The organism is Ruegeria sp. CDSA141 (genome assembly GCF_059612005.1).
Genome location: NZ_JBXWPT010000010.1, coordinates 113,646 through 170,049 on the forward strand (window position 1 = coordinate 113,646; position 56,404 = coordinate 170,049).

Sequence of the window (56,404 nt, forward strand, 5' to 3'; positions counted from 1 at the left end):
CTGTTGTGATGATCACCCATTCCACCGAGCGTCAGGCCATTCCTGAAAACCCAATTAGACCATGATCCAAAGGAGCACAAAATGTCCAAGTTAAGCCAGGATCACGTTGATCGCTTCGAGAGAGCGGAACGTCGCGAAATCGAGAAGCTTCGTGCCGAGTTTGGCAGCGAGTCCATCTCCAAAATGGACAGCATTGTTCTGCGCGACCTCTTGGCCAACAGAAAGGAAGCGCACCTGAACGCTTTGCTTGGCCATACAGAAACGGCCCAGCTTCCCCGGCATCGTGTGCTGGTCTTGCTGCGCAGCGGCAGGACATCACCTGATCGCGCACCACGCGCGTTCGACAGGCGTCAGCGTCGTCGTTTGATCATGCAACACCGCCGCCATGGCGAAGACGTGGTGGGACAGATTGCCAAGAGCTTTGGCGAGCGTGAAATCGAGGTCGAGCAGACCTTTTGGCTGAACCACAGCCTGGTGGTCTGGGCCGATGACCAGCGCCTGACTGACATTGCCGGGCGCGCCGATGTTCTGAAGGTGGCTCATTGCAAGAATCAAATCCTGATTGATCTGGATAACAGCCATCCGCTTATCAATGCCGATGCCGTTGAAGCCAGCGGGATCACCGGTGCCGAAGTGGACGTCGCAGTTCTGGACACCGGCGTGGACCAGACACACCCTGAGCTTGCTGCGAACTTCGGCACACAACAGGATTTTACCGGCGAGGGGTTGGGCGACCTGAACGGGCACGGGACCCATTGCGCGGGCGTTGTTGCCAGCAATGGCGCGACCTTCCGGGGCGTCGCTACAGGGGCGGTCATTCACGATTACAAGCTTTTGAACCAATTCGGCAGTGGGAACGCCCCCAACTGCGTGTCGGCAATCCAGCAGGCCGTCGCGGACGGAATGGATGTACTTTCAAACTCCTGGGGCTTCACCCATAGAAACGGGAATTGGGTCGATCCAGACGGGACATGCGTTTTATGTGTCGCCGCGGACGCGGCTTCGACAGCCGGCGTGACCTTCGTGGTGGCCGCAGGCAACGAGGGCAATGACAGTTGCGGCACCTATGACACGCGCATTCGCTGTCCGGGTATTGCGCGGACCGTGATTACCGTCGGCGCAAGCGATGACAGTGACAACATGGCCGGCTTCTCCAGTCCCGGACCAACGCCGGATGGGCGCGACAAACCGGATGTCACCGCCCCTGGCGTGGATATCGTTGCGTCGCGATCGGCGACCGGCAATGACATGAATGGCGGCGCGACTGTAATCGATCCGCTTCATCTAGAAGCCAGCGGCACTTCCATGGCGTGTCCTCATGTCGCCGGGGTCGCGGCACTGATGCTGCAACAAAACCCGACACTGCTGCCAGCTGACATCAAGGCAGTACTCATGGCTACCGCCGTCGACATTGGCGCGCCGACCACGCAGCAAGGTGCCGGGCGTGTGGACGCTCGAGCAGCTGTCGGCTCGGTCTGATTTGGAAAATTTGGAACGGAGGATACGAACGTGGCAGACTATGAACAGCGGATGCAGCCGGAAGAGGGTGCAAAGGCAGTTGAAAAACTGGCCGAAGATGCTTTGGCGGGTTTCAAGGCGGACGCCAAGAAGGAATATGCTGAACTGGTCAAGCAGTACGAGGGGGCCAGTGCAACGGTCGGTGTTTTTGGTATGGGGTCGGTCGAGGTCTCGGTCATGAGCGGCGAAGTTCATATCAACCCGAACCAAAAGCGCAAAGGGAAGGGCCGGGGCGTCGGCGCGATCTCACCGGAAGCTCTTGTAGCTATTTCCGAAGGCCGGATGACCGTAATGGACGCCTTCCACCGTGGTGAGATTGTTGTTCGCGCCGAGTCCGCAGCATTGCACGAGGGCTACGACAGTTTCATCAGGAACTCCGAAGCGGCGCTCAGGTCGAAGCGTTTGCAGAAGACGCTGGCGCAGTTCCGCAAGATTGCGGATGTCTGACTGGTTGCAAGACGAACAGGTCCGGGCCACGATACCCCAAGTTGAAGCATCAATGTTGGATGCCGTCGCCTCGGACCAGCCTGGGTTCGAAGAGATTGCACACTGGCTTATCGGGGCCGGCGGAAAACGGTTGCGACCAATTCTTCTGCTGCTTACAGCGCGAAGCCTCACCGACAAAGAAGGACGCAAACGCGCAGTTCAGGCGGCGGCGGCCGTTGAAATGATCCATGTGGCGTCGCTCTATCATGACGACGTCATGGACCGGGCCGAACTTCGGCGTGGAGCGGAAAGCGTGAATCGTCGCTGGTCTTCGCCCATCGCCAGCTTCGCCGGAACGTTTATTCTGGCCCGTGCAATCACCTTGTTGGATTCCGTCAGCCCCAAAGCCTCTGAGCTGGCCGGTAAACACTGTGCCGCGCTGTGTCTTGGGCAGTTGCGCGAAGCAGAAAACGCCTACAACGCCGATTGGACCATTGAAGAGCATCTTGAAATGCTTGAGGGCAAGACGGCCGAACTGTTTGTCCTCGCAGCATCGCTGGGGGCGATGCTGGCTGACGTAAGTGAACAGGATCGAGATTCACTGATCACGTATTCAAAGTGCCTCGGCCTTGCGTTTCAGCTTCGTGACGATGTTCTGGACTACATTGCAAGCAGCGCGGAGCTTGGGAAAGGGTCCACCTCTGATCTGCGCGAAGGCGCCTATACGATGCCGGTGCTCCTGTGCCTGGGCCAGAACGGTCAGGCCTCCGATGAATTGCGGGCCAGGTTGAGGCTGGCCGACATGCAAGATGCGGACATTTCGCGTGCTGTCGAGATCATTCGCAATTCGGGCGCGGTCGAAGCTACCGAAAAGCTGGCGCGGGACAAATCCGAGGCAGCCGTACAGGTCATCTCGGGGCTTGAAGATCATGTGCTGCGCGATTCGCTGGTAAACCTCGCCTGGCTCTCTGTCGAAAGGAGGGCCTGACATGGACGGTTATGGCTCTCTTGCCGACGATCTGCCGCTTGCGACACCTGCGGAGGCCGCGGCCGAGACATGGGACGCCATCATTGTCGGTGCGGGGCCCGGCGGCAGCACCGCCGCCATCGAACTGGCGCGAAGAGGTCGAAAGGTCATTCTGATCGACCGTGAGGATTTCCCTCGGGACAAAAGCTGTGGAGACGGCATCACCCGGTCCGGCATCTCTCAGTTGAAACGCCTCGGCATTCTGTCCGCGCTTACCGATCAACAGGAGGTCGAAGGTGTGCGCGTCCATATGCGCAACAGAGGCCACCGGGATTTTCGATACGAGGGCGAAGACGACTACGGGCTGGTTGTGCCTCGTTTGATACTGGATGACTGTCTTTTGCGTCAGGCCCGTGCGGAAGGTGCGGCTTTCATGCCGAAATGCCGCGCCGACGATCTGGTGACGGATGAAAGCGGGACTGTCACAGGCGTCAGCGCGTACATGCAGGATGGTACGACAGTGGTTCTGACCGGGTACATGGTCATCGCCGCAGACGGGGCCGCGTCTCGATTGGCGAAAGCTGCGGGATTGCGGGAAACACCCGAACAGGGCTATGGCACGGCACTTCGCGGCTATGTCGACGGCTGCGGTGACACTCCGCCACTGCTCGAAATAGTGCTGCCGTTGACTGATGTTACGGACCGGTACCTGTTGCCGTCCTATGGCTGGGCGTTCCCAACGGGGAAGGGAACTGCAAATGTCGGTGTCGGACTGTTCTGTCGGGCGTTTGACACCAATGTCAGGACACTTTTCGATCAATTTCTGGACGTGCTTCGAAAGGATTATCCAGAGTACTCGGGCATTCAGTTGTCCGGCACGACCTTGGGGGCACCGCTGAGGTTCGATTTCGCACCAGAACGTGCCGCCAATTCGGGTCTGTTGCTGGTTGGTGACGCCGCAGGTCTTATCAGCCCGTTTACAGGCGAAGGAATCAGCTTTGCGCTGGAATCCGGTGCGCTTGCGGCTCAAACTACTGATCGGTGCCTCCGCACAGGGGCAGGCCCCTGGGTGGCGGCGGATGATTATGCGCTTCTGCTGGGTGATCGCTTTGCCGGGTACTTCACGCTCGGGAACCGCGCAAGCCGCCGATACGAATTCATTTGGCGCGTGCTGGACGATACGTTCGAAAGCGAAAAGCCGGTCCACAATATGCTGCGCCGTGCCGTTTTGGTACCTGAAGGCACAGGCAATGATGTGGAAAGCGCCATGTTGGACGATGTATCGCCACTTGTGCGTGTGCCTGATATGCCGCTGGGTGACGACCTGCGTGATGTCGGTGCGCGCCTCAATCGCATCGTGCGCACCGATTGGCCGTTTCTGACGCGCATGTCCTTCGCGGGCAAGCGGGCTGACATGGTTGCGTTCCGACCTTCGCTGTTGCTTTTGCTGACGTCCTATCTGGGTGATGTTGAGGCAAAAAGACGTCGGGCCGCGGCCACGGCACTGGAGCTTGCGTATCTTGGATTTCTTGCCCAAAGCGGCATACGAGGAATCGAGGCTGCCGCTGTAACAGCCGACGCCACAGCCAACTGGGGCGACAAGCTTGGGATACTCACAGGCGACTACTTGTTGGCGAAAGCGCACGAAGTCGGCGCACGGGACTGCCCGGATCTGTTTCCAGCAATTCTGAGTGCCATGGCCTCGGCGTGTGAAGGCCGAGTGTCCGAGCTTCGGACCGCATGGCAACCGGATCTGACGGTCGAAATGCGCATCGCGCAAATGCGGCAATGTATGGCTGCATTCTTCAGACTGCCCTGCGAACTCGGCGCGATGCTTGCAGAAAAAAACGATCTTTTGAACGCCCTCTGCGACTATGGCGAGAACCTTGGTCTGGCTTACCTGTTGACTGAGGATGAACTTGCCCTGGACCGCCCTTCGGGCAGCACACCATTTGCGTCAGACCTTTCCAGCGGCCTATTCAGCGTGCCCTTTCTCAAGGCGGCCCAGGGGCAAAAAGGGGGCGCGGCAGCCCGTGCTTTCATCAGTCACCGCGACCCCGCGCGGTTTTTGGCAGAGATTTCCCGGACCACGCGCCATATCAAAAGGCAGCAATTGCCTGAAAAATACCGCGATCAGGCAATAGCGGCACTAAGCTTCTTGCCACAGGGCGGCGTGGCAAAGTCGCTTTCGGCCCTCGCAGGTTATGCGGTAAGCCGACAGGTCCCAAAACGCCGCGTGCTGTAAAGGTGTGATGCAGGTTCCGAGGTGTCCCGCTGCCAGTCAAAAGCGCAGTGATCCACGTTTCCTTGACCCGTGCGCCGGGTGCTTCATTCGTGGGCAGGTGGTATTTGTGGACAGCCCATGCTTCGGAAGGACGGTTCAGGTTCCATTCTGCTGCCATGAGCATGCCGCCTAGGACGATATCGAGCCGTGGTTCAATTTGGTTCGATAATGTCGACACAGCGCTTCGTGGATAACCGCCTCTTCTGCGGCAGTTCCCCAGTGGAGGATCCGGTTGACGGACATATGAGCGAGGCTTCCCAGAATGTCGGCCAAACTGCTGCCCAGCCGGCCATCCTGTTCTTCTCGTTGGAGGCATCTGAGATCCGGATGAAACCTGGCTGCACGTGCATTCCAGCGAGATGGTCGCGAATGAATGCCCTTTCCCACACCCAGTTCATTCAGCACAACGCAGGCACTCTTCCATTCCTTACCCGTGGCCCGACGTGCCGTTCGGCACGACGCCGGGCCGCCGCCGTAGTTTTCCGAGCACCGCTCTGAGATCGCCAGCCGAACCCCTGTTGGGAGTTCGAGATCTTCAAACAGGGCATCAATACTAGCGACTGACGCCATCCATCGCCGGGATCGACTGATCTCTGGATCGTTGAGCACGTGAAGCGCAGCGATCGAGTCGGCGCCGAATATTCTCTCGCAGGCGCCGAGCCCCAGTTCTCCGCCGTATCGCGCCGTTTCAGGCAGGTACTCATCAACAAGAAACCTGTCTACCAATCCTCCGGCTGTTTTCTGCAAGTGAACAAGCACCCGGTTCCTCAGAACTCTGTCATGGTCGCTTAGGAACTTGAGGCGGAGGCGCAGTTCAAGCTCTGGGTCTGCGTATCTAACGAAGAACCAATTCTCGATAAGGTTGCGTTTCTGCCACAGCGCCAACCTGTTAGATTGCAGTTTCAGGAACTGTTCCAGCTTCATGGCATCCCCGAAAAGCCGCAGATACAACCATGTTCCGGCCTCGTCAGCGCCGTGTCCCCGCGGTTGCCATGCGGCCGGGTTGGCATCGTATTCGACATAAGGTGTATCAACTGGCTTTGCAGGGGCAAAAACCAGTTCAGAGGCCAATCGACCATGCGGTGAGTCGATCCACCAATCCTCTGGCGTTGGAAGGTACTCGCAGATCGAAAGCGGCCCTTTTTTCAACGTCTTGATCAGGTTCGCAGTGGAAAAGGGGTTGTCCAGATCCCATGGCGTGGCCATGTCACTGGCCTCATCTGTGGGGACTATGTATCGCGGCAGCTCCAGTTTTTGCCGCGTTGTTTCCAGCCAGCTTTCCTCTTTGCCCGATCTGATCACCTCTGTCGGAACACAAAGCCGCCACCGCTCCGGAGCAAGGATCACATTTCCAGCTGAGACCCTGGGCAAACGGTTTCGATTGCTTTGCGATTGCCATGACCAGATCACCGTCGGTTGCCTCATGTGCATCGCGATGTCGATGAGCAGAAGATAGACCGCCGGAGCCCCGGGAGGGCTTTGGTGGGCAGCATGCAGCTGTGGACTGACCTCGACGCTTTGGCGGCCCCAGAAAAGTCGGAACCGACTGCCATCGTGACGGATCCACAGATCGTGAAGCGGTATCCTCCTTTCCGGCGGCAAACCGCTGTCGCCCAGAATTTCGATTGCATACCGGGAAAGGCTGGCGCGTCGCAGGATGTTGGATGACCGGGGGTCGGTGGCACACAGGATGTCTGCTTCGACAATTGTCGAATCCTTTTCACGCGTGGGGCTGTGTTGCATCAACGCGTCTGCGATCAACTGATTTCGTCTTGAGAAACGGCCGAAAATCGCCTTTGGCCCGCCCGGAAAAATTCCCTCGGGATAAGCTGTCCAGACTGGCTTGTGCCCGGAACTGCGCCCTACCTTGCCCAAAAGAACGCCATCCTGGATGGCGAGAGGGGCCTGACCTGTGTTGTGGGCATGCAGGATCTCGATATCCTGCGCGGAAAGCCCCCATTCGCGCGCCTCCCAATCGGTTTCCAGCGGAAAATCCTGATGTTTGTGCCTGAGGGCATCACTTGACGATCCCGTACCTGTAACGAAATCCAATCGCAGCGGCATGCCGAGATATGCAAGCCCGCTATCGGCGTCCACGGCCTGGCCGAGCAATACAGCGCGGTCGCCGTACCGGTCGAGGAACCGCCGTTCAAATTCCAGAAAACGGTTCGGCTTCGGCACGCGAAAGCCAACCTTTTCCAATATGTTCCACGCGCTGGCCAGCGCTTGCTCCGCGCGCAGTGGTGTTTCCAACGTGTCGACGCAATGCGCATCGACATGAAGAAAATCACCCGTCCAACCCGGCGCAAGAGAGCCCGCTGTTCGCCCCAGTTGCTTTAACGCGATCATTGAAGTGTTTTCACGTGCGGTATCAAGAGCAGTCCCGATCTCCAACAAGCTTCTCTTTTGTGGGGCGGTCATATCTCTTTCCAGCCGCTTCAGCGTTCTGGCGGTTGCGTCATGTCCCAGAAGTATTGGATCTCTCTGTGGCATCAGAGCCTCGGACCGACAGAGATCCGAGATCGTCACAGCAGATTTGAAAGGGCGATCCTTGAGGGCCGTTTCCAGATCGGAAACCGTGACAGAATCGACGTCAAAGATGAACTCTGCCAGATCGGAATCCGCCGCTGCAATGATCTGTTCGTGGTTCCAGGGCCCGTCGAGATCACCGTTGGTTATCCAGTGCAGAACGTCTTGTTCCCACCAGGCCGATGGATTGCATCGCACCCTCGTGCTTTGCGTCTCGGCGGTTCCGGCGGCAATATGTGCCAAAAATCCACAGTCCAGATCTATGTCCAGATGGTGGTCTGCCACGGTGACGATGTCCTTGCCTGCAACAGGTATTGCCGCGCCCACTGCTGCGAATGCACCGAACGGCGTTGGGCGAAAACACATTCTGTAAATAAACCGAAACAAGGTGCCGAGAACTGCAGGTGAGAGGCGTTCGTCTTTTTCGAAATCGCGCATGACCATCGAGAAGAAACCGGGTCGCGCAATGAATAGCGACAAGGCAAAGGCCTGATCGTGAAGTAACTCTGAAGCACGCTTTTCCAGATCCTTTTTTCCCGTGCTTTTAGTTACTCCGCTAAGATCATGCTGCGGCGAACGCAAACAAACACGGATTCCGAGAAAGGGACGAGAGCTGGGCAGTTTCGGTTGAGAATGACAATGATTAGGCTCCTCGACATCCAGCCCCATGAACTTCAGGTAGCTGAGATAACCTGCGTCGCTTAAGGCAAGCAGTGCCAACAAAACGCCACTAGACCCGGTCAGAAGGTCCGTCGATTGAAACGTTTTCCAGCCTGCGCCGATCGCGGGAAGCCCGTCCGGGCTCAATTCGCGTTCCACGAGGTTCAGAAGCCGTTCGGCGTGCTTTTCGATCAGGGAATCGACGTCTGCTTCGGGATTGAGAGACCGAATAGCGAGGGCCATCACCACAATTCCGGCATCGCCATGACATAGCCCTCCGTCATTGATGCCCGTCTCGCTGAGAGGTCTGGCAACGCAAGATGTCAGAACCCGTGATGTGATGTCGTGTATTTCGTCTTCCATCCCAATCAGCGCGGCCGCCGCGAGTGCGGTATAGATGATCCCAAGATCGCCGTAACACCACGCAAAACGTGACGGTACTTCCCACGCGTGGCTGAGCGCAGACATGCAGGGGAAGCAGGATGACAGACCGCTGTCCGAAAACGCGCCCCGATGCGAAAGAAGGAACAGGACCGCGTCTTTGAGGTCTTCGATGTGTCGTGGCGTGAACGCGTGCCGCCGACCCAAACGGGCCAGAGCCAGAACGGCACCGGGTGAACCGTGGGCCAATCCCATATTGACGAGGTAACGCGTTGTCTTCTGGGAACCAGCCTCGTCTTCCGGAGAGGAAAAGGGTTCTGTCCACGCCAATCCCCGCTCTGTTCGGGCCGAGTGCCTCCAAAGCTCCTCTGCCAAACGCAAACACAGCGTCTTTCCCCCAAGACGGGCCGTTTGGGATTTCGGTTCGCAAAGAAATACGGATATGCCTGCAAGCCCGGAAACGTGATCGAAATGTCCCATCCACGGAGCTTCGAGAAGGCGTTGCGCAACCGAACGCAGGGCACGGTCGAGCGCCAGTTGCGCTTCAGGATCGTTCGGATTGGCGTCCAAGGTATGACAGGCGAGCAACCCAAGACCGGCTCGGCCATCGAACAGTGAAACAGGGGCTCCGCGCAGTTCTCGGTCGCGAGCCCAGATGGTCGAAAGGCGACGTGACGCAGCGGATCGCACCCGATCGTCATCCAGAAACCTGTCTGCCGCCAGCAACGCCAGCGCCTCTCCAGCGACAGCGCTTCCCAGCCCGATTGCATCAGTTCTGATCGGAGCCACAACGAGCGACCCTGCAATAGACCGTATGGCCGCATCAATCCTCGTTGATGAAATAGACATTGACTATGACAGTTTCCCCGCCAAACGGGATTCATCATTCAGCAGGCGTTCGGATGGCATCCTTTGCTGCTTGCACGGATACTGCACCAATTCGCGCAACAATTCTTCGCCCAACTGAACGTTCGGCGCGTCGGACCGCCAACGCTGCCGGCGTCGACGAAGCCGAAGGCAGGACCGGTGGAGGTAGGATTGAAGCCAGAATAATGATCCCCCAGTTGACCCAAGGATTCGATGGATGTCAAAAGCGCGTCTACGCGGTGTTCGACGGTTTCCAGCCTGTCTTCCGGGCCGGGTTCCATGACGCGCATCAACTGGTCGAGACGTTGCTCGATCGCGGTCAGCCTGTCATCGACAGACCGGCATTCCGGATCTGTCTTTTCGCTTTCGGTGTAATCGGGTTCTTTGCGATTGTCGTTTTCGTCAGCACTCATTTCTCTCTCCAGAATCTGAGGTGGTCGAATAGTCGACTTGGGACCGCCTGTGGAAAAACGTGTCGTTCAAATATCAACTCCGATGGAATCGGAGGGTCTTTGTGATGAGAGATTTCAATAATATACGAAAACGAGCATTTTGTCATGGAGCAAGCAGAGCAACGCACAGTTGTCCCAATGGTACTGTCAGCGACCATGAGCTGGTGTCAGGCAGGCGAACCGGCACGGTCAATCTTGCCAACGGTTTTGTGCATCACCCGTTGTCCGCTTCTTTCAGCCCCTCGATCTGCAAATCGAACCCGGCCTGAATATGGGCAGTGAAGGTTTCCAGTGCTTCTGTCACGTCTCCGGTTTCAATCGCGTCAACAAGCGCCTGATGATCACCGAGGGATTTTGAGATGTCGACATTTTCAATTGCGGAAAACAGGTGAAAGGCCATGGCCTTGCCCCAGATCATGTCGAACATGTCCAGCAGGAACTTGTTTCCCGCTTCGACCATAAAGGCGCGGTGAATGCGTCGGTTGGCAATGAAATAGTCGCGTGTCGTAGGGTTGGTCAGGTTTTCTTCGCGTCGAATCAATTCGCGCAGACCGTCCAGAACCGTGCGTTCCGCATGGGCCGCGAGAATCCGCGCAGCCTGACCTTCGATTGCAGCGCGGGCCTGATACAGTTGCCGGACTTCGGTTTGATCCATGCGTGCCAGCCGGAATCCACCGCTTGCGGCGACTTCCAGAACCCCTTCGGTTTCCAGCCGCATCAGAGCCTCGCGAACCGGGGTGCGGCTGATATTCAGCTCTGCTGCCAGTTTCTCCTGAACCAATCGATCTTCTGTAGATATTTCGCGGCTCATTATGGCTTCGACCAGTTGATCATAAACCTCGTCCGCTAGCCGTCTGCGCTGTGTCTTTATCTGTTTCAGAGCCACTCGGAGCCTCTCTTTCCGTGTTTTGTGAATTCTGTATTCAAAAAAGCATCTGGTGCCAAGGCGAATGGGCTTGCTATTGCTCGTGTACTGTATACAGTATACAGACGCAATTGAACAGGGAGCACTTCATGTGTGGTATCGCTGGAAGGATTCTAACCGCACCCGGGCAGGTCGGGGCGGATCTGGTGGACCTGATGGAAGCGCAGGAACACCGTGGCGCAGATAGCACCGGGTTTGCAGTTTATGGGCCACCACGAGACACCGGATACGTTTTGCGGGGGATGGGTTTTGATAAATCCCGGCAGGATGCTGACCTGGAAGCGTTTGAGGCGGTTTTGAAAGATCACGGCTCTGGCTTTCTGTCTGACCCGAAGATTGTAGCTGATGAGAACCGGCATTATTGCTTCCGGGCGGAAATCTCGGACCCGGCTGATCTGCAGGCCTGGGTGCGGGATGCAGATGAACTGACGGACCGGTTCGAAGTGCAGTCCTGTGGCCGTAGCCTTGAGATCATCAAGGATATCGGCGGGGCCGAAGCGGTTGCCGAAAAACATGGCGTGCGTGACATGATCGGAACTCACGGTCTGGGTCATGCGCGGCTTGCGACGGAAAGCTCGGTCCTGCCCAACGCTTCGCACCCGTTCTGGGCGCGGCCGTTTTCGGATGTGGCGATCGTGCATAACGGCCAGATCACCGACTATTTTACATGGCGCGATAAGCTGAGCCGGAAGGGCTATCGCTTTTTGACCGAGAATGACAGCGAGTTGATTGCGGTCTGGGTCAGCGACCAGATGAAAGCTGGCCTGACGATGGAGCAGGCGCTGAAGAAGTCGATTACCTCTATCGACGGGGTATTTACATACATGATCGCAACGCCGGACGGGATCGGCTTTGCCAAGGATCGGTTCGCGATGAAGCCGCTGGTTGTGGTCAATCGCAATGGGGATCTGGCCGCCGCGACCGAGGAACAGGCTGTTCGTCGCGTGATGACCGAGGAATGCGACGTGATCAACTATGATGGCCCTTCGCTGACCGGCATCTGGGGTGTCGGCAACCGGAGCCTGGCAGCATGAGCGAGGTAGCAAGACAGATGGATGAAATAGTCATCGAAGTCGGCAAGCGGCATATTCGTGAGGTGAACCGGGATATCATGGCCGCCTGCGCATCAGGACAGCCGATCCGGGTTGTCGATACGCTGTCGCGGCACAATCTGGGCGTGGGTCTACCGGACAATGTGGACATCACCTTCGAAGGCTCAGTGGGATATTATTGCGGCGGTTTGAACACTGGCGCCAACATCTCCATCGAACGCAATTGCGGGTGGGCCGTGGGCGAGGGGATGGCCAAGGGTCACATCACTGTCGGCGGCTATGCGGGCATGTCTTGCGGGGCGGCGATGATTGGCGGCACCATCCATGTCAAAGGTGATGCGGGGCCACGGGTGGGCGTCGCCATGAAGGGCGGCAACATCGTGGTCGAAGGCAGGATCGGCTATCAATCCGGTTTCATGGCGCACGCGGGACGGATCATTGCGCTGGGCGGTGCAGGTGAATCCTGTGCAGACGCGCTGTGGGAAGGCGAGGTTTGGGTCGCAGGCGAAGTTGACAGTCTGGGCGTGGACGTCGACGTGATCGAACCCACTGCTGAAGAGGTGGCCGAGGTCGATGCGATCCTTGATCCTCTGGGGCTGGTCGACAGCTCTCGTAACTGGCGCAAAATGGTCTCTGGCCAGCGTCTTTGGTATTTTGAAAGCAGGGACGCAAGCGCATGGCTCATGATCTGAGTAAACCCTATGAGTATCCGTTCGAAGTCGCGTCCGAGGAAGAAATAAGGTTCCGCGATGCGGGTGCGGTCGAAGGTCGGCCGGCCGGTGTGCCTTCGTCCTATGATGAGGGCGGATCGACCCGCTGGACACCCGAAGCGATATCGGAAGTTCACGCACTGGCGCAGCTTGGGCGGTATCAGGTGCGTGGCTACAATACGTTCAATAAGCAGTTGCCGACATTCGACGATTTGACATTTGTCCCGGCGACAATGACCCGCCTGCCGCTGGAAGGGTACCGCGAGAGCTGCGATACGACGACAGTTCTAGGTGGCGGGCGCGGATTGGTGGAACGGCCACTGGAACTGAAAATCCCGATCTATATCGCATCGATGTCTTTCGGCGCGCTCTCGGCCTCGGCCAAAGCGTCGCTTGGTTATGGGGCCTCGAAGGTGGGTACCATGACCTGCACCGGCGAAGGCGGCATGCTGGAAGAGGAGCGCGAAGCCTCCCAGCGCCTGCTCTACCAGATGTCGCCCGCCCGCTATGGAGTCGATCTGGATCACCTGCGCCGGGCCGATGCCTTGGAGATTGTTGTGGGGCAGGGGGCCAAACCGGGCACCGGCGGTTTGCTGCTGGGAATGAAAGTCAGCCCGCGCGTCAGCGAGATGCGCACTTTGCCGGAAGGGGTCGATCAGCGATCCACTATCCGGCATCCGGATTTTCTTGGGGCAGACGATCTGGCGGTCAAGATCGAGGAACTGCGGATCGCCACGAACTATCAGGTGCCGATCTTCATCAAGATGGGGGCGACACGGCCCCGGTTCGACGTGGCTGTGGCCGCAAAGGCCGGTGCCGATGTGGTTGTGGTTGACGGGGCCGAAGGCGGCACCGGTGCTTCGCCCGAGTTGCTGCTGAATCATACTGGCATTCCGACCATGAGTGCCATTCGCGCAGCACGCGAAGCGCTGGATGAGTGTGGGATGAGCGGCAAGGTCTCGCTTGTCGCCGCGGGGGGTATTCGATCAGGTGTGGACGCGGCCAAATGTCTGGCACTTGGGGCGGACGCGGTCATGATCGGGAACGCCGCGATGGTCGCGCTGGGGTGCAACACTCCGAGATATCTGGACGATTATAAGGCGTTGGGCACATCGCCGGGGGCGTGCCATCACTGCCATACGGGCCGCTGCCCGGTTGGGATCGCGACGCAGGACCCTGACCTTGAAGCGCGTATGAACCCGCATGCAGGTGCAGAGCGCGTGGCCCGGTATCTGACCGCGATGACAATGGAGATCACGGCGCTTGCCAAGGCCTGCGGCAAATCCTCGGTGCACAATCTGGAAACCGAAGATCTGCGCGCGCTCAGTTTTCAGGCCTCGGCCTTTACCGGCGTCAAGATGGCGGGCATCGACCGGGCCTTCGACTGGTGAGGATTGCGCTTCTTGAACTGACCCTCCACCCCTTGCCACTGCTTGAGGGTCTGCCGCGGACGGCTCAGCAGATCCGAGCATGGCTTGAACCGCATCTGCCTGAAGCCCGATTTTCCACGGTGGATGTGGTCGATGGCGTACCATTGCCACAGTTCAGGGATTTTGATGGGGTTGTTGTCGGAGGGTCCGAATTCGGCGTCTATGATGACAAGGAATGGATGCGGCCCCTTCGCGATTTCCTGGAAATGTGCCGGGACCATGCCAAGCCGGTTTTCGGCATCTGCTTTGGCCATCAGATCATGGCGGATGTCTATGGGGGCAAGGCCGAGAAGGCCAAGGTCGGCAATGTCGTTGGCGCACGAGGCTTTGACTATGGCGGAGCCAGCGTTGACGCCTTTGTCTGGCATCAGGATCAGGTCACGTGTGTTCCGCCTTCGGCGCAGGTGACGGGGTCGGCGGATCACTGCCCGGTAGGGGCCTTGGATTATGATTTCCCGGCCCGTTCCGTGCAATTCCATCCCGAATACCGGGCAAGCCATCTGCGTGAATTATTTGTGCGCGGGCGCGACGTGTTTCTTACCGCGCGCGAGGCGGACGAGGGGCTGGCCTCGCTTGAAACGGCGCATGTATCGAGGGATTTGGCCACCTTGCAGGCGGTTGAATTGTTTCGCAATGCCAGCGGTGGGCCGTGAGATCTAACAGCCCGCTTGATCCTGATCAATTCCGGCCTTGAAACACTGTGTATACTGTATCCATAACGTGGTGGAGGAGGCCGCGAGATGTCGGGATACACAGATTTTTTTCAGAAAATAGCGCGGATTGTCAGTACACCTCGGGATGAAAGCCTGAGTGACAGGGAGCTTTCAGACCTTGGGTTGTCCCGCGCGGATCTGGCTATGTTGCGATCGGGCGCGCCACAGGCACGAGAGCGTATACTTGCCATGGCCGGGCAATTCGGACTGACCGAGGAAGATCTGAACGCGCACTCGGAACTGGGGTTGGAGCTGGCGGAAAAATGCGGGCATTGCCTTCAGGCCGAAACCTGCCGTGACGCAATCCGGGCGGGCGCGCGTCTTCCCCAGGGCAAGTGCCCAAATGCTGGAGTTTATTGCGCCCTCTTGGATGGTTAGCGTCCGCTGGGGCTTTCCTTCGGGCTCAGTTTTCTTCGACCTGCGATCTTGAACCGATCCGCGGTCCCAAAATCCTTCAACCCGACACCCGCCGCAAATTCTGCAAACACAGGGGCGTGCTTGAACAAATGGCCAGAGCATCCGCCAGCGAACAGCACGTTTTCATGCTCGGGGTGCCAGTCGGCAATGAAATGTGTATCCGGGGTCAGAATGATCTGGTTGAACTTGGAATCCACAACCCGTTGCCCCTCCAGCCCCGGAAGCCGGTGACGGATATAGCTGCGTGTGCGGCCCAGCGTTTCCTGGCGGATCAGCCGTTCATCATTGTCCAGATCGATCTTGTCCGGGATGACAACCGCGGCCTTTACGCCGGATCCTTCGGACGACGGCAGGCCAAAGGACCCTTGCCCGTGATCGATCCAGCAGGGCATTCGGCTCATGTCGAAATCTTCCGACCCGTCGGGTGTCGAGGTGTAGAGGACATTGACGCCAACCACGGTCGAGATCGGCTTGATCGTTCTGGGAAACATGTCGGCCATCCATGGGCCGGTCGCCATGATGATCAGATCGGCTTCAAGCGGTTTGTCGTCAAGCATCGGACGTTCCGACCCATCCGTGGTGACGCGACCGCGCCGTACTTTGCCTCCTGCCTTTCGGAACAGATCCAAACCGGTCAGAACGCATCGATGGGCCATCAGCATTCCGGCTTCGGGTTCGAACAACGCATATTCGATGTCGGTGACCTTGAACTGAGGGAACCGCGATTCGATATCCTGCTGACCGAATTTGTAGTAGGGCACCCCGACCCGGTCGAAAGTCTGTGCGGTTGCGTCTTCCCAATCGCAATGTCCCGCAGTCGCCAGAATCAACGCGCCGCATTCGTACATCAGGTTCTGGCCGCTTTCGGCCTGCAGTTCCAGCCAGCGCAGGCGGCTTTCGCGCGCCCACCGCGTATAGAACTCGTCCCGCCCGGATATGGCACGGATCACTCTGTTGTAATCTGTTGAAGATGCACGGGAATGTCCCGGTTCCCACCTGTCGATCAGTGTCACGGTCTCGCCGCGCCGTTGCAGTGTAAGCGCCGTCATGACGCCAACTATGCCGCCTCCGACAACGATAACCGAGCTTTTGGACATGGCGCAGATTTTCCTTGTTTCCTGACTGGCTTTGTGAATACTGTATACAGAATACAGCAATTATAAAGCTAAAAACAGGGAGCACGCGCAAATGAGTTCGGGGTTTGATCTGCCCGAGGGCACGCATACCGTCATTCTTGGTGTCGGGGATCTCAACGGCATCATGCGTGGCAAGCGCATTCCGGCCAGCCATTGGGATCATGTCTGCAAAAGCGGCAATGCTCTGTCGATTGCGCTGCTGGCGATCGATATGACCTGCGACGTCTGGGATACGCCTTACGTCAATTTCGACAACGGTTATCCCGACATGCATGTCTTTCCGATGACAAAGCCTGTCGCCGTCCCGTGGGAGCCGGGCGTGGCCGTCTGTTTTGGCCGCGCTGAGGGCATGGATCACAAACCGGTGCCGATCGATCCGCGTCAGGCTTTGGTGCGGCAGGTGGACCGGGCCCGCGATATGGGGTTCGAGGTGAATGTCGGCACGGAACTGGAATTCTACCTTCTGGACCCGGAAACCGGCCAGCCGCGCGACACGGGCATCCAGGTCTACGGCCTGGGCCGCGCCGCCCGGATGGAACACATCGTTGGCCCGATCCGTCAGCAGATCAATGAATGTGGCATTCCCATCGAACAGTCCAACCCGGAATATGCAGCCGGCCAGATCGAGGTCAATATTCGTTATGGTGAAGCTCTGGCAGCTGCGGATCGTGTCGTTCTGTTCAAATCTCTGATCCGCCAGTTGGGCATCGCGCACGACTATCTGGCGACGTTCATGCCCAAGCCGTTTTTTGATCAATCGGGCAACGGGTTTCATACGCATTACTCGCTGTGGAAGGACGGCAAAAACGTCTTTGCCGACAATGGCAAGATCAATGACATCGGCAAATCCTTCATCGCAGGTCTGCAACAGCGCATGTGCGAGACGGCGATTTGCGGCAGCGGCACGGTCAACGGATATCGCCGTCGCCAGCCCTATACATTTTGCCCGATCAACACGAGCTGGGGCTATGACAACCGGACAGTTGGTATCCGGGTCATCGAAGGCTCGGACAGCGCCGTGCGGGTGGAAAAGCGCGACGCTGGTGCAGACGCCAACCCGTATCTGTTGCTTGCGGCCGAGATTGCCGCCGGGCTCGACGGGATCGAACAGGGGCTGTCCCCCTCTGAGCCGACGACAGGCAACGGGTATGAGGAAGGGATCGGAGATCCAATTCCCACCGATTTGCCAACCGCCATCAAACTGGCGCGCGGATCAGAATGGCTGCGGGATGTCATGGACGAAATGCTGTGGGATCTGGTGCTGCAACAGGCGGAGCGAGAGCTGGAATTCTTCAATCAACAGGTCACCCAGGTCGAACTGAACCGCTACCTGAGGGCGTTCTGATGCACTTGGGCAAGGTCGCTGGAACTGTCACGGCAACTGCCAAGGATGCCAGGCTTGTTGGAACAAAGCTGCTGGTGACGGATCTGGTCGACAGCAAGGGCAGCTTGATCGATCCCGCACGGGTTGCGGTCGATACCTGCGGCGCTGGGGTTGGGGACATGGTTCTGGTTGTCAGCGGGTCTGCGGCCCGTATGGCGACCGGGTTGTCCACGGCCCCCGTGGACATGGCCATCATCGCGGTGATCGACCGCGTCTCGACGACCTGAATCACGATACGCGAAACATCAATTTTGGGAGGAACAAAAAATGGCGAAACCAGTGGCAGGGCAGATGGCCCTGGGCATGATCGAAACACGTGGCCTGGTCGGCGCGATTGAAGCCGCGGATGCGATGGTCAAGGCAGCCAGTGTTGCCATCGTGGGTCAGACCAAGGCTGGCGGCGGGCTGGTGACGACCCTCGTGCGCGGAGAGGTCGGCGCGGTCAAGGCCGCCACCGATGCCGGCGCAACAGCGGCCAACAAGGTGGGCGAGGTCGTCTCGGTTCACGTGATCGCACGACCGCATGACGAGCTTGAGGCAATCATCGACGGGCTGGGTGCCGGGTCGTCGGCCTGATCAACCCCTTTGAGGAGGTACCATGTCAGCCGGTTTCGAGGATTTCACGCGCGCGGTGACACGTGGCGCGACACGGGATGCACCCGTTGCCCAAAGGTTTGAGCGCATTGCAGTATTGGGTGGCGGCCCGGATGCCCGTCTTCTGGCAGCGCTGTGTCTGGCGGAAGGGGCTGAGGTTACGCTGTTTTCGGCCTATGGGGCGGAACTGTCACTGCTTGCCCAATCCTCGGGCATTGGCATTAGCGGCGAAGGGCCTGTGGGCACGTATCAGGTGGATCGCGACGGGCCTTCAATCCGCACCACGGCAGAGTTGGATGCAGCAGTGCGGGGCGCACAGGCGATCTTTCTGACCGGACCGATCCATAAACAGCGCACCTATGCCATGGTGCTGGCCGATCATCTGCACGATGGTCAGGTGCTGGTTCTGGCGCCGGGTCGCTCTCTGGGCGCGGTCGAAGCGGTCTGGATGCTGCGAATAGGAGGCTGTACCGCAGACGTAACTCTTGTCGAGGTACAGGGCCTGCCGTACTGGTATCAGGCTGAAGGTGCAGGGCTGACCCTGACGCAGGCGGCGCCGATGGCTGCGGCAACACTGCCGCGTGGACGCACGGACGTTCTTGAGGCGCTGCGACCCTACCTTTCAAACATCCTGCCGCTGGATTCGGTTCTGGCGTCAGGCTTCGCCGATCTTTCCGCAGCGGTCGAGATACCGACATTGATCCTTGGTGGCGCAGGGCTGGGGTCTGGTGGACCGGATTTGCCGATGGGCGGGGTGCCGCTGGAAGGCAATCGGACATTTGCCGCACTCATAGGACTGGATCAGCGTGAGGTGATCCATGGTTTGGCTGACGAAAGGCGACAGGTCGCACAGGCCTTTGGCGTTCGAAACCTGCCCGAGACCGATGACTGGATCACGACCTTTGCCGGAGCCGAGCGTGGATCGGGTGCGCGTCCGGTCCCGGATTGGCAGGCCGCGCGCCAGTTGATGCGCGACGGCGTATTGGGGTCATTGGTGCCCCTCGTTTCAGCCGCAAAGCTCGCAGGTTTGACCGCACCTTTGACGGAAAGCCTGATCTGCGTGACAGACCGTCTTCTGGGTGCTGACGTGGCCGCGTCCGGGCGCAGGCTGGAGACCATCGGAATTTCCGCAGGCGATGTCGATCAGGCCCGCCGCATCTTTGACACCATTGCCACCGGAGCCTCGTGATGGACGCTGATCTGAAATCCATCGCCGCCGCACGGCGCGCTGCTGAAACGGCTTTCGGAGCCTATCGCGCCTTTCTCGGCACTGACCGTGCACAGGTGGATGCCATCGTCGATGCCATGGCTCGGGCGATCGAACCTGAAGCCGAACGGTTGGGGCAATTGGCGGTCGAGGAAACCGGGTACGGCAATGTACCAGACAAGCGGGTCAAGAATCTGTTCAACGCATTGTCGGTCGCCGATTACCTGCGGGATGTTACGACGCTGGGCCTGTTGTGGCGGGACGACGCGACAAAGATCGCAGCTTTCGGAGAGCCGATGGGTGTGGTCGCGGCGCTTATCCCGGTGACAAATCCAACATCCACGATCATCTACAAGGTTCTGTCTGCGGTGAAGGCGGGAAATGCAGTTGTTTGTGCCCCGCATCCGCGCGGCGTGGAATGCGGGAAGGAAACCGTCCGAATCATGGCACGCGTTGCCGAACAGATGGGCGCGCCCAAGGGGTTGATACAATGCCTGGACGCCGTGACCATTCAGGGCACCGCCGAGTTGATGAAGCATCGCCGCACTTCTGTCGTCATGGCGACAGGTGGCCCAGCTATGGTCAAGGCCGCCTATTCCAGCGGTAAGCCGACGCTCGCAGTAGGGGCGGGGAACGTGCCGTGTTACGTGCACAAATCCAAGGCCCGCGATCTGTCCGAAGTTGCCGAGATGATCGTGACGTCAAAAAGCTTCGACTACGGCACGGCCTGTGTCAGTGAACAGGCAGTGGTCGCCGATCCTGAAATTGCTCGCGATCTGCGCCACGAACTGAAACTCAAAGGCGCTTACTTCTGTACCCCGGCCGAGGCTGATCGGCTGGCACGGGTCATCTTCAAAGGAGTGCAGGCAATGGATCCCGAACGCGTCGGCCAAAGCCCTCAGGCGCTGGCCGATGCTGCGGGGTTCTCGATTCCGCCGCGCACGCGCTGTCTGGTGTCGGAAGAAACCGAAGTGGGGTGGCGACGCCCGCTTTCGGCCGAAAAGCTGAACCCGGTGCTGGCCTTTTACGAGGCGAAGTCCACCGATCACGGCATCGAACTGGCGCAATCCATTGCCAAATTCGAAGGTTGGGGGCATTCCTCGGTCATCCATTCCGACGATCCCGAGGTGGTCGCTCGTTTTTCCACCGTGCCCACGGGCCGGGTCCTGGTGAACACGCCGGGGATAATGGGCGGAATGGGGTATTCCACCGACCTTGAACCTTCCTTCATGCTGGGTACCGGCACGTGGTCGGGGTCGATCACCTCGGACAACGTCACCGCCCTGCATCTCATCAACATCAAGCGGGTCGCTTACGAAAGCAGACCCTGGCGCGACATTTACGAGGAGTATGGCGCATGAGCGAGATCACGATCCGGGCGCTGATGCAGATCGACAACCTGCAACCGAAATTCGCCGCCTATAACGGTGCGACGGTGCAAGGGTCAGTGCCTTTGTCCGGTGACACCGTGCTGATCGGAGAGTTCGCGCCGGGCAATGGCGTATTCTCGCTGATCGACAGGGCACTCAAGGCGTCCTCGGTCGAGGCGACGACGCAGATGGTAGAGCGCGAGTTCGGATTCTTTATCCTCCGCTCGCCTTCAAACGCCGAAGTGTCCGCTGCACGGGACGCGATGCTGGCCGAACTTGGGGCTTCCATGACAGACCGTTTGAAGCCTGCGATCAGTTCCACACAGATCATTACCAGTGTCGAACCCTATCAGGCGCAGCTTTTGAACAAATGGCGCAAGGGTGCGTTGATCGTGCCGGGGCAGACGTTGGGGATCGTGGAATGCGCGCCCGCCGCCTACATCTCGATTGCCGCGAATGAGGCCGAGAAAGCCGCCGAGATTGACATCGTCGAGGTGCGCGCGGTGGGGCGGTTTGGTCGCTTGTTCATTTCGGGGTCTGAAAACTCGGTCGAAACCGCCGTCGAGGCCGCGACGCGTGCAGTCGAGGCGGTGGACGGGCAGGGCGGCTGATGGCAACCCCACGCGTCATAGGCTCGGATGCGGTCGAAGATGCGCGCCGCCGGGGCAGGATCGTATTCGAGGTTTTGCCGGGTGACATCGTGACGGCCCTCGCGCGTGAAACCGCCGAGCGTGTTGGTATCTCATTGGTGGACGGCCCGCTGGAGCGACCGAAACCGCCGCGTACGGATGGTGCTGTTTCAATGCGCCGGGTGCTGTACCGTCGTTCACCCAAATGGGTTGCCCCTTCGCGTGCGCCGCGCAAAGCCCGCAGGCTGGGCAAGCTTGCCTTGATCGGGGCGGGGGGTGTTGGCGGCAATATCGCGCATCTGGCGGCGATGGCGGACATAGCCGATGAAGTCGCGCTGATCGACATTACTCCGGGATTGGCGGCTTCGACTGCGCTGGACCTCAATCATACGTCCGGGATCACCGGTGCGCGGGCCCGATGTGTCGGTGGCGAAGCGATGGATCTGGTGGCTGGGGCGGACGTGGTTGTCGTCACTGCCGGACGAGCCCGCCGTCCGGGCATGACACGTGCAGATCTGATCGATGTGAACGCCCGCGTGATCCGTCAGTCAGCCGAAGCGATCCGGTCAGCCGCGCCTGATGCAATCGTGATCGTGGTGACCAACCCGCTGGACGAAATGACGGTCGAGATGCTGCGCGCTTCAGGTTTTCCCCGCGAACGGGTTTTGGGTATGGCAGGAACGCTGGACAGCAGCCGGTTTCGCAACGCGCTGGCGATGGCCGCAGGTGTCACACCTGCGGACGTCGAAGCGTTCACACTTGGCAGCCATGGGGACGAAATGGCCCCGATCCCCAGCCGTGCCAAGATCAAGGGGCGTCCGCTGGATGTTTTTTTGTCCCGCGAACAGATCGAAGCCTGTGTTCAGGAGGCGATCACCGGGGGTGGTCAGGTGGTCGCGCTCCGGAAATCAGGTTCTGCAACGATAGCTCCGGCTCATGCTTCGATCGAATTGATTGATCACATTCGGGGTGCGCGGACAGGCCCGGTTCCGGTATCGGTCATGTTGCGGGGTGAATACGACATCGACGGTGTCGTGCTGGGAGTGCCAGCCCATCTTGGTGCAGGCGGATTGGTAGAGGTTGAGGAGCTGCGGCTAACCGCCGAAGAAAACGCGGCATTGAAAAACGCGGCCGAGGCGATCCGGGTGAGGCTGGTCCTGTGACCGTGCGCTTTTGGAAATCCGGCGGACGGTTTGAAGAAGTGGCCTCGTACTCTCGGGCCAAACGCATAGGCCCCTTTGTCTGGGTTGCCGGAACAACGGCCATCGAGCCGACGGGCCGCATCCACGCGCCGGGAAACGTTGGCGCACAGACCCTTTATATCCTGTCACGTATCGAGGACGCGCTGAAAGAGGTTGGCGCCGAACTGCGACATGTGGGGCGGGTGCGCGCCTACCTGACTGATCTGTCCCAAGCAGGCACGTTCGCGCAGGCGCACGGCGAAGTTTTCAAGGGGATCGATCCAGCTCTGACAGCCGTTCAGGCAGGGCTTACCCAGCCCGGACTGATGGTGGAAATTGACGTGGATGCTGTGATCCACGGTGAAAACGGCGAAATCAGCGGATTCTGAACATGAGTCTTCAAGAAAGGATTTGATCGAACCATCTTCTTGTGTACTGTATACAGAATACAAGAAAGGCATAATGAGACACAGGGAGCTAATGTGATGATCAAGACAGCGCTGCTCAGCGGAACATGCATCGCGCTCATGGCCTCGGCGGCCGGAGCGGAAATCAAGGTAGGATTCATTGGATCGCTTTCTTCGGACACAGGATTGTCGACCCTGCGCGGGGCCGAGATTGCGATTGAAGAGCTCAACGCAAATGGTGGCGTGATGGGCGAACAGATCACCCTGGTCTCGGCAGATACCGGACAGGATCCGACCGAAGGCATCCGGGCCTATGAATACCTTGCGGAAACGGAAGAGGTTGATTTCATCATCTCGGGTTCGATTGACGATGTGTCGCTGGGATGGCTGCCTCGAATGCAGGAGTACCGGATTCCAACGCTGGACACCTGGACATCCTATATCGGCATCATCGACATGGTTGTCGAAGACCCTGAGGGCATGGCGCCCTATTTCATGAACATCGCCTCGGATGAGGCGCTAGCCACGTTGTACATCAACTTTGGCGCGGATGTTCTGAAGGAAAAGATGGGGTGGGATTCCGTTGTCATTCTGGCGGAAGATACTGCCTTTGGCGAGGCAATCACAGGCCTTGTCACCGAAGCGCTTGCACCGGTTGCCGGCATCGAGGTCAAGGACATCATCACCTATGACGTTGCCACCGTCGATTTCGCTCCGATCTTCAGCCGCGCGCAAGATACCGGGGCGGACTTCATCTATCAGGTCTCGTCGGTGAATTCGCAGGTTGTGTCATCGCAATATGTGAAGCTTCAGGTGCCGATGGCGATGACGGGTGTGAACGTCGCTGCACTGGGGATGGAGTATTGGGAAGATACGGGCGGTGCCGGGGGCGGTATCTCGACCTTGTCGCCAATTCCTTCAGTTGGATTTCGGCTTGATCCGGCCAGCCAGGAATTTGTCGACACCTATCAGGCCAAGTATGACAGCCGTCCGCTGCTGCCGCATTTCAACGGGTTCAATGCCTATCATGGGCTGAAACAGGCCATGGCCGCAGCCGAGGAGGCCGGTGGTTTCGACAATGTCGAAGGCTGGGCCGATGCAATGAAGAAACAGGATCTGGTTCTTGAGTTGGATGGCCAGCTGTGGCTGCGCTACGCCTTCTGGGGTGATGACGAGATAGAGCCTGTGACCGGCCGGACGTACCCGCACAATATCCGTTTTGATCTGTCCGAGCCGTTTGATGATGCCGCACCGTCAATGGTTGTGGTCCAGTGGTACGAGGACGGCACCGCCGCCGTTGTCTACCCCGAGAAATATGCGACGGGTGAATTCACTTTGCCAAGCTGGGTCAAGCAGTAACCTGTCCGTTCGCTTAGCTTGAAACGGGTGCGCGAGGGCGCGCACCCGCAGCCAGGGATCCTTAAATGTTGCAAATACTGATCCAGGGGCTTTTGCTCAGCGGTCTCTATGCGCTTATCGCAATGGGTTTCACGCTGATCTTCAGCATCGGTCGAGTCCTGAACCTGGCCTACGGTGCCTATCTGATGGTCGGCGGATACATGTATTTCTGGGTGTCTCAGACCTTGGGAATGCCCAAGCTGATGGGCGTGGTGGTGGCCGTCCTACTGGGCGTTCTGATGGGGGTTCTGAAATATCGCCTTATCGTCAAGACCCTGAAAGGGGATCATGTAGCGGTCGAGATTTCGACGCTGATCCTTGCGGTCGTGATTCAGGCGGGGATCGTTCTTGTCTTTGGTGACAGCAGCAAGATCCTGCTACCAATCGTACCGGGTGTGATCAACGTGGCCGGGGCATCTGTCACCTATAACATCCTGATCGCAACGGTGATCAGTTGGGCCATTCTGTTAGGGCTTTATGCCTTTGTCCGCCTGACACATACAGGGCGGGCGATGCAGGCGGTTTCTATGGACGCCAAAGGGGCAGCAATTTCCGGGATCGACCCGGACCGGATCAACCTGATCACATGGGGTATCTCGGGTGCCCTGGGGGCCTTGGGCGGCGTGTTTTTTGCCAGCTATACGCAGCTCTCGCCATCAATGTGGGTCGCGCCTCTGATCATTTCGGTGGCCGTCGTCATTGTGGGTGGCATCGGATCGATTCTCGGCACGCTGGTCGTTGCTCATATAGTCGGCTTTCTCGAAGTCATAGTTGTCGCCACCCTGGCGCCGGAACTGCGCGGCGTCTTCACAATGCTGCTGATAATCGGCGTGCTGGTGACGCGACCGCAGGGCCTGTTTGGCCGCGAGGAGTTGTAACATGGGTCTGCGCTGGTTTCACTTTGTCCTCTGGGGCGGCCTGATTGCGGGGATGCTGCTGCTACCTCAAGTGGTCTCGAATGGCACACTGCGAACAATGATCTTTGCCAACTATCTTGCCATCTTCGCCATCAGCTGGGACGTGCTGTCGGGAAAGACGGGGTACGTGAGTTTCGGCCACCCTTTCCTGATCGGTATCGGAGCTTATACGACTGCCATCCTGACCAAACGATTTGACGTGCCGGTCGAAATCTCAATCCCTGTGGCCGTGTTGGTCACAATGATCGCGGGTCTTATTGTGTTGTTGCCCGCTCTACGCATTCGCGGCAGCTACTTCGCGCTGGTCACACTGGCCTTCATGGAACTGCTCTATCAGCTGGTTCAGGTGATCCGCCCGGATCTGACCGGCGGAACACGTGGTATGTCAGGGATACAAACTCTCACACGTGGCGCGGCCAACGGATACTATTTGTCCACGGCGCTAATGCTAAGTGTTGCAGTCAGCATGTGGCTGCTGATGAAAACCCGGGTAGGGACCGCTTTGGCTGCAATCGGAATGAATGAAGAAAGCGTTCGTGGTTCAGGTCTCAGCACTACGCGGCTTAAGGCGTTTGCGTTCCTGACCAGCGCTCTTGTCGCCGGGCTGGGAGGGGCTTTTTATGTCCACTACCTTGGCTCGCTTGCACCGCGGGCGCTGTTCGACATCAACTTTCTCTTCACCATCATAGTTGCGGCATTGCTGGGCGGAACATCGACCATTATCGGCCCCATGATCGGTGCGTTCTTCATGACGTTCCTTCTGGAGTACCTGCGTCCTGTGCTTCCCGGAGCAGAACGGTATTTCGTCTACGGTGCCATCGCACTGCTTCTCTACATGTATCAGCCAAAGGGATTGGTTGAACTTGCTCAACGCGGCTTTCAACGGCTGCGGAAAGGGGGGCTGACATGACCGTTGCATTGAAAGTGTCTGGTCTTGTCAAACGGTTTGGCGGGCTGGTAGCCACGAATGATCTGTCCTTTTCCCTGCAAGAAGGAGAATCGCTGGGCCTGATCGGACCGAATGGCGCGGGAAAGACAACGGTTTTCAGCCAGATCATGGGTGAGTTGCGGCAGAACAGCGGTACAATCGAGCTGTTCGGGCAAGAAATCTCGGTGCTGTCGACGCCGCAACGTATTCGGGCTGGGGTCAGCAGGACCTATCAGATTCCGCGTCCGTTTGGTGACATGAGTGTTGCCGAAAATATCAGGGTGGGCCTGATGCCGGACGACATCTGGCGTATGATCGTTTCGCGTCCGGATACGGAGCGGGAAAAGGAACTTGCGCTGAGTGTCGGATTCACGGAAACGGATCTGAACCGTTCACCGTCCGAATTGGCTATGGGTGATTTGCGCAAGCTCGAAATGGCCCGAACCATGGCCACGGCACCGCGTGTCATGTTGCTGGATGAGGTGTTTGCAGGTCTGACAGTCGGTGAAATCGCGCAGATTTCCGATCTCATACAATCCATGCGCAAGGACGGGATGACCTTTCTGATCGTCAGCCATGACTTGCCGGCGCTGGAACCGCTGATCGACCGCGCCATCGCCATCGAGCGGGGCACCATGATTGCCGAAGGCTCGTTCAGCGACGTGATGAACGACACGGCCGTTCAGGCCTCGTACTTGGGGAGCGTCTGATGTCCTATCTGGAAATCGAGAACCTGTCTGCGTTTTACGGCAAGGCCCAGGCGTTGACAGATATTTCGATCACGGTGCAGCCCGGTGAGATTGTCGCCGTGGTCGGCCCGAACGGTGCAGGTAAATCCACCCTGTTGGACAGCATCATGGGCCTCGTGAAAGTCGAAGGCGACATCCGCTTGCGAGGGCACAGCCTTGCCGGTCGAAGCCCTTCGGAAATCGTGCGCCATGGGGTTGGCTATGCGCCCGAGCGGTTCAACCTGTTTCCTTATATGTCTGTGCGCGACAATCTGATGGTGGGGGCCTTCACCGCACGAGACGACATCGAAAGCAATCTTGAAATGGTGCACAGTCTTTTCCCGCGCCTGCAAGAACGGGAAGGCCAGGAGACGTCGACCCAATCCGGCGGGGAAAGGCAGATGGTGTCCTTTGGCAGGGCCTTGATGACCAGCCCGGAACTGCTGCTTGTCGATGAGCCCACAATTGGCCTGGCCCCGAAAATCTGTCACGAGATTGCTGAAGTTGTCCGTCAGCTGAACAAGGACTACGGGCTGACCGTCGTCATCACGGAACAGAATGCCAATTTTGCCCTGTCGCTTGCCAGCCGCATCTATGTGCTGGAGTCCGGGCGGATGCAGACGTCGGGTACAGCTGACGAATTGAGAAATGACAAACGCTTGCTCGAGGCCTATTTCGGCGGCCATTGAGTGGCGCGGTTGGCAAGCTGGGCAGGTGCTGTCCGGCCATTCGATAGCCGGTGATTTCAGTTTCAGCCGAGTGCGTCCAGAACCTCGGTACTCACTTCGATGCCATGGGCGTCGGCGGCTGCCCGTTTTGCAAGGCGACCGTCGCCCGGAACCCGGGCGGAACCGTTGCCGGAAATCTCGGCGCAGATGCGGGCGACATATTCGTTGAAGGCCGCGTTGCCGAACCGGCTGGGATCAATTGCAATCAGGGTCGCACCACCTTTGATGTTCAGGGCATCAAAGGACTCGCGTTCTTCGTTGTCCACGGACAGGGTTCCACCGGCCAGTGCTGCGCCCAACACCTCAACCATGAAGGCGATCGCGGCCCCCTTATGCTCTCCGAATGGCAACAGGCTGCGGGTTTCAAGGATGGCATTCGGGTCGGTGGAGGGCTCGCCCCGGGGGTCAAGACCGGCAGGGCGGGGCAGGTCGTGCCCCTCGGCAGCGGCCATGCGGATATCCATGAGGGCCACCATGGACGAGGCCTGATCCCAGACCACCGGCGCGTCGCCTTCGCGTGGGCAGGCAAATGACATGGGATTGGTGCCAAATACCGGGCGAACCCCACCTTGCGGAACCACCATGGACAATGAGTTGATCACGGCAACAGCCACCAAACCTGCTTCGGCCAAGGGTTCGGTGTCAAACCGTAAGGCACCCAGATGGTGACAGTTTGTACAAGTGAACGCGGCAATGCCGTTTTCCCGTGTCATCGCGATCAGATCCTCGCGGGCTTCAGCCGCTGCAACCTGATAATACCCGTTGTCGGCGTCACAGCGCAAAACGCCCGGGGCAACCTTTTCGGTCTTGGGCGTCGCGTGCCCGTTGGCATAGCCGGACGTGAAGCTTTGGACATAGACTGGCAACATGCGCAACCCGTGGCTGCGCGGGCCGTCCCGTTCAGACCGGGTGACGATATCAGCAAGAATATCACTGCTGCGTGAATCCACTCCGGCAGAAACAAGAACTGATTTGGCCAAGTCCCGAACTTCAGCAAGAGAAAGCGTTTTTGTCGATTGTTCGGTCATCAGTTCGAGTCCAGTCTCTATGTTTTAGCACTCATGCGCGGGCGCGAGTGTTTGCGGGATCGACAGCACATGTGTCAATGACCACGGCGTCGCGCATTTCATTGTGGACCAGCACCTGCATTTTCGTACCGGGCGCCGTCATGTTCTGTGGCACTAGTGCCATCGCAATGTCGTGGTTGCAATAATAAGAGAACCCGCCCGAGGTGACTCGGCCGATGAGCTTGCCCTGAGCGTAGACACTCTCGTCAAACATCACCGACGTTTCGCCAAAGGGCAGTTTCAGCGTGACCAGCCGCCGGTATGTGCCTTCCTTTTTCTGTTTCAAAAGAGCGGCCTTGCCTATGAAGGCGCGACCTTCGGTTACCACGAACCGGTCGAGGCCGGCCTCGTATGGCGTCATGTCCTTGCAAATCTCGCGATTGATGGCGCGATAGGATTTTTCAAGGCGCATGGATTCCAGTGCCTCAAGCCCGAAAGGTTTCACACCGGCCTTCAACAGCAGGTCGACAAGATGGCGGTTGTAACCGACCGGGTGATGCAGTTCCCACCCCAGCTCGCCGGTATAGGACACGCGAAGCAGATGAACGCCCTTGGCGTAACCCACTTCACCCATTTGCGCAGAAAGCCAGGGGAAGGTTTCGTTCGACAGGTCATTGTCGGTCAACGGTTGCAGGATCTCTCGTGCCTTGGGGCCTGCCAGAGCAATCACGCCCAGTTGTTCTGAAACATCTTCAAGAAGGACAGAGCTGTCATTGGGCAGCAAACGTCGCAGTTGATCCCAGTTGTAGGCGCGCCAGTTCGGGGTGGAGACCAGGTAAAAATCATTCTCGGCATAGCGGACGACCGTGTATTCAGCATCCATGCCGGCCTTTTGGTTCAACAAAAGCGACAGGGTCATTCGCCCCACTTTGGGCAGCCTGTTCGCCATAAGGCCATCCAGCCATTTGGCGGCCCCCGGTCCGCGCACGGTGAACTTGGTCATCGGTGACATCTCGATGAACCCGGCCACGTCACGGGTGGTGCGCACTTCTTCCTGAACGCGTTCCATGTGGTTGGTGCGACGGAAGGAATGTTCCGGAACAGCTTCCTCGCGCGATTTGGCGAACCAGCGCGGAAACTCATATCCGTTGAAGCTGGTCCAGACGGCGCCATGCGCGCTCAACAGATCGTAGGACCCCATCGTTTTCATCGGGCGCGCGTTGGGAAAATCTTCTCCGGGAATGTGCGCGTTCATGTGGGTCCCCCACGTTTCGCGCACCTTGTCCATGGTCCACTGCTTGGACGCGTAATCCGAAAAACGGCGCGGGTCGAGTTCGGACATGTCCATGCCCGGATCCCCATCTACAATCCAGCGGGCCAGGCGTTCACCAACAGTGCCACCCCACAATATGCCGCCGGGCATGCCTTCGGCCAGCCACAGGTTTTCATGCCCCGGTGCGGGTCCCGCAAGCGGCAACTCGTCTGGTGTCATCTGGAACGGACCCCGAGTGTTGGCCTTGATACCCACCTCACCAAGTGTTGGAACCCGCTCGATGGCACGTTCCCACTGCGCTTCGACCGCGTCGAAATCTTCGGGCAGGAGGTCGGCACCAAAGTCAGGCGGCACACGATCTTCGGCGAATAGCTTGAGGTCTTTGGTGAACTCATAAGGGCCGAACTGAATGCCGCCCACGTCTTCGCGCAGATAGGCGCCGTAATCTTCATCCCGCAGGATCGGGAACTCGGGCAACCCTTGCGCGCGGCGTTCTTTGAGAAGGGGAACGGTTTCCGTTGTCCAGTATTGGTGAACGATTGGAATGCAAGGCAGATCCAGGCCAACACGGCGCGCGTTCTCGCGGGCATAGTTTCCAGTCGCGAAGACCAGATGTTCGCAAGTGATCTCACCCTGATTGGTTGTCACCTTCCAATGACCGTTTTCTAGTTTTCCATAGGCCAGCGCTTCGGTGTTCTGAAACACTTTGGCGCCCTTCTCGCGCGCCAACATGGCCATTGCCATGGTGATGTCGGCAGGGTTCACATAGCCGTCCTCGGTATGCAGGATGCCGCCGCGAATATTTTCCGATTGGTTGAGCAGAGGGTGCAGTTCGGTGATTTCCTCTGGCGTCAAAAGTTTGCAAGGCACACCGGCAGCTTTGGCAATCGAGGCATAGGACAGGAATTCGTCCCAGCGTTCCTGCGTATTGGCGACGCGCAGCTGGCCCACTTTGCGCAGCCCGACCGAAGCGCCGATTTTCTTTTCGACTTCGGAATAGATGCGGATGGTCTCCATCGTCATCTTCGAAACGTTGTGGGACCGCACAAAGGTGACCAGCAGACCTGCCGCGTGCCAGGTGGAGCCGGAGGTCAACGTGGTTCTCTCAAGCATGATCGCATCCGTGCACCCGTGCTGCGTCAATCCATAAAGAACCGAAGCCCCGACGCATCCGCCACCAACGACAACAACCTTGGCATGTGATTTCATTCGCTGAATTCCCTCTTGCGACTGATTTCGTTTTCAGACGGACCGTCAGCATGAAATCAGTAAACCCAGAACTGCTTGAACTGTTTACGTAAAGTCAGCGTCAGACAATTCGAAAAATTTTCGGGCCCAGCTTAGTTGAATTAAACCATGGTCGTGTGTGCCGATGACTCCACGCGTTCTGCGAGGGTCTTCATAAAATTAAGTGCCATCTCTTGCGTCGCCTTGATATGTTAGCGCAAACTGTGCTGATAAGATCTGACATAGGTTCCAAGTGCTTGATGGCACCATCAGCCTGTGCTGCATTAAGGGGGAAAACGCGTGTATCTCGGTCTGGATTTGGGGACGTCAGGTCTTCGAGGAATTGTGGTCAGCGAAGAGGGCAACGTCGTTGCCGAAGCCGAAGCAGGTGTTGTGACATCCACGCCGCACCCCGGTTGGTCAGAACAAGATCCGTCCGATTGGGTAGAAGCCTGTCAAAACGTCGTTGCCCAATTACGTGAGCTGAACGGTGCCGCATTTTCCGCGGTGCGCGGCGTCGGTCTGAGCGGCCATATGCACGGTGCCACGTTGCTGGATCGGGATGGCAATGTGCTGAGGCCCTGTATCCTTTGGAACGACACGAGATCAGCGCAGGAAGCTGCGGATTTGGATGGTCTGGCTTCTATGCGCTCGATCACTGGAAATATCGTTTTTCCGGGTTTCACGGCACCCAAGCTGGAATGGGTGCGCGGGCATGAGCCTGACGTGTTTGCGAAGACATCCAAGGTGTTGCTTCCGAAAGATTATCTGCGTTTCTGGCTCACCGGATCCTACGTCAGTGACATGTCCGACAGCGCCGGTACGGCATGGTTGGATGTTGGAGAACGTGAATGGTCAGACATTGCGCTGGATCTGAGCCATATGCGCCGGGATCAAATGCCAGAGCTGGTTGAAGGCAGTTCAGCAGGCGGAGAACTGCGATCAGAGATCCTTCAGCAATGGGGCCTGACCGGGCCGGTCGTGGTTGCTGGCGGGGCAGGTGACAACGCGGCAGCGGCTTGCGGCATCGGAAGCATCGGCGAGGGCAGCGGATTTCTGTCATTGGGCACGTCGGGTGTGTTGCTGGTCGCGAAGGAAAGCTATGCGCCTGCGCCGGAAACAGCCGTTCATTGTTTTTGTCATGCAGTCCCGGATCGCTGGATTCAAATGGGTGTGATCCTGTCGGCCACCAACAGTCTCAACTGGCTGTCCCGTAACCTCGGTCAACCCGTCGGCACGCTGGCATCGGAACTGCCGGATTCGGTGAAGGGGCCATCAAAGATCACCTTCCTTCCGTACCTGTCCGGTGAACGGACGCCGCATAACGACAGCGCCATACGCGGAGCGTTCCTGGGCCTGGATATCGCATCGGAATCCGCTGATCTGACCCAGTCTGTGATGGAGGGAGTTTCCTTTGCGATGCGCGATTGTTTGGAGGCACTCAAGAGTACGGGCACCAAGCCCGAAAGTTTGCTGGTCGTCGGTGGCGGGGCGCGGTCGCGATTTTGGCTGGAGACACTGGCCACAGTTCTGAACACACCGCTTGCTCTGCCCAAGGGAAGTGAGTTCGGTGCCGCCATCGGCGCGGCACGTCTTGCTGCCTGTGCAGTGCAGGGCGCCGACCCCGAGGATGTCATGCTTTCCCCGGAAGTCGCTGAGCGTGTTGAACCACGTGTCGAGCTGTCCAACGCTTACGAGGCGGAATACCAGCGGTATCGCGAGTACTATGCCGCTCTGTCCCCTCTGGCTGCGCGGTGATGGCTGATCCAAAGTCTATGCCTGTCGAGCAAGTCATACTTCAAGACGGTGACATGTCCGTTTCGGTATTGAGCTATGGCGCAAGCACGCAAGGATGGTGGCTTGGCAAAACACCCTTGATATTGGGCTACGAAAACCCGCAGGATTACCTGTCGGACCCGTTTTACCTCGGCGCAATTGTGGGGCGTGTAGCCAACCGCATCGGCGGAGCGCAGTTTTCATTGCAAGGGGGCGTTCATCACCTGACAGCAAACGAAGGGCCGACCACGCTGCATGGTGGTCCGAGCGGGCTGTCACGCAAATACTGGGATATCGTGAAAACCTCTCCAAATCAGGCGGTTCTGTCCTTGACTTCACCTGACGGTGAAGGCGGATTTCCCGGAGAAGTCAAATTCGAGGTGCATGTCGAACTGACCTGTCCGCGTCTGATCTATACAATCAGGGCGCGACCGGATCGCCCCACACCGATCAGCATCGCGCAGCACAATTATTACACTCTGGGCTGCCCGGAGGATATCCTGGGCTGCCTGCTCAGGCTAAGATCGAACCGGGTGCTGGAATTGGACGCGCTTTCAGTTCCTTCCGGAGATATCTCCGGTGCCGGCGAAAGCTTGCCAGGTTTCGCGTTGTCACGCACCGTCGAGGCGGAGGGGCGCGAACTGGACCATTTTTTTGTGTTTGATGAAAGTGGAACCCATGACCATCCGGTCGCAGAGGTCAGGGCACCTTCGGGATTGAGGATGAACGTGTATTCAGATCAACCCGGGGCACAGGTCTATACCGGGGCACATCTGTCAGGCCGATTTAGCCCGGGTGCGGGGCTGTGTATTGAACCGTCAGGATATCCGAACGCCGTGAACATCCCTGCGTTCCCGTCCGTCATCCACACGCCGGACAACCCGTATCAACAAACATTGACGCTTGAAATTCCCGAGGATCAATCATGAGGATCCAGATTGCTGCGAGTGCTGTGGGTATCTGGCTGACGCTTTCAGTTGCTCAGGCGCAAGACCTTGGTCCGCAATCCGAATTTTTCGAACCGGACCTTTCGAACTCAGAATTGGGACAATTGCTGTTTTATGATCCGATCCTGTCGGGGAACAGGAACATCAGTTGCGCAACCTGTCATCATCCGAAACTGGGAACGTCTGACGGGCTCTCGCTGGGTATCGGCGAAGGTGGAACCGGGCTGGGGGGAAAGCGTAAGCTCACTCAAGATAACATGCCCGAGCAGCGTATTCCGCGAAACTCGCCCGCGATGTGGAATCTCGGGGCGCTGGAATTCACGACGTTTTTCCATGACGGCCGCCTCGAGGCGGATCCTTCTCGGCCCAATGGCATCAGAACCCCGTTGGGGACACATATGAGGCCCGGGTTCCAGTCGGCTTTGGCGGCGCAGGCGATGTTCCCTGTGCTGTCACCTGACGAAATGGCGGGACATTATTCTGAAAACGAAGTCAGCAAGGCCGTGCGTCTCGGCTTGCTCACACAAGAGGGTGGCGCCTGGGATCTGATTGCCGCGCGGGTGGCCGCGATACCGGAATACAAACAGCGATTTGACGACATCGCGCCCGGAGAAGACATCACCTTTACCGCAATTGCCAATGTCATTGCCGATTTCATCGCGTTTGAATGGCGGGCTGACAACAGCCTCTTTGACCGAGCGATGCGAGGCGATGACGCGCTGCCCGATCAGGCGCAACTGGGGATGGAACTGTTTTACGGAAAGGCTGGATGCAGCGCCTGCCATTCCGGGTGGTTCCAGACCGATCACCGTTTCCATTCGATCGCCATGCCTCAGATCGGTCCAGGAAAAGCAGCGCGTTTCGAAAACCATGTGCGGGATGACGGGCGACTACGCGTCACGGGCGACAAGGACGATGCGTTCGCGTTTCGCACGCCTTCATTGCGCAACGTGACCCTGACGGCGCCATATGGCCACAGCGGAGCCTATGCGCAGCTTGAAGATGTCGTGCGCCATCACCTGCACCCGGTTGCCGCCTTGCGGAGTTACTCAATCGAAAAGGCTGATCTGCCCGAGTTTTCCGGGGCAGAGGACCAAAAGGCTTTGTTGGACGCCCAGCATATTGAGGCTATCGCGGCGTCAAACGATCTGGTTTCCATCAGCCTGAGTGACGAAGAGGTCGACGCCATCCTGAGTTTCCTGGGCACGCTGGAAGATCCGGCAGTGCGGCTGGGCGTGCCGCAATCAGTTCCCAGCGGATTGCCCGTGGATCAGTGATCAGCGCTGGAGGTGGATTACTCGGTTGGGGTCGGCAGGCTGCCAGTCTCCGTGTTCGCCGTCTGGCCAGATCACCCGTACCTCTGCGGTCTCGGCATCCCCCAGACCAAAGTGGTGGGGCCCGGATATTCCACTTGCATGTCCTCCGCCAATGGTAACTTCGCGGGTTTGCATGCCAGCAGGTGATTTGACCTCGATAAAACTGCCGACCGCCGCTTGATTGGGGTGGTTCTGACTAAGATCAACCATGAGCCAGTTGCCAGAGGTCGGTTCATTCTGGAAAACCTCAAGGTCCGCGCCACGATTTACCACCACCAAATCCAACCACCCATCCCCATTGAAATCCGCCAGGGCCCCGCCGCGGGACTTTGCCATGGACGCGACACCAGCTTGTGATGCTGTTTCGACAAACTGACCGTCGGCGGCCTGCATCAACAGGTTATTGGGATCGGTTTGCGCCGCGTCGGGCATCTGCTCAACATTGCCTTTCGCGACAAAAATGTCGTCCAGCCCGTCATTGTTGACGTCCCCGAACTGAGCATGCCAGCCGGTTGAGGGGCGGCCATCTTCTCCTACATGCGGCCTGTGTGCGGTAGTGCCTCGGTCATAGGTTGCATCCCGCCATGTCGGCCCATCCGTTGCGGGATCGAAAACCTGGAATTTCTGATCCCCCATGGAAGTCAGATAAACATCGGGAAACCCATCACCGGTCAAATCCCTCGAGGCAATCCCCATGCCCCAGATCGAGTAGGGAAGCCATCCATCGCCCTCGCTGTACAGGCGCGGGGGGTCTTCCATGGCCCACAGTTGTTCTTGCCCGCCACGCACATAGTAGTGGCGGTCATTGCTGACACGCAGATCCGCGCGACCCGTGCGCGCCCAGTCGGAAAACAGGATGGACAAGGAACAATGACCGGGTTCCAAATGGACAGGGCTGCCATATTCGCTCCCTTCCGGGCGGTACAACAGAGTTGGTCCGCAAGCCTCAAAAGGTCCATCCGGATTGCTTCGGTCGACATAGGTCCCAAAGGCCAGTGTTGGCAGGGTTTGCCCGCTTTCCCAAGTCACGGAAAAGCCGGTGGTCCAATGGTCCTGAGATTGAAAGTTCAGTTCCGCAAAGGGCTCGAATGCGCAGTTCGGTTTGCCGCGCAGCAAGAGGTCTTTGCCCACGCGCAAGACCGCCAGATCCAGAAGCCCATCGCCATCAATGTCCACCGGGTATGCACCGGTCACATGAAACAAGGATAACTGGTCAGGTGTTTTTGAGCGAAAACTGACTTTTGCGTCGGATGTGTTGATGAATAGTTGCGCTGGGTTCGATCCGCCTGCCACAAATAATTCAGGGCTGTCGTCATTGTTGCAATCGAAGACTGCAACACCCCCGCCCACGAAATGTTCCCAGCCGCCATCGTAAACATGGCCGGGGGTTTCCACCTTTTGAAAGCGTGGTGGAACGGTGTCCGCAGCGGCAGCGGAAGCCACCGCAAGCAGGATTGCTATCTTAGTTCGCATGAGCCGCCAGTTCCCTGACCTTCAGGATAGAGACTTGTTCAATTCCATACGCCGCTGCCCCTTTCGCCCACATTGAATCACCCCAGTGGTTTACCTTGATTTCGGGCAACGGCGCGTCAACGCTGACAACACCGTTTTGGACACGGGTCATCACCTCTTCCGAGTGCAGGTAGTCAAAGCTGCCTCTGGCACCGGACAGGATAATGCACTCGGGGTCGAACAGATTGATCAGGTTCGAAACTCCCATGCCGAACATTTGGCCCGCGCGGGCCAGAACGGAAATGGATCGGGCGTCGCCGGCTTTTGCTGCTGCGAGTATATCAACAAGAGTGCGGGGATCTGTCGCTTCACTGGCGATCGTTGCTTCGCGGATCAGGGCGTATTCGCCCACATAGGCTTCCAGGCATCCGCGCTGCCCGCACTGGCACAACGCACCGTCCAACTGAACTTTGAGGTGCCCGAATTCTGCTCCGCATCCGCGTTCACCGCGATAAAGCTTGCCGTCAAGAACAATACCCAGGCCGATGCCGTGCTCGATCGTAACAACCAAAAAGTTCTTCAGCCCCTTTCCCAATCCGAAAAGCTGTTCCGCCTTTGCGACCAGATTGGCGTCGTTTTCGATGAAGGCAGGGCAGGGCAGCACCTCGGACAAAAGAGAACTCAGATCCACATTTCGTTCCGTTAGGGAAGATGACCAATGCACAAAGTTCTGCTTTGCATCAATAAGGCCGGCGATGCCGATGCAGACACCGGACAAATCTGCAAGGGATCGGTTTGCTGAGGCGCAGGCCTGATCAAGCACGGCGCGAATCTTCTTGGCAAACGCATCCGGGGCCATGCGGGCTTCGTCCAGCGGATGTGTGTACGAAGTGATTTCGGTTCCTTCGAAATCCACGAGAATAACTGAAACCTGCTGGCGGGCGACTTTCACGCCCGCAATCAGATGCGACGCGCCATGGAGCTTCAGCTGTACGCGCGGTCTGCCGCGGCGCGCCGACTTGGAAGGTGTTTCGCCTTCTATTTCCTGAATCAGACCAGCAGACAGAAGATCGGCAGTGGCGGTTGTGATGGTCGCGGGGCTGGTTTCCAACGCGCTGGCGATGTCGATTCGTGAAATGGTCCCCTTGGCCCGGATTTTTTCCAATACGCGCAGGCGAGTGATGTTCCTTTGGTCCGTGGCATTTGAAGAAGCTTTGCTTTTCAGCATCTTGCCCTCGCGAATCTGATCCCTGTTTCAACCTAGGTGGTTTTTTCTGTTACCGATAGCATAAATATTTTACCGACTGAAATAAATATGCTACTCAGAATTATCGGGGCCACGAATCATGAAACGATGGCTCATTGAAACCGGGAGGAAATCATGAAACGAATACTCAGCGCCTCTGCTGTGGCAGTCCTGATGGGGACAGTTGCATTTGCAGAGCCCACGGTCGGTGTAAGCTGGTCGAATTTCCAGGAAGAGCGTTGGAAAACCGACGAAGCGGCGATCAAGGCTGCACTGGAAGCGGGCGGTGCCGAATACATCTCGTCTGATGCGCAATCTTCTTCCGCCAAGCAATTATCGGATATTGAAAGTCTGATCGCGCAGGGCGTTGATGCGCTGATCATTCTGGCGCAGGATTCTCAGGCCATCGGCCCGGCAGTGCAGGCAGCGGCAGACGAAGGCATTCCGGTCATTGCGTATGACCGTCTGATCGAAGATGACCGTGCGTTCTATCTGACATTCGATAACGTTGAAGTTGGCCGGATGCAGGCGCGCGCAGTGTTCGAAGCGATGCCCAAAGGCAACTATGTGATGATCAAGGGCTCGCCCACGGATCCGAACGCGGATTTCCTGCGCGGTGGTCAACAAGAGATCATCCAGGCCGCCGTTGACAGCGGTGATATCGTTATCGTGGGTGAAGCTTATACCGACGGCTGGCTGCCTGCGAACGCGCAGCGCAACATGGAACAGATCCTGACTGCGAACGAAAACAACGTTGATGCCGTAGTGGCCTCGAATGACGGTACTGCTGGCGGCGTTGTCGCCGCGCTGACCGCGCAGGGTATGGAAGGCATTCCTGTCTCGGGTCAAGATGGTGATCATGCGGCGCTGAACCGGGTCGCCAAGGGCACGCAAACCGTTTCTGTATGGAAAGATGCGCGTGAGCTGGGCAAGGCTGCCGGTGAAATAGCAGTTGCGTTGAGCAGCGGAACCAGCCCTGAGGATATTGAAGGCGCCATCAGCTGGACCTCGCCGGGCGGAACCGAGATGAACTCGGTCTTCCTTGCGCCTGTACCGATCACCAAAGACAACCTGTCTGTCGTGGTCGATGCTGGTTGGATTCCGCTGGAAGACCTGTGCCAGGGCGTCGAAAACGGCCCCGCACCCTGTAACTAAACCTAGTTCCAAACTGTCACATCTCTGGCCCGCATGGCCGGGCCAGAGATCATAGCTGAACATGAAAGATCGGATATGACCGAAACTTCGTCTCAGCCGGTACCCCAAAAAGCAAAGGCCAACCTGTTTCAGCAACTGGAACTGGATATGCGGCTATTGGGCATGATCGGCGCCTTCATCATCCTGTGCATCGGCTTCAACATCTTTACGGACGGCCGTTTTCTGACGCCCAGAAACCTGTTCAATCTGTCGATCCAAACCGTCTCGGTCGCCATCATGGCCTGTGGCATGGTGTTCATCATCGTCATGCGCCACATCGATCTCTCGGTCGGCGCGCTTCTGGCGACAACATCCGCCGTCATGGCGATGACCCAGACCGAGCTGTTGCCGAATGTGTTAGGGATGGGATTGAACCACCCCGCGACGTGGGCGATCACGTTGGTGGTGGGCCTTGCGGTCGGGACAATGATCGGTGCGTTCCACGGTTGGATGGTGGGGTATCTGACCATTCCGGCTTTTATCGTGACGCTTGGAGGGTTTCTGGTCTGGCGCAACGTTGCCTGGTACATGACTGACGGCCAGACAATCGGCCCGCTGGACAGCACTTTCCTGATGTTTGGCGGCACCAATGGGACCTTGGGCACAACGGTCAGTTTGCTGATCGGCTTCGCGGCCACGGCTATTGCAATCTGGGCGTTGTGGAGCGGTCGCCGGTCCAAAGCCGCTCACGGGTTCCCTGTCAAACCGGTATGGGCCGAAGCGACACTGGCCGGAATCGTTGGCATTGCCATCATGGGCTATGTCTTCATCGTCAACAGCTATGCCATCCCGACACGTCGGCTTGAACGCATGTTTGAAGCGCGCGGCGAGACCATGCCTGAAGGGCTGGTTGTTGGTTACGGCATCCCGATTTCGGTGCTGATCCTGATCCTTGTGGCGGTGACGCTGACCGTTGTGGCCCGCAAAACCCGCTTTGGACGCTATATCTTTGCAACAGGCGGCAACCCGGATGCGGCCGAATTGTCAGGCATCAACACCCGCATGATGACCGTCAAGATCTTCGCTCTGATGGGGTTTCTCTGTGCACTGTCGGCGGTCGTGGCCTCGGCCCGTCTGGCCAATCACTCAAACGATATCGGTACGCTGGATGAGCTACGCGTGATTGCCGCTGCCGTGATCGGTGGAACGGCGCTGTCCGGCGGTATCGGTACGATCTATGGTGCAATCCTCGGCGCGCTGATCATGCAGGCACTGCAATCCGGCATGGCCATGGTCGGCGTGGATGCGCCGTTTCAGAATATCGTCGTCGGCAGCGTGCTGGTTCTGGCCGTCTATATCGACATCGTCTATCGCAAACGTCTGGGGGCGAAATGATGCAAGCACAAGAAACACAAAGCCAGGCTTCGGGCCGCGGATCGGGTCAGCCTCCCTTGGTGGAAATGCGTGATATCTCGATTTCCTTCGGGGGCATCAAGGCGGTAGATCATGTGTCGGTTGATCTCTACCCGGGCGAGGTCGTGGGCCTTCTGGGGCACAATGGGGCCGGCAAATCCACCCTGATCAAGGTGCTTTCGGGTGCCTATCAGATGGACCACGGCGAAATCCTGATCGACGGCAACAAGGTTGAGATCAACAATCCCCGCGACGCGCGCGCCAACAATATCGAGACGATCTATCAGACGCTCGCGCTGGCGGATAACCTGGATGCAAGTTCGAACCTGTTTCTAGGCCGCGAAATGGTTACGCCTTTTGGCCTGGTCAACGACGCCGCGATGGAGGCGGAATGCCGCAAGATCATGGCACAGCTGAACCCGAACTTTCAGAAGTTCAACGATCCGGTCTCGGCCCTGTCAGGGGGGCAGCGTCAATCGGTGGCCATCGCGCGTGCGGTGTACTTCAACGCCCGTATCCTGATCATGGACGAGCCCACGGCTGCACTTGGCCCGCACGAAACACAGATGGTGGCGGACCTGATCCAACAGCTCAAGGCGCAGGGAATCGGGATTTTCCTGATCGACCACGATGTGCACGCGGTGATGGAATTATGTGACCGGGCTTCGGTCATGAAGAACGGAAAGTTGGTTGGAACGGTTGATATCGCCGATGTCACCGATGACGATCTGTTGTCGATGATCATTCTGGGCAAAAAGCCCGGCGAAAAAACGGATTGAGGTAGACGAGATGACGAGCGGTTTTTTTCAGGGAATTGAACAGGTGCAATTCGAAGGCGAGGACAGTAAGAACCCGCTCGCATTCCGTCACTACAATCCGGATGAGATCGTCATGGGCAAGCGCATGGAAGACCACTTGCGGTTTGCCGTGGCGTGGTGGCATTCATTCGCCTGGGAGGGTGGTGATCCGTTTGGTGGGCCCACCTTCGAACGTCCCTGGCATCCGCAAGATGATATGGGCCGGGCCAAGATGAAGGCTGATGTCGCCTTTGAGATGTTCCAGATCCTCGGGCAGCCCTATTTCTGCTGGCATGATGCTGATATCCGCCCTGAGCAGGGGAACTTTGCCGACAATCTGCGCACTCTGAACGAGATCGCAGACTATATCGGTGAAAAGATGCAGGCATCCGGTACCAAGTTGCTATGGGGCACGGCCAATATGTTCAGCCATCGTCGCTGGATGGGAGGGGCCAGCACGAACCCTGACCCCGAGGTCTTTGCTTTCGCTGCCGCCACGGTGAAGTCATGCATGGATGCCACTCACAAGTTGGGGGGCGAAAATTATGTGCTTTGGGGAGGGCGTGAAGGGTACGAGACGCTGCTCAACACCGATATGAAAACCGAACTGGATCACATGGGCCGGTTCCTGAACATGGTGGTCGAGTACAAGCACAAGATCGGATTCAAGGGTGCTATTCTTGTCGAACCAAAGCCGCAGGAGCCAACGAAGCATCAGTATGATTTCGACGCCGCCACCTGCATCGGTTTCCTGCGCAAATATGGGCTTGAGGATGAGGTCAAGCTGAACCTTGAACAGGGGCACGCGATCCTGGCAGGTCACAGCTTCGAACACGAAATTGCGGTGGCTGCGGCTGAGGGGATGCTGGGATCCATTGACATGAACCGGAACGACTATCAGTCAGGATGGGATACGGATCAGTTCCCCAACAACACCCCCGAAGTCGCGGTGGCGTACTACCACATCCTGAAAGCGGGCGGGTTCACAACCGGCGGCACCAATTTCGATGCCAAGCTGCGCCGGCAGTCGATCGATGCCGAAGATCTGATCGCCGCGCATGTGGGCGGGATGGATATCTGTGCCCGGGGTCTGAAAGCTGCAGCAGCGATGATCGAAGATGGGGGATTGGAACAGGCGCTGGTTGATCGGTACGCGGGCTGGAATACGCCTGAGGCGCAGGCAATGCTGTCCTCTGGGCTTGACGAGATTGCAGCGCGGGTGTTGGCCGAGGATCTCAATCCAAGTCCGCGCTCGGGACGTCAGGAAATCCTCGAGAACTACCTGAACCGTTTTGTCTGATCCCTGTGGGTTCAGCCGATCCGTAAAATAACCTGTGTACAATGCCCCGGAAACGCGTGAGTTTGCTTCAGCGTTGGCCGGGGTTTTCCCTGGCCGAACGCAAAGGCATCAGAGGCCCGTCCGGGTCGAACAGATGGGGCGAACAGAGTTTTGGCGGATCGATCGGCAGGCAAAGCGGTGTTTCTGAGCGGCAGCCTCATGCTGCACGTGACCCGCATGTCGCTGACCACCAGCATTGGCCTGATGGCCATTTTTGCCGTCGACTTTGTCGATATGATCTTCATCTCGATGTTGGGCAAAGACGCCCTCGCGGCGGCGGTGGGCTATGCCGGTACGCTGCTGTTTTTCACCAACGCGATCAATATCGGATTGTCGATTTCGGCCGGGGCGCTGGTCGCGCGCGAACTTGGGGCCGGGCGGGCTGAACAGGCAAGACATTACGCGTCCAGTGTGGCTGTTATCGGGCTGATTGCCGGGCTGATGACATCCGTACTGGTATTGTTGAATCTCAGTTACCTGCTGTCGTTGCTCGGCGCAGAAGGTGAGGTTCTGAGGCTGGCGACGCGGTATGTGTCGATCATCCTTCCCACCATGTGCGTGATGTCGATTGCGATGGCGGCAATGGCGGTGCTGCGCGCCCACGGCGATGCGCGACGGTCGATGATGGCAACGATTTATGGCGGTGTGGTGAATGCTGTTCTGGATCCGATTTTGATCTTTGCTGTCGGGTTGGGGCTGGACGGGGCCGCGATTGCCTCGGTCCTGGCGCGGCTTTGCATGTTGGGAGCGGCGTTGTGGCCCGCGCTCCGGGTGCATCGGGGATTTGCGCGTCCTTCACTGAAGCAGGTAACACAGGATTTGCGCCCCGTGCGGGCAATTGCAATTCCCGCTGTTCTGACGAATGTCGCCACGCCGATCGGGAATGCCATCGTGGTGCGGGAGATCGCGCAATATGGCACGGATGCGGTTGCGGGCATGGCTGTGATTGGACGTCTGTTGCCAGTGGCGTTTTCAGTCATCTTCGCGCTGTCTGGCGCGATAGGGCCGATCATCGGACAGAATTTCGGGGCCGAAAAGTTCGATCGTGTGCGCGCTGCCTTTTTGGCTGGGATCAAGTTTACGGCCATTTATGTACTTTGCATGTCGGCTATCTTGTTTTTGCTGCGCGCACCGATTGCGGATTTGTTCGCAGCCGAAGGCGAAACCCGAAGTCTGATTTATCTGTTCTGTGGCCCGCTGGCATTGGCTTCGTTCTTCAACGGCGTGATCTTCGTGACAAATGCCAGCTTCAACAACTTGGGGCACCCGGTGTATTCCACATGGATAAACTGGGGTCGCCACACAATTGGAACATGGGTTTTCGCAACGATTGGTTCACAGATCGCCGGAGCTTCCGGCGTTCTGCTGGGTCAGGCCTTCGGAGGCGTCATCTTTGCAGGTGTTGGATGGGTTCTGGTCGCACGGGTTGTGGCACGGTTGGAGCGCTCACAAGCGCTGGAGCCTTTTTCCCATCAAGGTCGACTCCATTCACTGTTCGGGCGTCGCGGATGGTGATCAGGTCGGATCAGTTCCCCTGATTGCGCGCTTCCAGCCGTTCCAGATTGACCACGGTCGACAGCATCAGGCGATCATGGCTCCAATCCTGTGTTTGCTGTAGCGACGCAGACCCCAGTGCAAGAAGGGTGGCGAAGGTCAATGCCATCCCCAGGAACAGAGCGGGGAGGGTGGGCGCCGTCGGTTGCGCATCAGTCAGCGCAAGCACACGCTGTCGCAGCACACGCTTGGCCTTGCCGCCAGTCACAAAGGCAACGTTCAAAACGCGTGGATTGTTAACCGAGATCGTACGTGCGCAATAATCCAGCAGGCACGCGGTATACTCGCGCGCATCGATCCGTTTGCGGGCCACCACTGACTGGTCGCATGCCAGTTCACGTAAACGGCCGAACTGATACTTGAGCATCAGATAGGCAGGGTTCCAGAACAACAGCGGGCGCAGCATTTCAAAGCCCAGTTCCCATTCGACATCGCCCGCCCGAACATGCTGAAGTTCGTGTGCCAACGCAAAACGCAGCTCGTGCGGGTTATCCAGCAGGTGGCTTGGCAGAACGACATGGCGACGGCGCAATCCGCGCACTGCGAAAGGTACGGTGATGCGATCCGAGAGATGGATATCAACCTTGTTTGACTGCCGCCAAAGAAAGCTGGATTTGACTGTCTGACGGATCATCATCGCGTCCCGCAAGGCGCGAGCCGCAAACACGGCGGCGACCAAAACGAGCAGTGTCGCGAATGCGGTGATAATCGGCTGCTGCCCTGACAACGCAAGATCCACCCACCTTTCACGGGTGTTCAGCAGGGCCTCGAACTGGGTGGCAGGCATGGCGATGTCGCCGCGCAGATAGGCGGCAACGGCGATGTCGCCGAGCGCCATGGCGCTGCCCGGCCATGCATAAGAGGCGAATGATGAAACACCGATCGCAAGAAAGGGGCTGATAAGTACGCAAACGCACAGCGCCTTGAGTGCACGCAATTGCGCGACAAAGCTATGGCGCAGGGCTGTTCGGTTCAGGGCTGCGCGTGCCACCAGCCAGATGACGGCGGACAAGGCCAGCACGATGTTGAGTTCAATGAATGCGTCGAGAACCGGTCTAACCGCTGTCATTTTGCAGTCTCCTCTCTACCAGCGCTCGAATTTCCTCAAGATCGGCTTCGCTCAGCCCCGCATCATCGACAAGCCGTGCCACCAATGTGGCGGGGGTGTCGTCGAACAGTGTACGGGACAGGTTTTGCAGCGAACGGGCCTGATATCTGTCCTTTTCCAGAAGCGGCGTATAGATCAGGGTCTTTCCTGTCTTGTGGCTTTCCACAAAACCCTTTTCGTCCAGAATACGAAGGATCGTGGCCCCGGATGTGTAGGCTAGATTGCGTTCCAAAGGCAGGCGGTCCAGGACATCTCGCACCGAGCCTTGCCCGAGGGCCCAGAGTTCGTTCATGAACTCCAGTTCAACCTCGGTCAGCAGATTTGTTGTCTTTTTCTTTCGCATCGATCTCGGTGTAGTCATGTTTAGTATGCCTGACAGACAAGCATCCTTTCGCGATTTCTCAAAGTCTAAACTTTCCAGAACACAAAAACGCCCCAACCGATAGACAGGAAAAGAGGTATCCAGACCGGCTGTCCGACAAGCCCCAGCCAGGCGAGGAAGATATAGGCGGACCCCAGAAGGGTGATGAACAGCCGGTCGCCCAATGTGGTCGTCAGCCCCAGTACACCGCGCCGTTCTATACCATCGCGATACTTGAAGCCCTCAAGAACGCCAATCACAGCGATGGCCGAAAAGATTCCGACGAACACGGCCAGTGTCGCCGGGGTCCAGGCCATCCAGAAATCGGGCCACAGTGGGGCAGTCCAGGAAAAGCCTTTTTCCTCTGGCTGGCCGACGCTGCCCCATCCGGCCTGCTGGGCAAAAGTGGTGGAAGGCAGGAAAAAGAGGGTGAGAAGAAGTTTACGCATATCGAACCTCACACACGTCCCATCGCGAAACCACGCGCGATGTAGTTGCGGACAAACCAGATGACGATGGCGCCGGGGATGATGGTCAGGGTGCCGGCGGCGGCAAGCAGGCCCAATTCGTACCCCGCGCTGGATGCGGTGCGGGTCATCACGGCGGCGATGGGCTTGGCCTCGACCGCCGTCAAGGTCTTGGCCAACAGCATTTCCACCCACGAGAACATGAAGCAGAAGAAGGCCGCGACGCCGACGCCAGCTTTGATATTCGGCAGGAAGATCGTCACGAAGAAGCGCGGGAAGGAATAGCCGTCGACATAGGCTGTTTCGTCCAGTTCCTTTGGAATGCCGCGCATAAAGCCTTCCAAAATCCAAACCGCCAGCGGCACATTGAACAGCGTGTGTGCCAGTGCCACGGCCAGATACGTGTCGAACAGACCGATGGAAGAGTAGAGCTGAAAGAATGGCAGCGCAAATACCGCAGCCGGAGCCATCCGGTTGGTCAGCAGCCAGAAAAACAGCTGTTTGTCACCTAGGAACCTGTAGCGAGAGAAAGCATAGGCAGCAGGCAGTGCGACACAAACCGAAAGTACCGTGTTCAGAGTCACATAAGCGATCGAGTTGATGTAGCCCCAGTACCAGGTCGGATCAGTGAAGATTGTGATGTAATTTTCCAGCGTAAATGTCTGGGGGAACAGGGAAAAGCCCGACAGAATCTCGTTCGTGGTCTTGAAGGACATCGCCACCAGCCAATAGATCGGCAGCATCAGGAACGCGATGTACAGGATCGGGATGAGGGAACGCTTTTTCATTCTGCGTCATCCTTTGTCATCAGAGTGTAGAAGAGCCACGACACAAGCAATGTGATGGCGAAATAGATCAGGCTCATCGCCGCCGCCGGGCCAAGGTCGAACTGTCCCAACGCGATCTTCACCAGGTCGATCGACAGTAGGGTGGTCGAGTTGCCGGGGCCACCGCCGGTCAGTACGAAAGGCTCGGTATAGATGTTGAAACTGTCCATGAACCGCAAAAGAATTGCGATGGTCAGAACTGTCTTCATCTTGGGCAGTTGGATGTAGCGGAACACCGACCAAGGGCTGGCACCGTCGATCTTGGCCGCCTGATAATAAGCGTCAGGGATCGACACGAGGCCCGCGTAACAAAGCAGCACCACCAGTGAGGTCCAATGCCAGACATCCATCACAATGACCGTAATCCAAGCCGACAGAGGTTGTTGGGTCATGTCATAGTTGATGCCCAAAACGTCATTTAGGAAGTATCCAAGCAGGCCGATCTTGGGCAGGGTAAAGATGTTCCACATCGAGCCCACCACATTCCACGGTATCAGCATCGGCAGAGCCATCAGAACCAGACAGACCGGCACCCAAAAGCCTTTACGCGGCATGGATAGCGCGACGATGATGCCTAATGGCACCTCGATGATCAGGATCATGAAGGTAAACAGGAACTGCCGTCCCAAAGCGGCCTGGAAACGGTCTGATCTCAGGATTTGTTCAAACCAGCCGAGCCCTTCCCAGAAGAACTGGTTGTTGCCAAAGGTTTCCTGCACCGAATAGTTGACCACAGTCATCATCGGCACCAGCGCGTTGAACGCGACCAGCGCCAGGACCGGAAGGACGAAGAACCACGCCTTTTGGTTTTCTGTTCTCATTGCGCCCGCTCCTCGGTTGCGATCCAGCCGTCCCGATAGACGCGGGATTGTTCGGGTTTGAATTGCAGGAAGACCTGCGAACCCGGCTCGGGCACGCTGTGTTCGGTTACAGCCTTGAGGGCGGTGTTTCCGACCATCGCGCTAACCACAAAATGGCGACCGATGTCCGATACTTTGGTCACATGCGCGGGGATGCCGGTCTCGCCGAAGCCCACATATTCCGGGCGAATACCCAGATCAGTGTGGCCGCCGTCACCATGCGCGGGGCCTTCCAGCATGATTTCGTGCCCTTCAAAGATGGCGCGGTCGCCTTTGGCCTCACACGGAAGAACGTTCATACCGGGCGAGCCGATGAAGTGGCCGACAAAAGTGTGCTGAGGACGCTCGAACAGTTCGACCGGCGTGCCGATTTGAACCACTTCACCGTCCTGCATAACGACAACCTCATCGGCGAAGGTCAACGCCTCGGTCTGGTCATGGGTCACGTAGATCATGGTGGCTTGCACGCGCTGATGCAGTTCTTTCAGCTTGGACCGCAGCTTCCATTTCAGATGGGGATCGATCACGGTCAGCGGCTCATCGAACATCACAGCGTTCACGTCATCACGAACAAGGCCACGGCCCATCGAGATTTTCTGCTTGTTGTCCGGGCTCAGGCCCGAGGCCTTGGTGCCCAACATATCCGTTACATCCAGCATCTCAGCAATTTCATTGACACGGCGCTTGACCGTAGCGGCATCAACGCCTCTGTTCTTCAGCGGAAAAGCCAGGTTTTCGCCGACGGTCATGGTGTCGTAGATCACCGGGAACTGAAACACTTGCGCGATGTTGCGCTGATCCGGGGGTAGGGCAGTTACATCCTGATCATCGAACAGGATACGCCCCTCGGACGGGGTCAGCAGGCCGGAGATGATGTTGAGGAGTGTGGACTTGCCGCAACCTGACGGCCCCAGCAGTGCATACGCCCCACCATCACGCCATGTCACGTCGATTTCCTTCAGCGCATAGTCCTCTGGGCCTTTTGGCGCGGGCATGTAGCTATGTCGAAGGTTTGAAAGCTTGATCTGTGCCATGTCAGGCCACCCTTTTGCCGTCTTGGCCGAAATACCGGCAATGGGCCGGGTTCATGTAGAAACTGTGATCTTCACCCACCTGATAGGGGTGAACGCCAGCAGCCAATGATACCCAGGCGTCATCCCCATGCTGGAAATGCGCGCTGGAATCCGAACCTGAGAGTTCGGTTACGATAACGCGGCCCGTCAGCTCGACATCCGTGTCAGATGTACGGAATGGCGTCACGCGGTGAGGGCGCACGGCGACCATGTACTCTCCATCCACCAAATCCGTGACGGACCAGCCGCCGCCGCCAGCCAACTGCGCCTGAGCGCCAGATACTGTTATTTGGGCAACGTTGATCGGCGGGTCCGAGAACACACGTGCGGCGGCAATGTTTTCAGGGTTTCGGTAGATGTCGGCAGTCGGACCGAATTGGGTCACACGGCCATCTTCCATGAGGGCGGTGTAGCCGCCCAGCAAAAGGGCCTCTTCGGGTTCCGAGGTGGCGTAGACCACAACGGCCCCGCGACCAGCGAACAGGTCGGGAAGCTGCTCGCGCAGTTCTTCACGCAGTTTGTAATCAAGGTTGGCCAGCGGTTCGTCGAGGAACACGGCGCGGCTTTCCTTCGCGATGGCACGCGCCAGTGCGGTCCGTTGCTGTTGCCCGCCCGACAGCTCGTGCGGCCGACGGTGCAGCATGGGGCGTAATTGCAGCAGGTCCGCAGCCTCTTCAACGCGGCCCTGGATTTCGGACTGCGCCATGCCTGCTACACGCAGAGGAGAGGCGATGTTGTCGAATACGGTCATATGCGGGTAGTTCACGAAGAACTGGTGCACGAGGCTGATTTGTCGCTTTTGCGTGTTCAGCCGCGTGACGTCCTGGCCATCCATAATGACCTTGCCCGAGGCTATCGGATCCAGACCGGCCATCATCTTGATAAGAGAGGTCTTGCCTGACCCGGTGGCACCCAGCAGCACATTGAAATGGCCGGTTTGCAAGGTCAGTGACGTGGGTTTGATATGGTTGACGTTGCCGACCCGTTTGGTCGCGTCTTGAAGTTCGATCATGTCTGTGGGTTCCGATCCCGCAGCGCGTCGCGCTGTCTTGGTCTTGATGTGGGGATGCCGCAAACGGCACCCCCGGTTTCAACAGCTTACTGAGACTGCCAGCGCTGAACCAGTTCGTCATAGTTGACGGTCTGGCCTTGCGGCTTTTCGTTCTCAAGCTTGGCCTTGGGCGAGCCCGGCTTCTCCAGCCAGAAGGACGGATCCTGCGGTTCGTTCAGGCGCGGGCCACAGCCACCGTAGACACCGGCACTTTCATCCGCTGCCTGCATGCGGGCCATGGTGATGTCCATCTCTTCGGCCAGACGATCCATCGCCTCTTGCGGGGTGAAGGCACCCGAGTTCACGTCACCGATCTGCTGCCACCAGATCTGGGCCAGCTTCGGATAATCCGGCACGTTGATGCCGGTCGGCGACCATGCCACACGGTCAGGCGAGCGATAGAACTCGACCAGACCACCCAGCTTGGGTGCGCGTTCGGTGAACGATTCGTGATTGACCGAGCTGTCACGGATGAAGGTCAGACCCACATGGGACTTCTTCACATCAACAGTTTTGGACGTCACGAACTGAGCGTATAGCCACGCCGCCTGAGCACGATCCGCAGGGGTCGATTTCAGGAAAGTCCAGGAGCCCACGTCCTGATACCCAACCTTCTGGCCTTCTTCCCAATAGGGGCCGTGCGGGCTGGGCGCCATCCGCCACAGCGGTGTGCCTTCGTCATCCACAGTGTTGTTGCCTTCAGACTTCGGTTTCACCATGTCGGCGGTAAAGGCGGTGTACCAGAAGATCTGCTGGGCCACGTTGCCTTGGCTGAGCGCGGGCAGCGACTGATAGAAGTCATAAGACGCTGCACCCGGAGGAGCATAGGCCCGCAGCCATTCATCCCATTTGCGGATCGCATAGACCGCAGCCGGACCGTTTGCAGCACCGCCGCGTGACACCGAAGCGCCAACAGGGTTACAGGTGCCCGCTTCCATGCGGATGCCCCATTCGTCGACAGGGATACCATTGGGTTCGCCCACATCACCGGCACCGGCCATCGACAGCCACGCATCAGTCATACGCCAGCCAAGGTCAGGCGCACGTTTGCCGTAATCCATGTGACCATAGATCGTGGTGCCATCGACTTCTTTCACATCGTTGGTGAAGAACTCGGCGATGTCCTCGTAGGCTGACCAGTTGACCGGGACACCCAGATCATAGCCGTACTTCTCTTTGAACGCGGCCTTGTTGGCTTCGTCATCGAACCAGTCCTTGCGGAACCAATAAAGGTTCGCAAACTGCTGATCGGGCAGCTGATACAGCTTTCCGTCCGGACCAGTGGTGAACTGAATGCCCATGAAGTCATCCAGATCCAGTGTCGGCGAAGTCGTCGCCGCCCAGTCACCACCCATCATGTCGGTCAGCGGATAAGCCAGTTGCAGACGCGAGTGCGTGCCGATCAGGTCACTGTCATTGACATAGCCGTCATACAGGTTCCGACCTGTCTGAAGCTGGGTCTGAACAGCCTGAACCACTTCGCCCTCGCCGAGGATTTGGTGATTGACCTTGATTCCGGTGATTTCCTCGAATGCCTTGGTCAGGACCTCGGATTCGTAAGAGTGGGTCGGAATGCCTTCGGACAGGACGTTGATTTCCATGCCAGCGTAAGGCTGTGCAGCCTCGATGAACCACTGCATTTCACCCATCTGTTCGTCTTTCGACAAGGTCGATGGCTGGAATTCGTCGTCGATCCAGCGTTGTGCTGCGGCTTCGTCGGCCCAAACAGGACCGTGCCCCGCAATGACGGCAGCCGCCGCCACTGCGGAAAGTAGATGTCTCCGCATCTGTCTCCTCCCAAAAATTATGGTTCTCCGGCAGAAACCGGATGCCGGACAGCATCAGCGATTTCTTGCGTACGTGTCAAACTAAAAATTTAGTAATTGACGTTCAGACATCCCGAAAGAGGGGGGCTGAACTCATTTGCCAATTTGTGAATTCGCTGTAAGCTGCCATTGTTTATACAAAAATTACCGCTGAACCGTGCAGCCCGAATTGCGGAAAACGACTTGGAACAGTGAGGGCAGGCAATGTCCCGAAGTCTGTTGAAGTACACGCGTGTTCTCGAAATTGTCGGGGACACAATCAAGGTTCGTGTGCCAATCGAGGACACTCGTGAACCGGCTGTTCGGTTCAACGACCTTGCTGTGATCGAGACGGTAGATGGCCGAAAACCACTGGCCCAAACGATCTTCATCGACCGGGATGTCGTCACGTTGCAGGTGTTTTCGGGTACCAAGGGAATATCGACCGAAGCAACGGCAACCTTTCTCGGTCATCCGATGCAGACACCTTATTCGGCCAACATTCTAGGGCGGGTCTTTGATGGCGCCGGTGTTGCCATTGATGGAGGCCCCGACCTGTCTGCGGAGCCGCATATCGATATTGGCGGACCGACCGTCAACCCGGCGAAACGAGCGGTTCCGAATAAAATGATTCGGTCAGATGTGCCGATGACCGAAGTGTTCAACACTTTGGTCGAGAGCCAGAAAATTCCGATTTTCTCGGTTTCTGGCGAGCCATTCAATGCTTTCCTCAGCCGAATCGGTATCCAGGCAGATGCAGATATCGTGGTCTTTGGCGGGCTGGGACTGATTTTTGACGACTACCACACGTTCCGCACCTCGTTCGAAGATGCGGGCGTGTTTTCGCGCTCCGTCACGTTCGTCAGCCAGGCGATGGATCCTTTGGTCGAATGTCTGCTGATGCCGGACATGGCGCTGGCGGTGGCTGAGAAGTTTGCTGTGGAAGAGGGCAAACGCGTGCTGGTCTTGCTGACAGACATGACCGCCTATGCGGATGCAATGAAAGAGGTTGGTATCAGTCAGGAAAGGGTGCCTTCTCAGCGCGGCTATATGGGGGACCTGTATTCCCAGTTTGCGCGCCGATACGAAAAAGCCTGTGACTATGCCAAAGGCGGGTCGGTTACGGTTCTGACCGTCACGACTATGCCCGGAAATGATGCAACCCACCCGGTACCTGACAACACCGGCTATATCACCGAAGGGCAGTTCTATTTGCATTCCGGCTTGATCGATCCGTTTGGCAGCCTGTCGCGCCTCAAACAGAACGTGATCGGCAAGACCACCCGCGAAGATCACGGGCAGATCATGAACACGATGATCCGTTTCTATTCTGAAAGCCGCGATGCCGTGCAAAGACAGGCGATGGCCTTCGATCTGTCGGACTACGATCACCAGTTGTTGAAATTCGGCGGCCTATTCCGGTCTCGGTTCATGGACATCAATGTTTCGATCCCGCTGGAAGAGGCGCTGGATCTGGGTTGGAAGACACTGGCAGAGTGCTTTGCGCCGGAACAGTTGCTGATGAAGCAGGCATCGATCGACAAGTATTTCCCGAAGGGTGCCAATGGCGCGGTTGCAACTGAATAAATCATCGCTTGCACGCGAGCAGACACAGCTGAAAAGCTATGAGCGGTTCCTGCCGTCTTTAGACCTGAAACAGCAACAGTTGGTGGCCGAACGGGTCAGGGCTCGGGAAGAAGTCAAGCGGCTTGAGCACGAAGTGCAGGTCCTTTCGCAGCAGGTAGGAGAAAGCTACCGATGCTGGCCCAACAGGGCATTGATTTGGAGGGGCTGGTCGAGCTCAGGGATTACAAGGTCAAGGAGGTCAACGTGGTGGGTGTCAAGATGCCCGACCTGGTCCGGATCGACGTTGTCGTGCGTCCATATCCCGTTTTGGCCAAACCCCATTTGGTCGATGTCGCTGCTCGGTTGCTGCACGATATGGTCCTTTACGCCGTCAGTGAAGGTGGGCGACACGGTCACTGCCGGGGACAGCGTTGGAACAGTACCCGAAGGCCATCTCAGCCACCAGATCATGCTGTCGTTCAACTGGACCGGCGTGTACAAGGTAGTCTGGGTGCAAAAAGGCGCGGCCACGATCCATGACATCGTGGCCCGTCTGGAAGACGAAATCGGTGGTGAGCATACGCTGACACTCTCGCAGAAATGGCTGGTTCGGCGACCACTGCCAGAAAATGTACTGAAGCGCGCACTGTCCGAGCGGTTGTATCCGACGGAACCGGTTCTGACTTCGCAACGACTGATTGACACGTTCTTTCCGATTGCACGCGGTGGCACCGCCTGTATTCCCGGGCCGTTCGGAGCGGGTAAAACCGTGCTGCAAAACCTGATCGCACGGAACGCAAAAGTGGATATCGCGATCGTTGTGGCCTGCGGCGAGCGCGCGGGTGAGGCGGTAGAGACCATCGAGGAATTCCCGAAGATGACCGATCCGACCACCGGCGGCAGCCTGATGGATCGGACGATCATCATCTGTAACACGTCGTCCATGCCGGTTGCCGCGCGCGAGGCGTCGATCTTCACCGGAATAACGTTGGGGGAATACTACCGTCAGATGGGGTATGACGTTCTGTTAATCGCCGACAGCACCAGCCGGTGGGCGCAAGCCATGCGTGAAACCTCTGGCAAGCTCGAAGAAATTCCGGGCGAAGAAGGGTTTCCGGCCTATCTGGAAAGCTCGATCAAGGGTCTGTACGAACGCGCCGGGGCGTTGAAAACAAATGACGGCGATTTCGGCAGCCTGACACTGATCGGTACGGTTTCGCCTGCTGGCGGCAACTTTGACGAGCCGGTAACCCAGTCAACCCTGTCGACGGTCAAGTGCTTCCTCGGGTTGTCATATGAACGGGCTTACAAGCGGTTTTATCCGGCAGTCGACCCGATGCTCAGCTGGTCCCGGTATACTGACCAATTGTCCGGCTTGTACGACAAGAACTCCGAACCGGGGTGGACGGGCAAAGTACGTGAGCTTCTGACGCTGATCGAAAAAGGTGAACAGGTCGTTCAGATGATGCAGGTCACTGGGGAAGAGGGCGTCACGATTGACGATTTTGCAACCCAACAAAAAGCGTTGTTCGTTGACATGGTCTACTTGCAGCAGGACGCATTTGACAAAGTCGATGCGACCGTGCCACTCGAACGGCAAATAATGACGTTCAAGCTTGTGCACGATGTGGCGCAATCCACGGCAGTCTATGTCGACAAGGCCGAGGCCCGGCAGGTGTTCACGCAACTGACCGGGTTGATGAAGAACTTTCACTATGCGGCAGAAAACACACCCGAATACAAATCCACCTGGCATAAGATCGAAAACCTGTGCCGAGAAAAGCTTGGGGTCTGAGACAGATAACACCGGTTCATTCCGGCGATCCCCGAAGGCTGGAAATACCTCGCGGCACAGTCGTGTCACCGGCTTGTCGTGTGCGACGATCCATGCCCTTATGATGCGAAAACGAATATTCGGAGCTGACAGTGAAGAAAAAAGCCCCAAACACCCATCGTGAACTGGAATTGCTTGACGCATTGCGGCGTCTGGGCGGGGCAGCGCGAAACTCTGATCTAGTGAATGTGCTGGGTGTGTCCGAAGAAACGGTGCGACGTACGATCAAGTCCCTGTCCAAGGCGGGCACGATCGAGCGCGTTCATGGCGGTGCCTACCTTGCCGGGGCGCAAGGTGATCCCGGTTTCTTTCGCCGAATTTCGCAACATGCCGACGAAAAGCGTCTTATCGCGGCTCATACGGCCAAAATGGCCCGGGATCAGATGACGGTTTTTCTGGATGTCGGCTCGACCACCGCCTTTGTCGCCGAGGAATTGCGCCGGGCCAACCGCCTGACGGTTGTCAGCAATTCTATCGGTGTTGTGCAGACCTTGGCAGGGATCAATGGAAACCGTGTGCATCTGCTGGGCGGAGAGCTGCAAAGTGATGAGAGGGGCACGTTCGGCCACGTCGCCCAGAGGCAATTGCAACGATATGCGTTTGATCTTGCGATCCTCAGCACGGATGCGATCTCGGACAGCAAGGGGTTTCTGTATCACAGCCCGGCAGAGGCAGATCTTGCCATGGTCGTGGCTGGTCAGGCGGATCACGTTGTCATGGCTGCCGCGCATTTCAAATTTGGCAATATGGCCCCTTATGTCGGGCCAGATCCGCGTCAGGTGCACGCGCTTGTGACAGACGCGGCACCGAAAGGGGCGATGGCCAAGTCCTTTGACCGTTGGGGCATTGACGTACAGGTTGCGAAAGCAGGTGGATCTGATGCGGCGTGACATCAACCACGCGTCAGAAAAGGCTAATTGTCAGATCAGAAAGCAAAGGCTGAAGATGCGGGAAAATGGTAGCCCGTAGGGGAATCGAACCCCTCTTTCCAGGTTGAAAACCTGGCGTCCTAACCGATAGACGAACGGGCCAC

The 56,404-nt window shown here is 57.8% G+C and carries 50 protein-coding genes and 1 tRNA gene (1 of these 51 running past the window's edge); 34 read left to right on the plus strand and 17 right to left on the minus strand.

Annotated elements, in window-relative coordinates; genetic code table 11:
• The 5 genes in view from AC2FLP_RS14845 to AC2FLP_RS14865 are tightly spaced (at most 30 nt apart) and all read left to right on the plus strand, a layout consistent with a single transcriptional unit that may run on beyond the window.
• Positions 1–65, plus strand: the 3' end of a protein-coding gene (locus AC2FLP_RS14845; protein ID WP_496684615.1) for a PKD domain-containing protein. The gene continues 4,165 nt to the left of window position 1, outside the view; only the last 65 of its 4,230 coding nucleotides appear in the window; its start codon lies off the left edge, out of view; the stop codon is at positions 63–65.
• A 16-nt stretch (positions 66–81) separates the two neighbouring features.
• The gene (locus AC2FLP_RS14850) at positions 82–1,479 is read left to right on the plus strand and encodes a S8 family serine peptidase (protein WP_496684617.1); all 1,398 of its coding nucleotides are present in this window, start codon (positions 82–84) and stop codon (positions 1,477–1,479) included.
• Positions 1,480–1,509: 30 nt separating this feature from the next.
• Positions 1,510–1,965 (plus strand): hypothetical protein, encoded by a 456-nt coding sequence (locus AC2FLP_RS14855; protein ID WP_299895805.1) that lies wholly within the window; start codon positions 1,510–1,512, stop codon positions 1,963–1,965.
• Positions 1,958–2,932 carry a polyprenyl synthetase family protein gene (locus tag AC2FLP_RS14860; protein ID WP_496684619.1) on the plus strand — a complete coding sequence of 325 codons (975 nt, stop codon included), beginning with the start codon at positions 1,958–1,960 and terminating at the stop codon, positions 2,930–2,932. The genes AC2FLP_RS14855 and AC2FLP_RS14860 overlap by 8 nt, the downstream gene beginning before the upstream one ends.
• Before the next feature lies 1 nt (position 2,933).
• Positions 2,934–5,156: a geranylgeranyl reductase family protein gene (locus AC2FLP_RS14865; RefSeq protein ID WP_496684621.1), complete on the plus strand. Its 2,223-nt coding sequence runs from the start codon at positions 2,934–2,936 to the stop codon at positions 5,154–5,156.
• 168 nt (positions 5,157–5,324) lie between these two features.
• Here AC2FLP_RS14865 and AC2FLP_RS14870 read toward each other — a convergent pair whose 3' ends face one another.
• From AC2FLP_RS14870 to AC2FLP_RS14880, 3 genes are all read right to left on the minus strand, one after another.
• A complete protein-coding gene (locus tag AC2FLP_RS14870) occupies positions 5,325–9,554 on the minus strand; it encodes a thiopeptide-type bacteriocin biosynthesis protein (RefSeq protein WP_496684623.1) in 4,230 nt (1,409 codons plus the stop codon).
• Positions 9,555–9,652: 98 nt separating this feature from the next.
• Complete coding sequence (locus AC2FLP_RS14875; protein ID WP_496684625.1) at positions 9,653–10,045, minus strand: hypothetical protein; 393 nt, start codon at positions 10,043–10,045, stop codon at positions 9,653–9,655.
• Between the two features lie 253 nt (positions 10,046–10,298).
• Complete coding sequence (locus tag AC2FLP_RS14880) at positions 10,299–10,970, minus strand: GntR family transcriptional regulator (protein ID WP_496684627.1); 672 nt, start codon at positions 10,968–10,970, stop codon at positions 10,299–10,301.
• 128 nt (positions 10,971–11,098) lie between these two features.
• Here AC2FLP_RS14880 and AC2FLP_RS14885 point away from each other — a divergent pair, with 128 nt between their 5' ends.
• From AC2FLP_RS14885 to AC2FLP_RS14905, 5 genes are all read left to right on the plus strand, one after another.
• Positions 11,099–12,043 carry a class II glutamine amidotransferase domain-containing protein gene (locus tag AC2FLP_RS14885; protein WP_496684629.1) on the plus strand — a complete coding sequence of 315 codons (945 nt, stop codon included), beginning with the start codon at positions 11,099–11,101 and terminating at the stop codon, positions 12,041–12,043.
• Entirely contained in the window at positions 12,040–12,753 is a 714-nt protein-coding gene (locus AC2FLP_RS14890) for a GltB/FmdC/FwdC-like GXGXG domain-containing protein (protein WP_117869471.1), read from the plus strand. Before AC2FLP_RS14885 ends, AC2FLP_RS14890 begins: the two co-directional genes overlap by 4 nt.
• A complete protein-coding gene (locus AC2FLP_RS14895; protein WP_117869470.1) occupies positions 12,738–14,162 on the plus strand; it encodes an FMN-binding glutamate synthase family protein in 1,425 nt (474 codons plus the stop codon). The genes AC2FLP_RS14890 and AC2FLP_RS14895 overlap by 16 nt, the downstream gene beginning before the upstream one ends.
• Complete coding sequence (locus tag AC2FLP_RS14900; RefSeq protein WP_496684630.1) at positions 14,159–14,854, plus strand: type 1 glutamine amidotransferase; 696 nt, start codon at positions 14,159–14,161, stop codon at positions 14,852–14,854. The genes AC2FLP_RS14895 and AC2FLP_RS14900 overlap by 4 nt, the downstream gene beginning before the upstream one ends.
• An 87-nt stretch (positions 14,855–14,941) precedes the next feature.
• Positions 14,942–15,292, plus strand: a complete 351-nt coding sequence (locus AC2FLP_RS14905) for a YjiS-like domain-containing protein (protein WP_496684632.1) — start codon at positions 14,942–14,944, stop codon at positions 15,290–15,292.
• Here the strand turns inward: AC2FLP_RS14905 and AC2FLP_RS14910 are convergent.
• Positions 15,289–16,428, minus strand: coding sequence for an FAD-dependent oxidoreductase (locus AC2FLP_RS14910; RefSeq protein WP_117869467.1), 1,140 nt, complete (start codon positions 16,426–16,428; stop codon positions 15,289–15,291). The two genes, AC2FLP_RS14905 and AC2FLP_RS14910, sit on opposite strands and share 4 nt — an antisense overlap.
• A gap of 91 nt (positions 16,429–16,519) precedes the next feature.
• On the opposite strand from AC2FLP_RS14910, the gene AC2FLP_RS14915 reads away from it, so the two are divergent.
• The 13 genes from AC2FLP_RS14915 to AC2FLP_RS14975 all read left to right on the plus strand — a co-directional run bounded on the left by AC2FLP_RS14915 (position 16,520) and on the right by AC2FLP_RS14975 (position 27,899).
• Positions 16,520–17,812 (plus strand): glutamine synthetase family protein, encoded by a 1,293-nt coding sequence (locus AC2FLP_RS14915; protein WP_496684634.1) that lies wholly within the window; start codon positions 16,520–16,522, stop codon positions 17,810–17,812.
• Complete coding sequence (locus AC2FLP_RS14920; protein ID WP_117869465.1) at positions 17,812–18,078, plus strand: EutN/CcmL family microcompartment protein; 267 nt, start codon at positions 17,812–17,814, stop codon at positions 18,076–18,078. Before AC2FLP_RS14915 ends, AC2FLP_RS14920 begins: the two co-directional genes overlap by 1 nt.
• A 40-nt stretch (positions 18,079–18,118) precedes the next feature.
• Positions 18,119–18,427, plus strand: a complete 309-nt coding sequence (locus tag AC2FLP_RS14925) for a BMC domain-containing protein (protein WP_117869464.1) — start codon at positions 18,119–18,121, stop codon at positions 18,425–18,427.
• Positions 18,428–18,449: 22 nt separating this feature from the next.
• A complete protein-coding gene (locus AC2FLP_RS14930; protein ID WP_496684636.1) occupies positions 18,450–19,634 on the plus strand; it encodes a hypothetical protein in 1,185 nt (394 codons plus the stop codon).
• The gene (locus AC2FLP_RS14935) at positions 19,634–21,013 is read left to right on the plus strand and encodes an aldehyde dehydrogenase family protein (RefSeq protein WP_299895839.1); all 1,380 of its coding nucleotides are present in this window, start codon (positions 19,634–19,636) and stop codon (positions 21,011–21,013) included. The genes AC2FLP_RS14930 and AC2FLP_RS14935 overlap by 1 nt, the downstream gene beginning before the upstream one ends.
• Positions 21,010–21,633: a BMC domain-containing protein gene (locus AC2FLP_RS14940; RefSeq protein WP_117869461.1), complete on the plus strand. Its 624-nt coding sequence runs from the start codon at positions 21,010–21,012 to the stop codon at positions 21,631–21,633. The genes AC2FLP_RS14935 and AC2FLP_RS14940 overlap by 4 nt, the downstream gene beginning before the upstream one ends.
• Positions 21,633–22,814 carry a malate dehydrogenase gene (locus AC2FLP_RS14945; protein WP_496684637.1) on the plus strand — a complete coding sequence of 394 codons (1,182 nt, stop codon included), beginning with the start codon at positions 21,633–21,635 and terminating at the stop codon, positions 22,812–22,814. The genes AC2FLP_RS14940 and AC2FLP_RS14945 overlap by 1 nt, the downstream gene beginning before the upstream one ends.
• Positions 22,811–23,221, plus strand: coding sequence for a Rid family hydrolase (locus AC2FLP_RS14950; protein ID WP_496684638.1), 411 nt, complete (start codon positions 22,811–22,813; stop codon positions 23,219–23,221). Before AC2FLP_RS14945 ends, AC2FLP_RS14950 begins: the two co-directional genes overlap by 4 nt.
• A 96-nt stretch (positions 23,222–23,317) precedes the next feature.
• A complete protein-coding gene (locus tag AC2FLP_RS14955) occupies positions 23,318–24,598 on the plus strand; it encodes an ABC transporter substrate-binding protein (protein WP_496684639.1) in 1,281 nt (426 codons plus the stop codon).
• Between the two features lie 65 nt (positions 24,599–24,663).
• Entirely contained in the window at positions 24,664–25,515 is an 852-nt protein-coding gene (locus tag AC2FLP_RS14960; RefSeq protein WP_496684641.1) for a branched-chain amino acid ABC transporter permease, read from the plus strand.
• Position 25,516: 1 nt separating this feature from the next.
• Positions 25,517–26,464 (plus strand): branched-chain amino acid ABC transporter permease, encoded by a 948-nt coding sequence (locus AC2FLP_RS14965; protein ID WP_299635733.1) that lies wholly within the window; start codon positions 25,517–25,519, stop codon positions 26,462–26,464.
• Positions 26,461–27,192 carry an ABC transporter ATP-binding protein gene (locus AC2FLP_RS14970; RefSeq protein ID WP_117872799.1) on the plus strand — a complete coding sequence of 244 codons (732 nt, stop codon included), beginning with the start codon at positions 26,461–26,463 and terminating at the stop codon, positions 27,190–27,192. Before AC2FLP_RS14965 ends, AC2FLP_RS14970 begins: the two co-directional genes overlap by 4 nt.
• Positions 27,192–27,899: an ABC transporter ATP-binding protein gene (locus tag AC2FLP_RS14975; protein WP_117869455.1), complete on the plus strand. Its 708-nt coding sequence runs from the start codon at positions 27,192–27,194 to the stop codon at positions 27,897–27,899. Before AC2FLP_RS14970 ends, AC2FLP_RS14975 begins: the two co-directional genes overlap by 1 nt.
• Positions 27,900–27,961: 62 nt before the next feature.
• Here the strand turns inward: AC2FLP_RS14975 and AC2FLP_RS14980 are convergent, their stop codons facing one another.
• Entirely contained in the window at positions 27,962–28,966 is a 1,005-nt protein-coding gene (locus AC2FLP_RS14980) for an Ldh family oxidoreductase (RefSeq protein ID WP_496684644.1), read from the minus strand.
• Between the two features lie 31 nt (positions 28,967–28,997).
• Positions 28,998–31,427, minus strand: coding sequence for a GcvT family protein (locus tag AC2FLP_RS14985; RefSeq protein WP_496684645.1), 2,430 nt, complete (start codon positions 31,425–31,427; stop codon positions 28,998–29,000).
• Between the two features lie 318 nt (positions 31,428–31,745).
• Here AC2FLP_RS14985 and xylB point away from each other — a divergent pair, with 318 nt between their 5' ends.
• Genes xylB through AC2FLP_RS15000 form a run of 3 tightly spaced genes read left to right on the plus strand, consistent with a single transcriptional unit; the run spans position 31,746 to position 35,445 of the window.
• Positions 31,746–33,203, plus strand: coding sequence for a xylulokinase (xylB, locus tag AC2FLP_RS14990; protein WP_496684647.1), 1,458 nt, complete (start codon positions 31,746–31,748; stop codon positions 33,201–33,203).
• A gap of 17 nt (positions 33,204–33,220) precedes the next feature.
• The gene (locus AC2FLP_RS14995; RefSeq protein ID WP_496684668.1) at positions 33,221–34,150 is read left to right on the plus strand and encodes an aldose epimerase family protein; all 930 of its coding nucleotides are present in this window, start codon (positions 33,221–33,223) and stop codon (positions 34,148–34,150) included.
• On the plus strand, positions 34,147–35,445 hold the full coding sequence (locus AC2FLP_RS15000) for a cytochrome-c peroxidase (protein WP_496684649.1): 1,299 nt from the start codon (positions 34,147–34,149) through the stop codon (positions 35,443–35,445). Before AC2FLP_RS14995 ends, AC2FLP_RS15000 begins: the two co-directional genes overlap by 4 nt.
• Here AC2FLP_RS15000 and AC2FLP_RS15005 read toward each other — a convergent pair whose 3' ends face one another.
• Both AC2FLP_RS15005 and AC2FLP_RS15010 read right to left on the minus strand, forming a co-directional pair.
• Positions 35,446–36,957, minus strand: coding sequence for a CRTAC1 family protein (locus tag AC2FLP_RS15005; protein ID WP_496684651.1), 1,512 nt, complete (start codon positions 36,955–36,957; stop codon positions 35,446–35,448).
• Positions 36,947–38,164, minus strand: coding sequence for an ROK family transcriptional regulator (locus tag AC2FLP_RS15010; RefSeq protein WP_117869448.1), 1,218 nt, complete (start codon positions 38,162–38,164; stop codon positions 36,947–36,949). The genes AC2FLP_RS15005 and AC2FLP_RS15010 overlap by 11 nt, the downstream gene beginning before the upstream one ends.
• A gap of 153 nt (positions 38,165–38,317) precedes the next feature.
• On the opposite strand from AC2FLP_RS15010, the gene xylF reads away from it, so the two are divergent.
• The 5 genes from xylF (at position 38,318) to AC2FLP_RS15035 (ending at position 44,380) form a co-directional block, all read left to right on the plus strand.
• Positions 38,318–39,337, plus strand: coding sequence for a D-xylose ABC transporter substrate-binding protein (xylF, locus tag AC2FLP_RS15015; RefSeq protein ID WP_117869447.1), 1,020 nt, complete (start codon positions 38,318–38,320; stop codon positions 39,335–39,337).
• Positions 39,338–39,412: 75 nt separating this feature from the next.
• Positions 39,413–40,711 (plus strand): sugar ABC transporter permease, encoded by a 1,299-nt coding sequence (locus tag AC2FLP_RS15020; RefSeq protein WP_117872798.1) that lies wholly within the window; start codon positions 39,413–39,415, stop codon positions 40,709–40,711.
• Complete coding sequence (locus AC2FLP_RS15025; RefSeq protein WP_299897210.1) at positions 40,711–41,508, plus strand: ATP-binding cassette domain-containing protein; 798 nt, start codon at positions 40,711–40,713, stop codon at positions 41,506–41,508. Before AC2FLP_RS15020 ends, AC2FLP_RS15025 begins: the two co-directional genes overlap by 1 nt.
• Positions 41,509–41,518: 10 nt before the next feature.
• Entirely contained in the window at positions 41,519–42,826 is a 1,308-nt protein-coding gene (gene xylA / locus AC2FLP_RS15030) for a xylose isomerase (RefSeq protein WP_496684652.1), read from the plus strand.
• Positions 42,827–42,976: 150 nt separating this feature from the next.
• Positions 42,977–44,380, plus strand: a complete 1,404-nt coding sequence (locus AC2FLP_RS15035; RefSeq protein WP_496684654.1) for an MATE family efflux transporter — start codon at positions 42,977–42,979, stop codon at positions 44,378–44,380.
• A gap of 10 nt (positions 44,381–44,390) precedes the next feature.
• On the opposite strand, the gene AC2FLP_RS15040 is transcribed toward AC2FLP_RS15035, so the two are convergent.
• The 8 genes from AC2FLP_RS15040 to AC2FLP_RS15075 form a co-directional block, all read right to left on the minus strand.
• The gene (locus AC2FLP_RS15040; RefSeq protein ID WP_496684656.1) at positions 44,391–45,488 is read right to left on the minus strand and encodes a M56 family metallopeptidase; all 1,098 of its coding nucleotides are present in this window, start codon (positions 45,486–45,488) and stop codon (positions 44,391–44,393) included.
• Positions 45,475–45,870, minus strand: a complete 396-nt coding sequence (locus AC2FLP_RS15045) for a BlaI/MecI/CopY family transcriptional regulator (protein WP_117869443.1) — start codon at positions 45,868–45,870, stop codon at positions 45,475–45,477. Before AC2FLP_RS15045 ends, AC2FLP_RS15040 begins: the two co-directional genes overlap by 14 nt.
• A gap of 65 nt (positions 45,871–45,935) precedes the next feature.
• On the minus strand, positions 45,936–46,337 hold the full coding sequence (locus AC2FLP_RS15050; protein WP_299636723.1) for a DUF2160 domain-containing protein: 402 nt from the start codon (positions 46,335–46,337) through the stop codon (positions 45,936–45,938).
• An 8-nt stretch (positions 46,338–46,345) separates the two neighbouring features.
• Positions 46,346–47,143, minus strand: a complete 798-nt coding sequence (locus AC2FLP_RS15055) for a carbohydrate ABC transporter permease (RefSeq protein WP_117869441.1) — start codon at positions 47,141–47,143, stop codon at positions 46,346–46,348.
• Positions 47,140–48,003 (minus strand): carbohydrate ABC transporter permease, encoded by an 864-nt coding sequence (locus AC2FLP_RS15060; RefSeq protein WP_117869440.1) that lies wholly within the window; start codon positions 48,001–48,003, stop codon positions 47,140–47,142. Before AC2FLP_RS15060 ends, AC2FLP_RS15055 begins: the two co-directional genes overlap by 4 nt.
• Complete coding sequence (locus tag AC2FLP_RS15065; RefSeq protein WP_299895873.1) at positions 48,000–49,076, minus strand: ABC transporter ATP-binding protein; 1,077 nt, start codon at positions 49,074–49,076, stop codon at positions 48,000–48,002. The genes AC2FLP_RS15060 and AC2FLP_RS15065 overlap by 4 nt, the downstream gene beginning before the upstream one ends.
• A 1-nt stretch (position 49,077) precedes the next feature.
• Positions 49,078–50,127 (minus strand): ABC transporter ATP-binding protein, encoded by a 1,050-nt coding sequence (locus AC2FLP_RS15070; RefSeq protein ID WP_299895875.1) that lies wholly within the window; start codon positions 50,125–50,127, stop codon positions 49,078–49,080.
• 86 nt (positions 50,128–50,213) lie between these two features.
• Complete coding sequence (locus AC2FLP_RS15075) at positions 50,214–51,953, minus strand: ABC transporter substrate-binding protein (protein WP_117869438.1); 1,740 nt, start codon at positions 51,951–51,953, stop codon at positions 50,214–50,216.
• Between the two features lie 243 nt (positions 51,954–52,196).
• Here AC2FLP_RS15075 and AC2FLP_RS15080 point away from each other — a divergent pair, with 243 nt between their 5' ends.
• The 3 genes from AC2FLP_RS15080 (at position 52,197) to AC2FLP_RS15090 (ending at position 56,261) form a co-directional block, all read left to right on the plus strand.
• The gene (locus AC2FLP_RS15080) at positions 52,197–53,558 is read left to right on the plus strand and encodes a V-type ATP synthase subunit B (RefSeq protein ID WP_496684659.1); all 1,362 of its coding nucleotides are present in this window, start codon (positions 52,197–52,199) and stop codon (positions 53,556–53,558) included.
• A gap of 328 nt (positions 53,559–53,886) precedes the next feature.
• Entirely contained in the window at positions 53,887–55,332 is a 1,446-nt protein-coding gene (locus AC2FLP_RS15085; protein ID WP_496684661.1) for a V-type ATP synthase subunit A, read from the plus strand.
• 131 nt (positions 55,333–55,463) lie between these two features.
• Positions 55,464–56,261: a DeoR/GlpR family DNA-binding transcription regulator gene (locus AC2FLP_RS15090; protein ID WP_496684663.1), complete on the plus strand. Its 798-nt coding sequence runs from the start codon at positions 55,464–55,466 to the stop codon at positions 56,259–56,261.
• A 66-nt stretch (positions 56,262–56,327) separates the two neighbouring features.
• Here the strand turns inward: AC2FLP_RS15090 and AC2FLP_RS15095 are convergent.
• Positions 56,328–56,402, minus strand: a tRNA-Glu gene (locus AC2FLP_RS15095).
• Positions 56,403–56,404 lie beyond the last annotated feature (2 nt).

Coding starts and splice junctions, on each gene's coding strand:
- AC2FLP_RS15020 (WP_117872798.1), top strand. CDS start 39,413: ATGACCGAAACTTCGTCTCAGCCGGTACCCCAAAAAGCAAAGGCCAAC.
- AC2FLP_RS15045 (WP_117869443.1), bottom strand. CDS start 45,870: ATGCGAAAGAAAAAGACAACAAATCTGCTGACCGAGGTTGAACTGGAG.
- AC2FLP_RS14915 (WP_496684634.1), top strand. CDS start 16,520: ATGAGTTCGGGGTTTGATCTGCCCGAGGGCACGCATACCGTCATTCTT.
- AC2FLP_RS14935 (WP_299895839.1), top strand. CDS start 19,634: ATGGACGCTGATCTGAAATCCATCGCCGCCGCACGGCGCGCTGCTGAA.
- AC2FLP_RS14860 (WP_496684619.1), top strand. CDS start 1,958: ATGTCTGACTGGTTGCAAGACGAACAGGTCCGGGCCACGATACCCCAA.
- AC2FLP_RS14980 (WP_496684644.1), bottom strand. CDS start 28,966: ATGACCGAACAATCGACAAAAACGCTTTCTCTTGCTGAAGTTCGGGAC.
- AC2FLP_RS14875 (WP_496684625.1), bottom strand. CDS start 10,045: ATGAGTGCTGACGAAAACGACAATCGCAAAGAACCCGATTACACCGAA.
- xylA (WP_496684652.1), top strand. CDS start 41,519: ATGACGAGCGGTTTTTTTCAGGGAATTGAACAGGTGCAATTCGAAGGC.
- AC2FLP_RS14850 (WP_496684617.1), top strand. CDS start 82: ATGTCCAAGTTAAGCCAGGATCACGTTGATCGCTTCGAGAGAGCGGAA.
- AC2FLP_RS15075 (WP_117869438.1), bottom strand. CDS start 51,953: ATGCGGAGACATCTACTTTCCGCAGTGGCGGCGGCTGCCGTCATTGCG.
- xylF (WP_117869447.1), top strand. CDS start 38,318: ATGAAACGAATACTCAGCGCCTCTGCTGTGGCAGTCCTGATGGGGACA.
- AC2FLP_RS14955 (WP_496684639.1), top strand. CDS start 23,318: ATGATCAAGACAGCGCTGCTCAGCGGAACATGCATCGCGCTCATGGCC.
- AC2FLP_RS15070 (WP_299895875.1), bottom strand. CDS start 50,127: ATGATCGAACTTCAAGACGCGACCAAACGGGTCGGCAACGTCAACCAT.
- AC2FLP_RS14965 (WP_299635733.1), top strand. CDS start 25,517: ATGGGTCTGCGCTGGTTTCACTTTGTCCTCTGGGGCGGCCTGATTGCG.
- AC2FLP_RS14960 (WP_496684641.1), top strand. CDS start 24,664: ATGTTGCAAATACTGATCCAGGGGCTTTTGCTCAGCGGTCTCTATGCG.
- AC2FLP_RS14905 (WP_496684632.1), top strand. CDS start 14,942: ATGTCGGGATACACAGATTTTTTTCAGAAAATAGCGCGGATTGTCAGT.
- AC2FLP_RS15025 (WP_299897210.1), top strand. CDS start 40,711: ATGCAAGCACAAGAAACACAAAGCCAGGCTTCGGGCCGCGGATCGGGT.
- AC2FLP_RS14890 (WP_117869471.1), top strand. CDS start 12,040: ATGAGCGAGGTAGCAAGACAGATGGATGAAATAGTCATCGAAGTCGGC.
- AC2FLP_RS14985 (WP_496684645.1), bottom strand. CDS start 31,427: ATGAAATCACATGCCAAGGTTGTTGTCGTTGGTGGCGGATGCGTCGGG.
- AC2FLP_RS15050 (WP_299636723.1), bottom strand. CDS start 46,337: ATGCGTAAACTTCTTCTCACCCTCTTTTTCCTGCCTTCCACCACTTTT.
- AC2FLP_RS14945 (WP_496684637.1), top strand. CDS start 21,633: ATGGCAACCCCACGCGTCATAGGCTCGGATGCGGTCGAAGATGCGCGC.
- AC2FLP_RS15065 (WP_299895873.1), bottom strand. CDS start 49,076: ATGGCACAGATCAAGCTTTCAAACCTTCGACATAGCTACATGCCCGCG.
- AC2FLP_RS15005 (WP_496684651.1), bottom strand. CDS start 36,957: ATGCGAACTAAGATAGCAATCCTGCTTGCGGTGGCTTCCGCTGCCGCT.
- AC2FLP_RS15000 (WP_496684649.1), top strand. CDS start 34,147: ATGAGGATCCAGATTGCTGCGAGTGCTGTGGGTATCTGGCTGACGCTT.
- AC2FLP_RS14975 (WP_117869455.1), top strand. CDS start 27,192: ATGTCCTATCTGGAAATCGAGAACCTGTCTGCGTTTTACGGCAAGGCC.
- AC2FLP_RS14885 (WP_496684629.1), top strand. CDS start 11,099: ATGTGTGGTATCGCTGGAAGGATTCTAACCGCACCCGGGCAGGTCGGG.
- AC2FLP_RS14925 (WP_117869464.1), top strand. CDS start 18,119: ATGGCGAAACCAGTGGCAGGGCAGATGGCCCTGGGCATGATCGAAACA.
- AC2FLP_RS14930 (WP_496684636.1), top strand. CDS start 18,450: ATGTCAGCCGGTTTCGAGGATTTCACGCGCGCGGTGACACGTGGCGCG.
- AC2FLP_RS15085 (WP_496684661.1), top strand. CDS start 53,887: ATGTCGCTGCTCGGTTGCTGCACGATATGGTCCTTTACGCCGTCAGTG.
- AC2FLP_RS14995 (WP_496684668.1), top strand. CDS start 33,221: ATGCCTGTCGAGCAAGTCATACTTCAAGACGGTGACATGTCCGTTTCG.
- AC2FLP_RS15010 (WP_117869448.1), bottom strand. CDS start 38,164: ATGCTGAAAAGCAAAGCTTCTTCAAATGCCACGGACCAAAGGAACATC.
- AC2FLP_RS14920 (WP_117869465.1), top strand. CDS start 17,812: ATGCACTTGGGCAAGGTCGCTGGAACTGTCACGGCAACTGCCAAGGAT.
- AC2FLP_RS15060 (WP_117869440.1), bottom strand. CDS start 48,003: ATGAGAACAGAAAACCAAAAGGCGTGGTTCTTCGTCCTTCCGGTCCTG.
- AC2FLP_RS14865 (WP_496684621.1), top strand. CDS start 2,934: ATGGACGGTTATGGCTCTCTTGCCGACGATCTGCCGCTTGCGACACCT.
- AC2FLP_RS14970 (WP_117872799.1), top strand. CDS start 26,461: ATGACCGTTGCATTGAAAGTGTCTGGTCTTGTCAAACGGTTTGGCGGG.
- AC2FLP_RS15040 (WP_496684656.1), bottom strand. CDS start 45,488: ATGACAGCGGTTAGACCGGTTCTCGACGCATTCATTGAACTCAACATC.
- AC2FLP_RS15055 (WP_117869441.1), bottom strand. CDS start 47,143: ATGAAAAAGCGTTCCCTCATCCCGATCCTGTACATCGCGTTCCTGATG.
- AC2FLP_RS14940 (WP_117869461.1), top strand. CDS start 21,010: ATGAGCGAGATCACGATCCGGGCGCTGATGCAGATCGACAACCTGCAA.
- AC2FLP_RS14895 (WP_117869470.1), top strand. CDS start 12,738: ATGGCTCATGATCTGAGTAAACCCTATGAGTATCCGTTCGAAGTCGCG.
- AC2FLP_RS15080 (WP_496684659.1), top strand. CDS start 52,197: ATGTCCCGAAGTCTGTTGAAGTACACGCGTGTTCTCGAAATTGTCGGG.
- AC2FLP_RS14910 (WP_117869467.1), bottom strand. CDS start 16,428: ATGTCCAAAAGCTCGGTTATCGTTGTCGGAGGCGGCATAGTTGGCGTC.